Raw genomic sequence first — 57,489 nt, forward strand, 5'->3', positions numbered from 1 at the left:
GCCTGATCAACCGCTTCTGGCAGCCGCTGTCGGGCTGGTTCGGCCATGCCGAGCCCTTCAAGTTCGTGCCCGACTACCACCCCGCCCAGGGCATTCAGCGCTATCTGTGCGGCACCCAGCCCATGGTCAGCATGAGCGTGCTGCAATGCGGCATCGACATCTATACCGAAGCCGAAGCTTTCGGCGGCATGGCCGCGCTGCGCACCAAATCGCTGGCCCTGACCGACCTGTTCATCAAGCTGGTCGAAGAACGCTGCCAGGGCCACGGCCTGGGTCTGGCCACCCCGCGCGAGCATGCAGCGCGCGGCTCGCAGGTCTGCCTGACCCGGGAAGAAGGCCTGGGCGTCGACGGCCAGGACAGCGGCGCTTACGCCATCGTCCAGGCGCTGATTGCGCGCGGCGTGATCGGCGACTTCCGCAAGGGCGACGGCGGCACGGGCAGGCACAAGGACATTTTGCGTTTCGGCTTCACGCCGCTGTACGTGGGCTTCGAGGATGTCTGGAATGCCGTGGAGCATCTGCGCCAGGTGCTGGAGTCGGGCGAGTGGAAGCGGCCTGAGTTCAACACCATCAACGCAGTCACTTAATCCCCTGAGCCGCTTTGCTGCTTCCCCCAGGGGACGACGCCCTCAGCTAGGCGCCCCGCCGCGAGGCGGCTCTTGCTCGGCGTCTCTGACCTAGAACATCGCCCTGCCGCAAGCCGGAGTGAATACACATCACTCCGGGAACGGCTTCAGTAAGACTGATCGCTCAGCGATGCCCAGAGATGCGCGGCCACCAGCGCTCTCCAGGGCTGGAACTGATCGAGCCAGATACGCGCCTGCAATGCGTCGGGTTTTGCCGCATATGGCTTTTCTTTTTGCATCAGCAATCCAATGGCGCGGCGCACGGCCACATCGCCGTGCAGGCTGCCATCGGGCCAGCCATAACCGCGCAACAGGCTGTAGTTCACGGTCCAGGGGCCTATGCCCTTGATGGCCAGCAGTTGCCGGGTCACGGCCTCGGCCGTTTCTGCACTCCATTGCGAGCTGTGCAGCGCCCAGTCATCGAGCGGCAAGGCGCCCTCATTCACTGCCTGCGCCACGCTCAGCAAGGTCTGTGCCTTGGCTTGGGAAAAACTCAGCGCACGCAGCTGATCCACATCCAACGCTGCGACCTGCGCCGCACCGGGATAGGCCAGGAGATGCGCGGCCTCCGGCAGCAGTTGCCGGGTCTGAGCATCCAGCGGCAAGCCCGCTGCTTCTATCAGCTTGCGTCGCAGACTGACGGCCACGGCCACCGAAATCTGCTGACCCATGATGGCCCAGCTCAATGCTTCGAAGGGTGTGGGCGATGCCGGTACATGCAGGCCGCTTTGCCGCTGCAGCAGCGGCCCCAGTTCGGCATGCGCCCCGTGGACCTGCAGCAAGGCACTGGGCGGCCAAGCCAGACCCAGCATGCGCTGCAACATGGCTTGCAGCTTCTGCTGGTGGACATCCACGTCCCGCAGCTCTTCACCCGGCACATGCAGGCGCGCCTCTACCTCCGTCTGATTCCATTGCAGCACCAGCAAAGCGGGCTTCCCGTGCCAGATCAAGGCCTTGAACAAACGCTGCTCGGGTACTTGCAGCAACTCCGAACGCTGCTGCACATCCCGGCCGTGAAAGGCCAGAAATTCATGCCAGCGGTAGGACTCGGGCAGGCTTTGTTGGCATTCAATCCACATGCGATCCCTATGATTTACGACTTACGCAAATCAGGTTCAGGAAAGACGTTTGCCCTATGGACATACCTCTTGTGCACCCTTGTTTGCGTAAACCCTATGATTTTGAGAGCTGATAGCGCTTGATATTCATGGTCATCTCAGCAAAAACACCTTGAAATTCTCAAATATCAAGCGTTGCCAGCTATGCTTTTCATATCAGGCTAGGCTGAGTTGCGTTGCTGGGCCTCGCGCAGCAGCAGCGCACGCTTGCGCTCCACGCCCCAGCGATAGCCCGAGATGCTGCCGTCGTTGCGCAGCACACGATGACAGGGCACGGCCACTGCAATCGGGTTGGCCGCCACCGCGCTGGCCACGGCACGCGTGGACTGCGGCATGCCCATCTGGCGCGCCAGTTCCGAATAGCTGAGCGTCTGGCCCGCAGGTATCTTCTGCAAGGCCTGCCATACCCGCTGCTGGAAGGCCGTGCCCTGAATATCCAGCGGCAGGGTCAGCCCCAGACGCGGCTGCTCGATCAGGGCCACCACCTGAGCCACGGTCTGCTCATATTGCCCATCGGCTCCTATCAGCTCCGCCGCCGCAAAGCGTTGCTGCAAATCCTCGATCAGTTGCTGCGGATCGTCGCCCAGCAGCACGCAGCACACACCCTGCTGCGTGCTGGCGACAAGCAGACTGCCCAGCGAGCATTCGGCCAGCGCAAAGCGGATGCTCTGATGGCGCCCGCGCTGGCGATAGGTTTGCGGCGCCATGCCCAGCATGGCGGGGGCGTCTTTATAGAAGCTGCTGCTGGCCTCGTAACCGCTCAGATAGGCGGCATCGGTGACCGAGCTGCTTTGCTGTGGCTGCAGGGCCGCACGCACATGCTGGCCCCGATGCGCCTTGGCATAGGCCTTGGGCGTGAGCCCTGTGGCTCTCTTGAAGCTGCGATGCAGCTGCCAGGGGCTGAGCCGCAGGCGCTGCGCCAGCTCGTCCAGCGAAGGCACGGGATCTTCGGCCTCAAGCCAGCGGCAGCATTGCGCCATGCGTTCGTCCATGGAGAGCATCTCGGTATCTGGTGCAGCGGTGTGGGCGGGGCGGGACATGGCATGAACCTCATCAGTGATGGATGGACTTTACGCAATGCCAGGATGCGTCGCATCCACGTTCTTGCACCTTGAACATGACAACTTTCGGTTACGCTGCACGCCTTGCATCAGATTTTCTTCGATAGACCATGACCACCGAATCCTCCGGCTGCCCCATGCATGGCGGCGAAGCCATTGTCCGTGACGAGAAAGCCCAGCTCGACTTCAGCCGCGACATGAGCTATGGCGACTACCTGCACCTGGATCAGATTCTGACGGCCCAGCATCCCCTGTCGCCCGCACACGACGAGATGCTGTTCATCATCCAGCACCAGACCAGCGAACTGTGGATGAAGCTGATGCTACATGAGGTGCGCGCGGCCACGGCGGCCATCGCCAATGCCTCGGGCGAAACCAAGCCCGATGCCTTCAAGATGCTGGCACGCGTGAGCCGCATCATGGAACAGCTGGTCAGCGCCTGGACGGTGCTCTCGACCATGACACCGCCCGAATACACGGCCATGCGCCCCTATCTGGCCCAGTCCAGTGGCTTTCAGAGCTATCAGTACCGCTGCATAGAGTTTGCGCTGGGCAACAAGAATGCGGCCATGCTCAAACCCCATGAGCACCGCAGCGATCTTCTGGCCCAGGTGCAGGCCGCCTATGAGTCGCCCTCGCTGTACGACGTGGCCCTGCAGTTGCTGGCGCGCGAAGGCATAGCGGTGCCCGCCGACCGCCTGCAGCGCGACTGGACCCAGCCCTATGAAGCCAGCGAAGGCGTCAAGCAGGCCTGGATCACCGTCTACCGCGACCCGCACAAATACTGGGATCTGTACCAGTTGGGCGAAAAGCTGGCCGATATCGAGGACGCTTTCCGTCTCTGGCGTTTCCGCCATCTGACCACGGTGGAGCGTGTCATCGGCTTCAAGCGCGGCACCGGCGGCACGGGTGGCGTCAGCTACCTCAAGAAGATGCTGGATGTGGTGCTGTTTCCCGAGATCTGGAGCCTGAGAACAGAGTTGTAACCCCCTGAGCCGCTGCGCGGCTTCCCCAAGGGGGACGGCACCTTCGCCGCGAGGCGGCTCTTGCTCGGTGCCTCTGGGTTTGGGCCGCGCCGGTTTTAAAGGCTGTACCCATCTCATGCCCCTGCGTGACAGACGGGCGGGGCTGAATTCGCTACAACGGCGGCAGGCCTTTCTGCTTTTCCCTTTTTCGCCCTGCCAGGGCTTGCCTGGCATTTTCTTCATGTCCAGCCCCGCCCCCCAAGCACCCTCCTCCGGCCATTTTTCTGCCACCTGGCCCATGCTGCTCTGCCTGCTGACCGGCTTTGCCCTGAGCCAGGCCTACCGCACGGTGGCATCCATCATGGCCGACGGTCTGCGCACGGACTTTGGCCTGTCTGCACAGTCTCTGGGCTCGTTCGCCGGCTTGTTCGGTCTGTCGTTTGGCGTGGCCCAGTTGCTGATGGGCATCGGCATGGATATCTACGGGCTGCGCCGCACGCTGGTGCTGACCTTTCCGCTGACCATTGCGGGCGCGGCGCTGTCGGCTTTTGCGCCCAGCTATGCCTGGCTGATGCTGGGTCAGTTGCTGATCGGCGTGGGCTGCTCGCCCGCCTTTCTGGCTTGCACCATGTTCATCGCACGCCATTTCCCAGCCGACCGCTTCGCCTATTTTTCGGGCATCGCGATGGGCATGGGCGGGCTGGGCCTGCTGTTTACCGGCACGCCACTGGCCTGGCTGGTCCAGCACATGGGCTGGCGCAGCGGCTTTGGGCTGCTGGCGCTGCTCAGCGCCCTGTCATGGCTGCTGATCTTTTTCAAGGTGCATGAGCCGACTCTGGCCAGCGACTCTCAGCCCAAGCCCGGCTTTATGCAGGCGCTCAAGGGCTTTGGCAGCCTGCTATTGCTGCCTCATACCTGGGGCATTGTGCTGCTGGGCATGGTCAGCTATGCATCGTTCCTCACGGTACGCGGGCTGTGGCTCAGCCCCATGCTGATGGACCGCTATCAGTTTTCCCTGATCGCCACGGGCAATGTGGCACTGACGGCATCGCTGATTTCACTGTTTGCGCCTTCGCTGTTCGGCAAGCTGGACCCCGGCCCGCAAAAGCGCCGCCAGCGCATCGCCCGTTTTGCGCTGCTGATGGCCGGCATCTTCATCGTCCTGGCCTTGGTGCATCAGGCCAGCGTCAGCGTGGCCCTGCTGCTGCTGATGAGCTCGCTGTCCGGTTATGGCACGCTGCTGTATGCCGATGTGCGCTCCTCCTATCCCAAGGAGGCCACGGGGCGCGCGCTGTCCATTTTCACCATGGCCATGTTCCTCGGGGCTGCACTGATGCAGTCGCTCTCTGGCGTGGTGGCAGGCGCGGCCGAGCGCCATGGCCTGGATATCTATCTGGCCGTCATGCTGATGATTGCCTGCATGCTGGGCCTGGGCGCTCTGGCCTACTGGCTGATCAGACCCTCTGCGCTGCTGAAGCAAGCTTCATATTAAAAAGCCGCTTGCGCAATGCCATCATGCGCAAACAGCTCTCATATCAATAGCAATCAGGCCGAACCTTCGTACAACCAAGGCACATCCATGATGCGCCCGCCCAGAGCACGCAGCGACAGGTCCCGCCCCCAGCGCATCAAGCCTGTGGAATGGAAAATGCGCCCGTTGCGCAGGGAGCGCTCCTGCACTCTGGCATTGCGCTGCCAGCGGTTCAAGGCATAGCGACGCAGGCGCAGGCTCACATCCAGATCATGCATGGAAAGCGCGCTTTGCAGCTCTGCCGCATCCTCGATTGCCATGCCGGCCCCCTGGGCCAGATAGGGTCGCATGGGATGGGCCGCATCGCCCAGCAAGGCCACCAGGCCCTGCGCCATCTGGTTCGATGAGCTCACAGGCACGCGGTCCGCCACGGGCCACAGCCGCCACTCACCTCCAGCCTCTGGGACATGCTGCACCAGGTCTTGCAGATAGGAGCATGTCCCATTCAAGTGCGCCAGCAGGTCCGGCAGATTGGCCGAATGGTCCCAATGGTCCAGATCCTCCGGTGCCGGGCCTTGCACGATGACGACCAGATTCTGCAGCTCGCCCCGGCGCACCGGATACTGGATGGCATGCAGCTGCGGCCCCATCCAGGCCGTGACTTCCTGAGTGCGCAAGCGCTTGGGCAGTTGCGCCTGGTGCACCATGGCCCGATAGGCCAGATGCCCTGTGACGCGCGGTGGCCCATCGCCCAGCATCTGGGCACGCATGGCACTGCGCACTCCGTCTGCGCCAATCAGGGCATCACCTTCAATCAGCTTGTCGTTGCTGGTGCGGATGGTGACCACGCCGTCCTGCTCGGTATAGCTGACCACGGTCTGGCTCAGGTTCAGGTGCACCTCGCAGCGATCCTGCAATGCCTGCAACAGCAGCTCATGCAGATCGGCCCGGTGAATCGTGACATAGCTCGCGCCATAGCTGCGCACCATATCGGCCCCCAATGGCAGTCGACCCAGTTCCTTGCCACTGATGGCGCTGCATGCGCGCAAGGCCGTTGGCGAAGCCACGACTTGCTGGAGCGGTCGCTGCAAGCCCCAGGCCTGCAATCTGCGCACCACGTTGGGGCCCAGCTGAATACCAGCGCCCACTTCGGAAAACTGGGTGGCCCTCTCAAACAGCCTCACATCCCAGTCAGCCTTCGCCGCCGCAATGGCTGCAGCCAGACCGCCAATGCCACCGCCTGCAATCAACACCTGCTTATTCATGGTTTCTTATTGTGCCGCCTCAACCAACGAGCCGGAGGCAATATGGATTGCGCCACAGCAAAACTGCAGCCACCCGGGCTTGCTGGCTCCATATGAAAAAAGCCCACCAAGGTGGGCTCTTTCAACACGCGCAGGCGAATCAGATCGCGAACTTTTCGCGATCCTGGTCTGCAATCCACTTTGGTGGCTTGCCGCGGCCGGTCCAGGTCTGACCCGTTGCGGGGTCACGATACTTGGGAGCAACCTTGGTGCCAGCATTGGAAGAAGCACGCGCGCGCACTGGTGGGAAGACATCCTCGGCAGTCAGACTGTATTCAGCAATCAGATTGCGAACCTTGGCCACAGCATCGGCCAGTTCACGCGTACGGGCTTCGTTGATTTGCTGCTCGAGATCTTCTCTCTGCTTCAGGAGTTCCTTGTAAGTGCTCATGGTATGCGCTGGATGGTTGATTAAAGTGAAAACATTATAGATCTCATAATTTTAAAATCATTTAAAAATATGTAAGCAGTAACCACAATACCCAAAAAATTAATTGCCAAGAACTTGTTAACAAGATATTGACCCAAGTCCTTCAAAGGCCAATATTTTGTCAATACGCCTGCCATCCAAATCGACCACCTCGAATATCCATCCTGCACATTGGATGCGCTCTCCCAATATGGGGAGATGCCCGCTTTCCGCAAGCCACAAGCCGGCAATGGTGTTATAGCGACCTTTATCTTCATCGGGCAGATCACGAATGCCCAGACGGGCCTTCAACTCGGCGATGGGCATCAGGCCATCCAGCAGCCATGAGCCATCTTCTCTCTGGGTCGCCCAAACCTGGCCGCCCTCGATCGAGCGCAACTCGCCGGTGATGGCTTCCAATAGGTCCGTGGGCGTCATGATGCCCTGCACCACGCCATATTCATCGACCACAAACACCATACGCCCGGTTCTGGACCTCAATTGATCGAGCAGTTCCATGCCGCTAAGGGTTTCCGGCAGGAAGGAGGAAGCCAGTACATGCTCTCGCAGAACCTCATGCGTTGGATGAGCTATGGACAAAAGATGTGCCACGCTGACAATTCCCAGCACCTCGTCCAATGATCCCCTGCAGACCGGATACCAGGAGTGCCCGCCCATCTCCCGACCACGGGCAGCAGCAGCCAGTGCCTGGGCAATCGTCATATCGGCGTCCAACCAGTGCACATCTGCGCGCGGCACCATCAAGGAGGTCAAGGGACGATCGTCCAGATGAAATACGTTTTGCACCATCTGGTGCTCATTGGCTTCGATCAGGCCGGCTTCGCGCCCCTCCGCCAAACTCGCCGAAATTTCCTCCTCTGTCACCGTTCTGCCTTGCGACTCATTAATTCTGAGCAATGTCAGAACTGCATGCGTGGAAAAGGAAAGCAGGCGCACAAATGGCTTGGCTATGGAGGCCACCCATGCCATGGGGCGTGCAATCACGGTGGAAACCAGCTCCGGGTATAACTGCCCAATACGCTTGGGAACCAGCTCTCCAAATATTATCGTTATAAATGTGATAACAGTAACCACGATGGCGGTGGCCGATATAGACGCTGCACCATCCGATATTCCCAAAGATATCAACCACCGAGCCAGCCCATCGCTGAATGCCGCCTCGCCCAAAATACCGTTGAGCATGCCTATCGAAGTGATGCCAACCTGTACCGAAGACAGAAACTGGGTGGGGTTCTCCAACAGCGCCAATGCAGCCTGAGCACCTTTGTCTCCCGTTTCGGCCAGCGCCAGCAAACGGGCTTTGCGGCTGGAGGCCAGTGCCAATTCCGACATTGCAAACACCCCATTGAGCAGCGTGAGCAATGCGATCAGCAGAAAATCCATGACTTGTCCGTATGAAAGAAGACCATGGCACTTTACTGCATTGGTGACATCCAAGGCTGCGACGACGCATTCGCTCAATTACTGCAAACCGTGGACTTTTCCCCCAGCCGGGACACGCTTTATGTGCTCGGCGATCTTGTCAATCGCGGCCCCAAGTCCGCCGAAGTGCTGCGCCGCTGCATGCAGGCTGGAGACTCCATGCGTGCTCTGCTGGGCAATCATGATCTGCACCTACTGGCTGCCTCGCAAGGCCTGCGCCGCCAAAGCAAGCGCGACACCCTGGCTCAGGTGCTGGAGGCATCGGACCGTGACGCCCTGCTGGATTGGTTGCGCCAGCAACCCCTGGCCCGCCTGCATACCAATGCCCACGGCGAAAACCTGCTCATGGTCCATGCAGGCGTGCTGCCGCAATGGAGCTTGCCGGACTGTCTGGCTCTGAACCAGGAAGTTCAGACCGTGCTGCAAAGTGCAGACTTCGCCCGCTTTCTACAGAACATGTATGGCAACCTGCCTGACCGCTGGACCGCAGGCCTGGAAGGCGATGACAGGCTGCGCTGCATCGTCAACGCCTTTACCCGCCTGCGTTTTTGCAGCGAGCAAGGCGTCATGGATTTCGATAGTGCCGAATCCGCCGATCAGGCTCCGCAAGGGCTGATGCCCTGGTTTGAAGTTCCAGGTCGCGCCACCGCCGACACCCCCATGGCTTTTGGCCACTGGTCCACATTGGGCCATATCAATCGCGCCAATCTGATGGCCATGGACACAGGTTGCGTCTGGGGCGGATGCCTGAGCATGATGCGCATAGGCGAACATCTCGGTGAGCGCGAGCTGATTCAGCTCCAGTGCCCCCAGGCCCAGGTTCCAGGCGGCAAGAGCTGAAGCAAACAGACAAAGGCCCCAAGGGAGCGCTTATCGCCCTGGGGCGGCCCGGCTGCCATAAAAAATGCCTGCTATCCAAGCAGGCATTTTTATGAGCGCGTCCGATCAGTGATCAGGAAGCAGCGACGACAGGTGCCCTGAACAAGGCAGCTATCTTGCGCTTGGGCTTGATATTCGTGCTCTTGACGGGTGCAGCGTGCTTGCTGTCCCAGGATGCGGTCTCTGACACCGCACTGGCCTCATAAGGCTTGTCGAAGAAGGGATCGACATTGGCCGGACGCTGAGCCATGCGCGATGGACGATGCACATGGTTGCCACGTGTCGCCCCGTCAAACTCGCGCTCGCGACGTGGACGGTAGTCATCATCGCTGCGGCTGCGACGAGCTGGACGGAAATCCGCCATGGGCGCAGGCTCCAGGTCGATTTTCTTCTTGGTCAGCTTTTCGATATCCGCCACATGACGACCGTCATGGTCGGTGACCAAGGTCACGGCCAGGCCCGATGCTCCAGCACGGCCTGTGCGACCGATACGGTGCACATAGTCTTCGGCGTTGAACGGCACGTCGTAGTTGAAGACCGCTGGCACGTCCTTGATGTCCAGGCCACGGGCCGCAACGTCGGTACAGACCAGCAGATCCACCTCGCCGGCCTTGAAAGCCTCCAGTGCCTTCAAGCGTTCGTCCTGGCTCTTGTCGCCATGCAGCGCTGCGGCGCGCAAGCCGTCACGCTCCAGCGCGCGAGTCAGGCGTGCACAGCCCAGTTTGCTGTTGGAGAAAATGAAAGCCTGGCGAATGTCACGCTCTTTCAGCACCGAGCGAATGGCATAGCGCTTGTCGTCATCGCTGACCTTGTAGAAGCGCTGCTCCACGGTGGAAGCCGTTTCGTTGGGGCGAGCCACCTCGATGGTCACGGGATCCTGCAGATAGCTGCCAGCCAGTCGTTTGATCTCGGGCGAGAACGTGGCCGAGAACAGCAGCGTGGTACGGCTCTTGGGCAGGTACGAGAGGATGCGCTGCAGATCGGGCAGAAAGCCGATATCCAGCATGCGGTCTGCCTCGTCCAGCACCACATACTCCACCTGGTTGAGCACCACGTTTTTGGCTTCGATGTGGTCCAGCAGACGCCCGGGCGTCGCCACCAGTACCTCGACGCCTTTTTTCAGCTCGATGGTCTGGGGCTTCATGTCCATGCCGCCAAACACCACGGTGCTGCGCAGCTTGGTGTATTTGGCGTACAGCGCAATCTGCTGAGCGACCTGATCAGCCAGTTCACGCGTGGGCAGCAGCACCAGGGCGCGCACAGGGTGGCGGGCCGGTGAAGCCGAAGCATTTTCGTGGCGCATCAGCCGCTGCAGCAGGGGCAGCGAAAAAGCCGCAGTCTTGCCCGTGCCAGTCTGGGCTGCGCCCATGACGTCCTTGCCAGTCAGTACAACCGGAATGGCTTGCGCTTGAATGGGTGTCATGGACTCGTAGCCCATGTCGGCAACAGCGCGTGCCAGGGGCTCGGCCAAATGAAGATTGGAGAAAGAGCTTGTCATTGAGGGCGTTATTGTCGCACCGAGTGGCTTTTTCGCGTTGGCTTTGTGCATTTACGGCGTTTTGACACGGCACAAGTCCATGTTCTCAGAGGGCACAGGCTTCAATATCCCGTGCAATCTACCGGGATAACCCGTATCGGTGCAGTGTCGTTATACAAAGCAAAAGGCGTGTGACAGTGCACACGCCTTTTGGAGAAGCTTTGCCCGATCAGAGAGACTGAGCAGCGAAGGTATCGCAGGCCTTCATGCTTCCCGTCTTGTAGCCCTGGGTGAACCAGCGCACGCGCTGAGCGCTGGAGCCATGGGTGAAGCTGTCTGGGCGCACCGTTCCCGTGGCTTCCCGCTGCAGCTTGTCGTCGCCGATCTGCTGAGCCGCATTGACGGCAGACTCGATGTCGCCCTGCTCCAGCCAGCTCTTGGCCTGCTGCGACTTGTTGGCCCAGATACCGGCCAGGCAGTCGGCCTGCAGCTCCAGACGCACGGACATGGCGTTCTGTTCACGCTCGCTCACTCGACCGCGCATGGCATCCACCTTGCCCGAGATGCCAAGCAGGTTCTGCACATGGTGACCCACCTCATGCGCCACCACATAAGCACGCGCAAATTCACCGGGTGCTCCCAGCTGGCGGCTCATGGTATTGAAGAAGTCCATATCCAGATAGACCTTGTGGTCGCCAGGACAGTAGAACGGCCCCATGGCCGACTGACCGGTGCCGCAGGCCGTACGTGTCACACCCGTGTACAGCACCAGCTTGGGGTTCTGGTACTGGGCGCCGCCCTCACGGAAGATCTGGGTCCAGACATCCTCGGTCGAGGCCAGCACGGTGGAAACGAACTTGGCGCCCTGATCATCCCCTGGAGGACGGTGAGCCGGAGCCTGCTGCACCTGGGGCGAACCACCGCCGGAGAGCACACCAATCGTGGTCAGCGGGTTGATGCCAAAGACTCCCCAGCCTATCAACGCCAGCACCACGGTACCAATGCCTATGCCACGGCCGCCGATGGGAAAGCCACCACCGCCGCCGCCTCCATCGCCACGGCGGTCTTCCACATTGTCCGACTCACGGTTGCCTTCCCATTTCATGGTGCTTACTCCTATGTGCTGTATTGCCGCCGCCTCGCGTCGGGTGGCGATATTAAGTGTTCCCCGGTAGCCCTGTCGAACTCATCGCCGTCTTTTCAGTACTGCAAGACCATCCACTGCACCATTGTTGACGTTTCAGCGGCTAACGTTTAGCGGCTCGCGGGGCTGGCCACCGGCACGGCCTGCACTGGCGCAGCAGCTCCCATCAACGACGGAGCAGCACTTCCATGCTGAACTTGGTTCGGATCGTTGCGCGCCATCTGCTCCTCCACCACATTGAACATGCTCAGCAGCAACCAGGCAACCGCCAGCAGACCGATCACGCCCAGAACGGCCGAGATCCAGCCCTTGCCTGACGCAGACTTGCCCGGTGCCGCAGACTGCACCCGACTGGGCTGATAGCCACCCGCATCGGCGCCGGCATCGCGCCACACCGGCTCCGCTGACACATTGCTGGGGGCCTGCGTCCAGCCGGGTTCTTTGCGTTGAGATGAGCGAGAAGACAAACCTGACATGAACTCAAAAAACAAGAGATGAAACAGCCGCTATTGTGCGCGCGGATAGCCCCCTGCCGCAGCCTTCGGGCAGCGCCTGCATGTCAGGCAAATCCTGAAAGGTTGTTGCGCTTCTGTAAGCTGCTTACCCGTTACACCCCGCCACAGGACTGCCATGACAGCAACTACAACGCCCACCTCTAGCGCCCTGGATGCCCAGGCCACTGCCGACCTGCTGCCGTGGACAGCACTGGCCGACGAAATAGAAGAACTTTTGCAGCAGCTGAAAAACAGTTCATCCGTCGCGGTTCCGCCACGCATCGTCATGCCTGTCGGCAAAGATGGCAGTCTGTTCTGCATGCCGGCCACCGACGGACAGCTGGCCATGACCAAGCTCATCAGCTTCACGCCCGGCAATGCAGGTACGGACCGCCCCACCATCCAGGGCGATATCGTGGTATTTGACGTCGCAACCGGCCAGCGTCAGCTGATTCTGGACGGCCCCACCGTGACCGCAAGGCGCACGGCTGCCGTCTCCTTGCTGGCTGCACGCCGGCTGGCGGCCCAACCCCTGGGACCATTGCTCATCATTGGCGCGGGCGTTCAGGGCAGCGCGCACCTGCAGGCGTTTGCTGCGGGGCTGGGCACACGCGAGGTCTGGGTGCATTCCCGCAGCAGCGCCAGTGCACAAAAGCTGGTGGAGCAAGCCCAGGCCATAGGCCTGCAAGCCCGGCAGGTCAGCGACCTGGCCCAGGCCGCGCGCCACTGCCCGCTGATCGTGACCTGCACGCCTGCACAAGCCGTGGTGCTCAACGAGGCGCCGCACCCGCAGGCCTTTGTCTGCGCGGTAGGCGCCTTCACACCTCAGATGGTGGAGCTGGCTCCCGAGCTGTGCCACCATTTTTTACAGCATGGGCAGATCGTGGTGGACACCGAGGATGCAGGCCATGAAGCAGGTGATTTGCTGCAGGCAGGTATCGATATTGCTGCACTTCCCACTCTGGCCGAAGTGGTCCAGCAAAACTGGCCCCGACCTCAGGCGGCGGTGCTTTTCAAGTCCTGCGGCTGGGGTGGCTGGGATCTGGCGGCCACCAGACTGGCGTTGCGCCAACACCTGGCAGCTATTGATAAATGAGCTGCCTGCGCTTTCCCTGTAATCATTTGGGGGCGATTTTCTAGTCATTGCAGATTCACAGCACGCTTGCGTGTTGCATCAAAGCAGCCCTGACTTTTACGGTAGGTGACAAATCCGCCAAACCTCGATTAAATAATACTCATATTGAGCATAATTATTTAACAAGACAACCCGGATGGAGACCATGCCAATCAAGACCGTAGAGTTCGATCACCCCCTGAGCGGCAACAGCTGCAGTACCGGCCAAGCCTGGGCCCGGCTACCGCCAGCGCAAAGCCAGGCCCAGCAACATCAGACTGCGCAGCGGATCAAGGCCCTGCTCCACGAACGCAATGCTGCGCTTGTCGCCCACTACTACGTGGACGGTGCGCTGCAGGATCTGGCACGCGAAACCGGGGGCTGCGTGGGTGATTCGCTGGAAATGGCACGCTTTGGCGCCGAACACCCGGCCGCCACCCTGGTCGTAGCCGGTGTGCGCTTCATGGGCGAGACGGCCAAGATTCTGAGCCCCGAAAAAACCGTGCTCATGCCCGATGACGATGCCAGCTGCTCGCTGGATCTGGGCTGCCCGGCCGATGCCTTCAGCCAGTTCTGCGATGCCCACCCCGACCGCACCGTGGTCGTCTATGCCAACACCAGCGCCGCCGTGAAGGCCAGAGCCGACTGGGTCGTCACCTCATCGGTGGGGCAGGACATCGTCGCAGCCCTGCATGCACGCGGCGAAAAAATCCTCTGGGCGCCCGATCGTCACCTGGGCAGCCATATCCAGCGCGAAACCGGTGCCGACATGCTGCTCTGGCAAGGCAGCTGCGTGGTGCATGACGAATTCAAGGCCGAGGAACTGCAAGCCCTGGCCGATGCCCACCCCGAAGCCGCGATCCTGGTGCACCCCGAATCACCGGCTGCCGTTACTGCATTGGCCGATGTGGTGGGCTCCACCACCCAGCTGATTGCGGCCGTGGGCAAGCTGTCCACCGACACCTTCATCGTCGCCACCGACCAGGGCATTCTTCACGCTATGCGCCTGCGCCATCCGGACAAGACCTTTCTGGCCGCGCCTACGGCAGGCACGGGCGGCAGTTGCAAAAGCTGCGCCTTCTGCCCCTGGATGGCCATGAACAGCCTGCAAGGTGTGGAGCAAGCTCTGCTGCACGGCCAGCGCTCTATCGAACTCGATCCAGCCCTGGGCCGCGCAGCCCGCAAGCCCATACAGCGCATGCTGGACTTCGCGGCTGCACGCAGCCAGAACGTACGCGCCAGCGGAGAAATGGCGCTGGATGCCGCCTTGTTCCATCAATTCGGTCCCGCCTGAGCCGCCAGCCATGCCCTCCATCAACACCCCCGATATGACGACCGATGTGCTCATCATCGGCGCCGGGCTGGCCGGATTGACGGTTGCCCTCAGCCTGCCCGAGCATCTGCGCATCACTATCCTCAGCAAAGGCCCGCTGCATGAGTGCGCCAGCGCCTGGGCACAGGGCGGCATCGCCGCCGTGCTGGACGAGAATGACGAACTCGAAGCCCATGTGCAGGACACGCTGGTCGCCGGTGCCGGCCTCTGCGATGAAACCGCCGTGCGCCGCATCCTCGCTCAGGGCCCCCAGGCCATCGCCTGGTTGCAAGAGCATGGTGTCCACTTCGATACCGAAGCCGAGGGCCGCCTGCACCTGACGCGCGAAGGCGGCCACAGCGCCCGGCGCATTGCCCATGTGGCCGACCATACCGGCCAGGCCGTGCACCAGAGCCTGCTGCAGGCCTGCGCCAGCCGCCGCCACATCACGCTGCAGGCCTGCAGCCCCGCAACCGAGCTGCTGCTGGACGGCCAGCGACGCTGCGCGGGGGCCTCCGTGCGCCATGCCGATGGCCGCCCTCAGCGCCTGCTGGCCAGCCATACCGTGCTGGCCACGGGCGGCATGGGCCAGATCTACGCCAGCACCACCAACCCGGGCAGTGCCACGGGCGATGGCATTGCCCTGGCCTGGCGCGCGGGCTGCTTGGTGCGCGATCTGGAATTCATGCAGTTTCACCCGACCGCCCTGCACATCGCCGGGCAGGCTCTGGGCCTGGTATCCGAGGCGCTGCGCGGCGAAGGTGCGACTCTGCACCTGCCCGGCGCCGACGGCAAGCCTGGCGAGCGCTTCATGCTGCGCCACGACGAACGGGCCGAGCTGGCCCCGCGCGACATCGTGGCCCGCGCCATCGACAGCGAAATGCGTGCCCACCAATTGCCCCATGTGTTGCTGGACATCAGCCACCGCAGCCGAGACTGGCTGGAGCAGCATTTCCCCGGCGTCATGGCACTGTGCGCAGCGCATGGTATTGACATCGCCAGCCAGGCCATTCCCGTCGCACCCTGCGCCCACTATGCCTGCGGCGGCGTGCAGGCCAACACCGACGGCAGCACCGGCGTGGCTGGCCTGTATGCAGTGGGAGAAGTCGCCCGCACCGGCCTGCATGGCGCCAACCGGCTGGCCAGCAATTCCTTGCTGGAATGCGTGGTCATGGGGCGCGCCACGGCGCTGCGCATTGCGACCCAGCCTTTGCTCAAGCATTCCAGCATTCATAGCACCTACCGCAATCAGGGAAAGGGTTTGAACCATAAAACCCTGCCAGAGATGCAAGAGGCACTGCAGCGGCTGATGCAGACGCATGTGGGCATTGTGCGCAGCAACCACAGCCTGATCGCCGCCGCCAAGCAACTGGTGCTGTGGCGCGCCCAGTGGCGTGGTGCCGATACGGCCCTGCGCAACCAGCTGACCTTGTGCAGCCTGATGGTGGATGCCGCCCTGCAGCGTCACAACAGCGTGGGCGCGCATTGCAATCTGGACTGGCCGCCGCTGGAAGCCGCTATCGCGTGAAACACGCCTGAGAACAAAATAGCCCCACGCCTGTTCACTGCCGTATAGCCTCTGCCCCACAGAGCTCCTCGGCCTGGCAACAAAAAAGCCCGCTGCATAGACAGCGGGCTTTTTGCTGGACATGGCGTTTCAGCGGCGGCGCATATCAGGTCTTGGGCAGGGTCACGCCATGCTGGCCCTGGTACTTGCCATTGCGGTCCTTGTAGCTGGTCTCGCACTGCTCGTCGCCCTGGAAGAACAGCACCTGGGCGCAGCCTTCGCCCGCATAGATCTTGGCGGGCAGCGGCGTGGTGTTGGAGAACTCCAGCGTCACATAACCTTCCCACTCGGGCTCGAACGGCGTCACATTGACGATGATGCCGCAGCGCGCATAAGTGCTCTTGCCCAGGCAGACGGTCAGCACATCGCGGGGAATGCGGAAGTACTCGACCGTGCGGGCCAGCGCAAAGCTGTTGGGCGGAATGATGCAGTAGTCGCCCTCGAAGTCGACAAAGCTCTTTTCGTCGAAGTTCTTGGGGTCCACCACGGTGCTGTGGATATTGGTGAACACCTTGAACTCGCGCGCGCAACGGATGTCGTAGCCATAGCTCGAAGTACCGTAGCTGATGATCTTCTTGCCGTCGACCTGGCGCACCTGGCCAGGCTCGAAAGGCTCGATCATGCCGTGCTGCTCCGCCATCCGGCGGATCCATTTGTCGCTCTTGATGCTCATTAGAAGTCCTGTATCGCTTGATTTTTCATAGCGCCAAGTGGCTATGCAACCAGCGCAAGACCCCTATTTTGCTTGAGAAACAATGGTTTGCTCAATCAGGCGGTCATCTCCGAGGATGATCATGGCAAACAGCAGCTCGTCCAGGTTGCGCGCCTGGCTGGTCTTGCGCTCCAGCAGCGGCGTGCAGCCAGGGTTGATGACGACGAAGTCGGCCTCGCAGCCCGGTTGCAGATTGCCGACCACACCCTGCAGACCCAGGGCCCGCGCAGCGCCCGCCGTATGCTGCCACCACAGTCGTTGGGGCGACAGGCTCAGGCCCTGCTTGGCATGACTCTCGCGCCCGATCACATAGGCGGCCTGCATGGTGCGAAATGGCGAAAAGCTCATGCCGCCGCCCACATCGCTGGCCAGACCGTAAAGCATGTCCGCCTCGTCGGCCTTGATGTAGTCGAAGTAGCCGCTGGCCAGGAACTGGTTGCTGGTCGGGCTGATGGCCGCTGCCGAGCGCGTGTCGTGCATGAGCTGGCGATCGGTTTCATCGAGCCAGATGCTGTGGGCGTAAACAGCGCGCTCGCGCATCAGGCCGAAGTCGTCATAGACGGCCAGATAGCTGCGTGACTCGGGAAACAGCTGCTTGACCCAGGCGACTTCGTCCAGGTTCTCGGCCACATGGGACTGAATCCATACATCGCCATATTTGGCGGCCAACTCGCCCGCGCCACGCAGTTGCGCCTCGGTGCTGGTGGGAGCAAAACGCGGCGTGATCGCATAGCCGAGGCGGCCCACCCCATGCCAGCGCTGGATCAGGGTTTCGGTGTCGATCAGGCCTTGCTCGGTGTCGTCGCGCACGCCGTCGGGGCTGTTGCGGTCCTGCAGCACCTTGCCGGCGATCATGCGCATGCTGCGCTTTTGCGCGGCCGTCATGATGGCGTCCACCGAAGCCGGATGCGAGGTGGCAAAGGCCAGCGCCGTAGTCACGCCGTTGCGCTGCAGCTCATCCATGAAGAACTCGGCTACCGCATCGGCGTACTCGCGCTCATGAAAGCGCGACTCGTGTGGGAAGGTGTAATTTTCCAGCCAAGGCAGCAAGCCCGGGGCTGGCGCCCCGATCACGTCGGTTTGAGGGTAATGGATGTGCAGGTCGACAAAGCCCGGCGCCAGCAGCTTGCCGGGCAGATTCACGACCTCCACGCCTTCACGGTGGATGTATTGCTCGGCCAGCGTCTGCCAGTTGCCCGCAGCCACCACGCGCTGCACGCCCCCAGCATCGGGTGCCACGGCCAGCAAGGCATCGGAGTCATAAATCGCCTGGCCGTCATCGGCAAAGCGCAGCAGGGCACTACGGTAGATTTTCATGGGCCCGAGCTTACGCGGCGGCAAACGCAAACAACAGACGGTCATGCTTATAGGTGCTATATCGATTGACGAAAGACTACAAAAACGATAGCTACCCACGCATTACTGGTATTGAATTCAAGCCAAATACATACAAACCCCAATAAAAGCCGACGTCAGCTGCTTCATTGGTGCAAACTTCACTGCGCCACTGCAGCGATCTCGCCCTGGAGCCGGTTGACGATCTCCATGTCAGGCCACGCAGCTTTTGGCCACGGCCAGAAAAGCGCGCACTGCGGGCGAGTTCTCGCGCTCGCGATAGGCCAGTGCCATGTGCACGCTTTCCTTGAAGTCGCGCAGCGGCCTGAAAGCCACGCCCGGCTGATTGAGCAGGCGGTTCGACTCGGGCAGCACCACAATGCCGTAGCCCGCGGCGGCCAGGCTGGTCGCCGTGATGAAGTCGTTGACGCGATAGGCCTCGCGAGCCGAAAACCCGGCCGTCTCGGCCAGCCGCGCCAGCACCTCGGCAAAGCCTTCGCTTTCGTTGATGAACTGCGGCGCAATAAAGGTCTGGCCGCGCAGATCGGCCACGCTGATGGATTCATGGCGTGCCAGCGGGTGGTTCTCGGCCAGCGCCACCATGAAGGGCTCGCTGTGCACGATGACCGCCTTGACCCCCTCGGGGTAGCGACGGCGCGGCCGCAGCAGACCGGCATCGATCTCGCCCTGCTGCAGCGCCTGCAACTGGCGCGGCGTCTCCATGGCCAGCACCTGCATGTGCACCTGCTCATGGCCGGGGCGGAACTGCGTGAGCATGCGCGCCAGCACACCCGAGGTGACGGACGAGGAGATATAGCCCAGCTTGACATGGCCGCTCATGCCCTGGGCCGCCAGCAGCCCGATCTGCTGGGCCCGCTCCATATGGCGCAGCACGGCCACGGCTTCGTCATAAAGCAGCTCGCCCGCATCGGTCAGCGTGATGGGCTTGCGCTTGTTGCGCTGCAGCAGGCGCACGCCCAGTTGCTGCTCCAGCTGCTGCACCTGCACGCTGACGGCGGACTGGGCCACGCCCAGCTTGTCGGCGGCGCGAGAGAAGTGCAGCTCCTGGGCCACGGCGACGAAGTGCTCGAGTTGGCGGTAGCTGAGCATGGTTTTTAATCTGAATTTCTTATCAAAAAATGCATTAAACCCCATAGATCGTATCAAACAAGAAGTGTTCAATCACACCATTCCTGATTGAAGTACCCACCCACCATGAACGCTACGACCCCCCAGCACCTGATCCAGCCCGCCGCCTACGAGATCACCGCTCACCCCGAGCATCCTCGTTTGCTGAAACTGACGCTGAACACCGAAGCACTGAACGCCTTCCTGGCAGATGTGCGCGATATCGACGTGCAGAACCTCGAATACGTGCCTTTCATGCGCTTTCATCTGGCGCGCCGCCTGAAGGCGCACATGGGTGCCGACTTTGGCGAGACCCTGGTGAACATCATCAAGGACCGCAAGCATGGCGGCTTTGTGCTGGGTCTGGAAGGCGTGAGCCAGGACAGCGACGACTATGTGAAGTTCGGCACCGCCATCGGCCATATCCTGGGCCCGGCCAACCACGACTCCATGTCCAACAAGTACTACGCACGGTTCCTGGTCAAGCACACCGACTCCAGCGACTCCTATCTGCGCCAGGCCTATCGTCTGTTCACCATGCACACCGACGGCACCTTCGTGACCGAAGCCACCGACTGGCTGCTGATGATGAAGTTCGACGAGCAAAACGCCGTGGGCGGCGAGTCGCGCTTTCTGCACCTGGACGACTGGAGCGAGCTGCAGCGCTTCGTGCAAGACCCGCTGGGCGCCAGGCCCCTGCTGTACAAGGCCCCCGGCTCGAAGAACGTGAACGAGCGCGTCGAGCGCCCCGTGTTCTTCCACGGCGAGTTCGGCCTGTCCATCTCCTTCATCGACCAGTTCGTGCAGCCCGCCAACGATGCAGAAGCCGAATATCTGCAGAACCTGTCCGAATCGATGGAAAATTCGCCCGGCACCCGCACCGTCAGCCTGCCCGCCGGCGACCTGGTGGTTCTGAACAACTACTTCTACGTGCACGGCCGCGCGCCGTTCGAGCGTAACGAGCAACTGCACCGCGAGCTGATGCGTCAGCGCGGTACATTCGCTCAGTAAACCTTGAACACCTGATGTTTCTGTCACGCCCCCGTGCACCGCAAGTGTGCGGGGGCGTAGCCAGTTAAACCCCTGAATTTCGCTCCTGAGGCGCCCTACCATGGCATCGTCACAAGCCCCTGCTGCAAACGCAGCCTCCGCCCCCAAAGCGCAAGCCGCCTACGGCCAACGCGCAGGGCTTCCCCGCCATCTGCAGAACATTCTTTCGCTGCATGACTTCGAGGCCGCCGCACGCAAGCACCTGCCCCGCCCTCTGTTTGGCTATGTCTCCGGCGCAGCCGAAGACTGCGTCTCGCTGCAGGCCAACCGCGACAGCTTCAGGCAATACGGCTTCAGCTCCAGGGTCATGGTGGATGTGTCGCAACGCCATCAGAAGGTAGAGCTGTTCGGCCAGACCTGGGACTCGCCCTTCGGCGTGGCCCCCGTGGGCATCAGCGCCATCTCGGCCTATCGCGGCGATCTGGTGCTGGCGCAGACGGCGGCTGCCAACCGCATTCCCGCCATCATGAGCGGCACCTCCCTCATCCCCATGGAGGAAGTGGCCAAGGCCGCGCCATCGACCTGGTTCCAGGCCTATCTGCCCGGCGACACGACACGCATCGACGGCCTGATAGAGCGCATAGCAGCCGCCGGCTTCGGCACCCTGGTGATCACCGTGGACATCCCAGTCTGGGCCAACCGCGAAAACAATGTGCGCACCGGCTTCTCGATGCCGCTGCGCCCCTCTCTGCGCCTGGCCTATGACGGCATCATCCGCCCGCGCTGGATGCTGGGCACCATGCTGCGCACCCTGATCAACCACGGCATGCCGCACTTCGAGAACTCGTTTGCCACGCGCGGCGCGCCTTTGCTGTCGGGCACCGCCATCCGCGACACCACGGGCCGCGACCACCTGAACTGGAAGCACATCGAGCGCATCCGTCAGCGCTGGCAGGGCAACCTCATCATCAAGGGCATCCTCAACGAGGACGATGCCGTGATGGCCACCGATATCGGCGCGCAAGGCATCGTGGTCTCCAACCACGGCGGCCGTCAGCTCGACGGCGTGGTTGCCCCGCTGCAGATGCTGCCCTATGTGGTGGACCGCGTGGGCCACCGCACGGCCGTGATGATGGACAGCGGCATTCGCCGCGGCAGCGATGTGCTCAAGGCCGTGGCCCTGGGCGCGCGCATGGTGTTTCTGGGTCGCCCCTTCATGTATGCCGCCGCCGTGGGCGGTGCGCAGGGCGTTCATCACGCCATCACCTTGCTGCGTGACGAGGTGGACCGCAATATGGCCATGCTGGGCGCGACATCCATGGCCGAGATCACCCGCGACTGCCTGCGCGCGACCAGGGCCTGAAGCCGCTCAGCCTCTAAGATAGAACGCTTGAACCATAAAAAAGGAGAGCGTCATGCCCATGTTTGTAGACCACTCGCCCCCTGGCGAGTGCATTTTCTGCAAGCTCGTCAAAGGGGAGATCCCCTCGGCCAAGGTCTATGAGGACGATTTGACCATCGCCTTCATGGACATAGGCCAGGCCACGCGAGGCCATGTGCTGGTGGCCAGCAAGCGCCATGCCGTCAATCTGCTGGAGCTGACCCAGGAAGAAGCTGGTGCCGTGATGCAGACGGCCCAGCGCGTGGCCGAGGCCGTGAACAAGGCCTTCGATCCCGACGGCATCAATATCTTCCAGGCCAATGGCGCGCCGGCGGGGCAGACGGTGTTTCACTTTCACCTGCATGTGCTGCCGCGCTTCGAAGGCGACGGTCTGTCCGTGGTCTGGCAGCGCGAGGAACCGGGCTTTGCTGTGCTGGGCGAGCTGGCCGAGAAGATCAAGGCCGAGCTGGCTTAAATCGAATCACTATTAAAAAAAGAGCTTCCAGCGCTTGATGGATAAGCGCTGGAAGCTCTTTTTTACTTGAAACCCCTGCTTTAGTGGGATTCGGCAGTCCTGATGACATCGGCCACTTGCGCCGGCGTCACATCACCCTTTTGGCGGCCCCAACGCAGGCGCATGTAATTGACCAGATCGGCCATGTCTTCATGGCTGAGCTGATCGGCAAAGCCGGGCATGGCCTGCATGCGCTCGCCATGGGCCAGATCACGCTCGGGCAGGCCTTCGCGGATCACGCGCACCAGATTCAGCGGCGTGGGGAACATGGCCGTGGTGTTGGTATCGAGTCGCAGCGAGGAGTGTGGCTGGCCTTGACCATCGACGCCATGGCAGCCTGCGCACAGGCCGACATAGACGCGCTCGCCATTGGCAGAGACCTGGGTCTGAGGCGCTTCAGCCACCGGCTGCTTGGGCGCAGGCTTTTCACCTTGCATCAGATAGGCGGCCATGGCCTTGAGGTCGTCCTCCGCCATATGCGCACTCGAATGCTGGAGCACGGGGAACATGCCCATGGTCATCACGCCCTGGGGCGAGAGACCGGTGCGCAGAAACTGCACCAGGTCCTGCTCGCTCCAGCCGCGCTTGGCCATGGCCTTGGGGCGCAGGTCGGGGGCGTAGGCGCCTTCGATCACATTGCCCGCCAGCGACTGCTTGAGGTCCATGGCAAAGCTGCTGGTGCGCGGTGTATGGCATTCGCCGCAGTGACCGAGGGTGTTGACCAGATAGGCACCGCGGTCAAGCGTGTTGGCGGCCTCGGGGGCAGGTTCACCCGCAGGGCGCTCCAGCGCATTCCACAGCGCAAGGCCGGGACGGATGCTGAACGGGAAATTCATATCCGGCTTGCGGTTGGCCACTTCCACCGCAGGCTGAGACTGCAGCCAGACCCAGAGCGCATCCACATCGGCGCGCGTGATGTCGTGGTAGCTGGCGTAAGGCATGGCAGGGTAGAGGTTCTTGCGCCCCGGTGCCATGCCGCGCGCCACGGCGCGGTACAGGTCGTCGGCCGACCAGTTGCCTATGCCATGCTCCTTGGAGGGCGAGATATTCGTGCCGTACAAGGTGCCCATGGGCGTGACCATGGCCATGCCGCCGGCCAGCTCGGCGCCCGTGCTGGGCGAACTGTGACAGGCCGCGCAGTCGGCAGCGCGAAACACTTGCAGGCCGCGGTCGGAAAGTTGTTGCTTTTGCTCGGGGCCGATGTTGGCAAAGTCCACCGTGGCAGGAGGCACGCTGCCGCTGGAACTGCCCGCGATGTACATGCCGCCCAGCACCACCACGGCCGCGGCGGCAATGCCTGCGGCGATCCTGGTGAGTTTGCTGCGTTGAGCTTTATCCATGACGGCTGACCTCCCTCGTGCGCTGGCCCGTGGTCAGGCCTGGCGTGGCCAGAATCAGGTCGCGCACGGCGTGGTAGTAGCGCACATAGCCGGTGCAGCGACAGATATGCTTGTCCAGCGCGGCTTCCACGGCTTCTTCAACGGCATTGGCATCCACGGGCTTGGCGCGCAGTTGCTCCATCAGCACGGTGGCCGAGTTCACAAAACCCGGTGTGCAATAGCCGCACTGGAAAGCGAAATGCTCGAGGAACGCTTTTTGCACGGCAGAGGCCGTGATCTGGCCAGTGTCATCGGTGCTGGCTGCGCCTTCGATGGTGCGAATGCTTTTGCCGTTGAGCCAGCTGACGCCGGTCACACAGGCGGGCACGGTGTGCGGGCCCTTGCCGGGCTCGTCCACGATGATGGTGCAGGCGCGGCACACGCCCTGGCCGCAGCCCAGACGAGTGCCGGTCAAGCCCTGATATTCCTGCAGAAACTCGATCATCATCAAGTCCTGGGGCAGCTCGTGCGGGCCGGTTTTCTGGCCGTTGATGGTGGCGGAGAACTGGATACGTTGCTGCATCACAATGCCTTCTTGATTCGTTGCGCGCTCAGCGGCAGTTGATAGAAACGCTTGCCGGTGGCGTGGGCCACGGCGTTGGCGCAGGCAGCGACGACGGGAATCATCACCACTTCGGCCATGCCCTTGGGTGGATCGGTGCGTGAGACCGGGGGCAGCACATGACCCTCGGCCTTCCACACTGCCAACTCGCTGGCGCGCGGCAGGTGGTAGCGGTTAAAGCTCCAGGTGCCGTTGCCGGGGCCGGTGGGCCCCAGCGGCAGCTCTTCATAGAGTGCGTGGCCGATACCCATGGCCACGCCGCCCTGCAACTGGCCTGAGACCAGCTCGGGCACGATTTGCGAGCCGCATTCCAGCCAGGTCTTGTGACCCAGCAAAGTCACCTTGCCCGTACCCGTGGACACGGCCAGCTCCACCAGCGTGGCGCAAGGCGCGTAGTACACCGCACCCGCCGCCATGCGGTACACCGGCGGGTAGCTGACCTTGACGCGTGGCTGGAAGGCATAGCCCGCGCTGTCCATCGCGGCCTTCTTGGCAGCGTCGGCGCCATTGCCAAAGCGCACGGACAGGGCGTCGATCTCTGCGCCAAAGCGCTTGCCGCCCAGCTCGAACTCGGCACTGGCCCAGGAGCGGCGGTTGAAGGTGTGGACGCAGACGCCGGTCACTAGGCCCAGTTCATGGGCACGCGCGGCCAGGCGCTCGAAGCTCAAGGGCTCCATGGCGCCGGCGACCAGCTTGCCATCCTTCCACTCGGCCTGATCCAGCGTGACGGGCATGCCTTGCAACGGACCGCCAAACGGATTGCCCCAGATGGACAGGGCCGCAGGCCACAGACCATGGGCCAGCAGCAGCTTGGCCGCCTGGCGCGTAGTGTGGGTGAAGTAGTAAGCCGAGTTGGAGGCCGACTGCGGCGAGGTAAAGCTGGGCACCCAGTACGGGTCCTGCGACTGCCGATCTTCATCGGCCTGGGGCGTGGAGTTGGGTTGCTCCTGCGTGTGCACAGGCATTTCGGGCCATTTCTGTGCCGCAAATTCCACTTCGTCCACGGGACGGCCCAGGAAGGGCTGGGCCACCAGCATCTGCGCGGTGCTGGTTCCGGAGCCAATCTCGGCCGTGATGTGCTTCATCTTGATCTTGCCCTCGGGCGAGATTTCGATCAGCGCCAGCGCCGCTTCACCGGCCGTGCCAAAGCTCTTTTGCACCGAGGCAAAGCCCACGCCGTAACGCATGCCGGGGTTGGCGGCCTCGTACTCGGCCTTGCGCTTGGCGCGGTTGACCCAGACCGGGTCCTTGGCGGCCTGGGCCAGAATTTCGCCGATGCGCAACTGGCCTGCAGGCACGGCGCCCTGGGTGTTGCGCATGCCTGTGCGCAGCATATTCTTCTGACGCAGGGCAATCGCATCCATGCCGATCTGCTCGGCAATTTCATCGACCAGCATTTCGGTCGGCGCCATGGACTGCAGCGTGCCGTAGCCGCGCACCGAACCGGCCGTGACTTCGGCACTGGCCGCCACCGACACTGCCAAATCGCTCTTGGGGAAGTAGTAGACCGACTGCGAAGACGCCACGCCCAGCGTGCCCACCGAGGGGCTGAAGTTCATGGTGCCGCCACCGTCGCCGCGCATGTCCACCGAGAAGGCCTGGAACTGGCCTTCAGCGTCCACGGCAATCGTGGTCTTCAGATCAAACGGGTGGCGCTTGAGCGCGAACTGGAAATGCTGCCAACGGTCCAGTGCCAGACGCACGGGACGGCCTTCGGCATACAGCGCCGCCAGAGCCACGTAGTACGGGAAGGAGTGGTGCTCCTTCTGGCCATAGCCCACAGTAAAGGCGCTCAGATAGTCCATTTCATTGAGCGCAAAGCTGCTGGCCTTGACCATGCCCACCATATGGCTGGCCGTGGCATAAGGCGCTTGCGTGGCGCCGACCATGTGCATCACGCCCTTGGCAGGCTCGTACCAGGCCAGACCGTTTTCGGGCTCCAGCGCGGCGGGCTCCATGGACTGGCTGTGATAGTCACGCGAGAAGACCTTGAGGCCTTCGGGCGGCTCCTTGAGCAGCTGCTGAATCTGGGCCGAATACCGCATGGCCTTGCCATGCTTGGGATCGTCCACGCCGGGCCACTGCCACTCGGGGCCGGTCAGCGGCGGGCGCACGATGCCGTTGATCAGCGGCGCATGCAGATCGGGCTCGTCATGCTTGTCAGCGCCCATGCGCACATAGCGCGCGGCCACATAGGGCTTGCGCTGGGGCGGCGTGGCGGCAGCGCCCCACAGGAAGATGGATTCATTGAAGCGCAACAGGCGCACGGCCTCGCGGTAGCGCTCGTAGTCATGCCAGATGCCCAGCGCCACGGGCTGGCCCAGCATGGGCGAGACCTGGCCCTTGCTCAGGAAGTAGCTGCCGTAAAAACCGGGTTCGGGCATGCGCACGCCATCGGCCTCGGCGCGCTCAGCGTCCACCAGCACATCGGGAGCAAAGTCCTTGCCCAGCACGGACAGGTCCAGCCCTTCATAGATGCGGTCGGCACGCGGGGCCATGATCATCAGCGCATAGGACTGCTTCTCGGGCCAGCCGGCCATGTCGCGCGCACGCAGGTCGATGGCAAACAGCTTCTGGCCCGTGACCTTGGCCATGCCGTCGCGGCGATACAGCAACTGACCGTTGTTGATCCAGCCAGCATCCTGGCCTGTTGCGGGTTCGACCATTTTGGCCATGGCCATCTCCAGCGGTCGCACGCCTGCGATCACCCCCAGCGCAGCGGCAGCCTTCAGAAAGCTGCGCCGGCTCAAATCCGACTTGGGCAAGTTCATTCTCCAGTGAGCAGACCGCAGCAACTACGGTCACGGTTGTTCGTTCCCGTCGTGCTCCGGCAAGAAGGCCTTTGAACCCGTAGGCAGGCTTCGCCGTCACGTTGCAGGGAAAGCGACCTGAGCAGCCCACAAATCGATTTGGATACCAATCATGGAATCACATAGATACATAGAACTGACAAGACACAAATTACCCAAACCGATTTGGGCAAAGTAAAGTATACAAAAACTCTTGCATTACTTGCTGCGCGCTCTGGAATGACCGCCCGCGGCTTCTAGGACTTCCATGGCTGACTCCCCCGCCCCACGCATCACCATCACCGATGTGGCCAGAGAAGCTGGTGTTTCGCGCACCACGGTCTCGCACGCGCTCAACGGGCGTGGGCAGGTGGACCCTGCCACACGCCTCAAGGTGGAAGACGCCGCGCGCAGCCTGGGCTACCGCCCGAACCGCCATGCCCAGCGCCTGCGCTCGGGCGGCGCCAACATGATTGCGCTGATGTCCTCCATGCCCTCCACGATCTCTGGCGGCCCTTCGCGCCTGGGGTTCTTCATGGAAGTGGCATCGGTTGCCGCCTCTTCCGCGCTGGAGCGCGGCCTGGTTCTGGCGCTGGTGCCGCCCAACAAGCCGGGGCAGAACACGCTCAATCTGCTGGATATCGACGGCGCACTGGTGATCGAGCCGCAGGCGGGCGACCCCCAACTGGCCGCTCTCCTGCAGCAAGGCTTGCCCGTGGTCTCCATCGGCCGCCCGGGTGGCGACACCGTCGATGTGCCTTATGTTGATCTGCTCTCCGGCCCCGCCACGCAGATGCTGCTGACCCATATGCTGGCCTCCGGGGCGCGCCAGATTGCGCTGGTCGTCGGGACGTCCGAACGAACTTCCTATACCCAGGCCGAACAAGCCTATGCCGCCATGGCGGCGGGTCACGGCATGAAGCCGGTGGTGCTGCGCCAGGATGAATCGCTGGGCGAGGACGGCGGCTATGCCGCGGCGCGCCAGTTGCTTAAGGAGCATCCGCAGCTCGATGCCTTGCTGGTGATGGTGGACGCCTTCGCCGTGGGCGCCGTTCACTATGCGCAAGAGGCCGGCCTGCGCATTCCCGAAGATCTGATGGTCGCCACTCGCTACGACGGCCTGCGCGCGCGCAGCTGCGAGCCGCCGCTGACGGCACTGGACCTGCATCTGGAAAGCGTCGCGCAGCAAGCCGTGGATTTACTGTTCGAGCACCTGCGCGGCGACACCCAGCGGCGCATGACCACCAGCGCCTTGCCCAGCCTGGCGCTGCGCCGCTCCACACAAAGAAAGCCTCGCTGAGAGCAGTCCGCAGCGAGGTTTGGCAAGAAAAGCTCAGATAGCTATTTATTCAATAGCTTCCAGCGCTTGATGGGATTGGGCTACAGCCCTTTTTTACTCATATATCAGGCAAACTGCTGAAACACGATATCGAGCTTGGCAATCCACTGCGCCTTCTGCGCCTCGCTGACAAAGCTTGCTTCCAGGCTGTTGCGTGCCAGCTGGTAGGCCTCGGCAGCGCCCATGCCGGTGGCGGCAAACAGCTGGGTGTAGTTCTCGTTGACATAGCCGCCAAAGTAGGCCGGGTCGTCCGAGTTGATCATGACCTTGAGGCCGGCCGCCAGCAGGCGCGGCAGATTATGGTCGGCCAGATCCTTGACCACGCAGAGCTTGAGGTTGGACAGCGGGCAGACCGTCAGCGGAATCTGCTCCTTGGCCAGACGCTGCATCAGCTGCGCATCTTTTTCGGACTGCACGCCGTGATCGATGCGCTCCACGCCCAGCACATCGAGCGCGCCCCAGATATAGGCGGGCGGGCCTTCCTCGCCGGCGTGAGCCACCAGGTGCAAGCCCAGCTGCTTGCAGCGCGCAAACACGCGCGCGAACTTCTCGGGCGGGTTACCCAGCTCGCTGCTGTCCAGGCCCACGCCGATAAAGCGGTCGCGCAGAGGCAGCGCAGCCTCCAGCGTCTGCATGGCGCTTTCCTCGCTCAAATGGCGCAGAAAGCTCAGGATCAGCGAGGCCGAGATGCCTTGCTCGATCTCCGCATCACGGCAGGCACGGTACAGGCCGTTGATCACGGTTTCCATGGCCACGCCGCGCTCGGTATGGGTTTGCGGATCGAAAAAGATTTCCGTGTGCACCACGTTGTCGGCCACGGCGCGGTCCAGGTAGGCACGGGCCATGTCATAGAAATCCTGCTCATGCAGCAGCACGCTGGCACCCGCGTAATAGATGTCCAGAAAGCTCTGCAGATCGGTGAAGGCATAGGCCGCGCGCAGCGCTTCCACGCTGGCATAGGGCAGCTTCACGTTGTTGCGCTCGGCCAGCGCGAAGATCAGCTCGGGCTCCAGCGAGCCCTCGATATGCATGTGCAGCTCCGCCTTGGGCATGGCTTGCAGCAGCGCGGGCAGATATTCAGCAGCAATCAGTGGTACGGGATGTTTCATCTCAGTTCTCCATGACATGACAAGCTACCCCATGAAACTGACGCGCTCCACGCGAGAGACGGCCAGCCAGGGCCGCCCCGCAGCATGGGCTGCCCCAGCAAAGGCCGTCGTCCCCTGGGGGAAGACGCGAAGCGGCTCAGGGGGAAACATTTCAGCAGACTCCAAACGTGATGCATTGGGCCTTGAGGAAACGGCGGTAGGCGGAGGACATGCGGTCCGCGGCCGAGTGCATTTCGGCACGCGGGTCCAGCGGCAGTGCCTTGGGCAGCTGCGACTCCAGCACGGGCTGATCCTGCACAAAAATGGTGTGCTGGAATTTTCGCAGTTGCTCGTCGGTGGATTCAAAGTCTGCCACAGCCAGGCGGAACCAGACACGGCTGGTTTCGGGCGTGACGGGGCAGATGAACAGGCCGATCTGCTCGCGCCAGCCCTGCTTGGATGAGCCCTCTTCGGGAATCTTGGTCAGCACGGCGGTGTACGGTGCGGTCACCTCGTAGGTGTACTCGACCTCCGCCGCCTGCGTGGAGTGCAGATTGGACTGTGGCTGCACGGCCTTGCAGCCGGTGGCAATCACGCCGGTTTCGGTCTTCTCGACCTCGTAGGTGGCAATGGCCGTCGCATCGCGGCTGCCCAGCCAGCCCTCGTGCACAAAGCCGAAATGGGACATGTCCAGGAAGTTCTCGATGATGCGCGGCGCGCTGGCGGCCACATCGTAGGGTCCGCAGTTGACCTTGCGCAGATGGGAGTCGCTCTCGGCGGCAAATGCCGGCAGCTGGCTTTCGGAAGCCTCCAGGCGCACCCAGACCAGACCATAGGCCTCCTGCACTTCAAAGGACCTCACGCACTGCGAGGGAGGCGGCACAAAGTCAGGCAGGGCCGGAACCTTCACGCACTGGCCGCCGCTGGCGAATTGCCAGCCGTGATAAGGGCACTCCAGTTTGCCGTTTTCCACACGCCCCATGGAAAGGCGTGCGCCGCGGTGGGGGCAGCGATCCACAAAAGCCTGGAGCAGTCCATCGGCATTGCGCCACAGCACCAGGGATTGCTCCAGCAGTTGTACGGGCAACGGTGCAGTGACCACCTCCTGGGTTTGGGCTACGGGGTGCCAGAGGGTACGTTCAGTCATGGGGATACTCGTTGATGCGACTTACGCAAATCAGGTTCGGGCAAGAGCCTGGCCTCAAGGCAGCGGTCCTTGGCACATCCTGGTCTGCGTCAGTCCTATTGATGTTCTGAAAGCGGAAAAGGCCACCCGGCGGCGGCCTTTTCAACGATACCAGGCGCTGCGATTACTTGGAGTCGCCGCCGGGAATCTTGCCTTCCACGCCCTTGACGTAGAAGTTGATGCCTTTGAGGAATGCATCATCAGCCACCTTGTCGGCGGCCAGCAGTTCCTTGCCGTCCTGACCCAGGATAGGGCCCTTCCAGATAGCGAATGTACCGTCCTTCAGACCCTTCTTCACTTCCTCGACCTTTGCCTTGGCTTCTGCAGGGACGTCTTCCGCCATGGAGACGATATCGATGGCCCCCTCCTTCACGCCCCACCAGGATTGCTGGCTCTTCCAGTTGCCGTCAAGCACAGCCTTGGCGGTCTGGATGTAATAGCCGGTGGGATTGAAGATGGCCGAAGCCAGATGAGCCTTGGGACCATAGCTGGTCATGTCCGAATCCCAGCCGAAGGCGCGCTTGCCCTTTTCTTCGGCAGTCTTGAGCACTGCAGGAGAGTCGGTGTTCTGGAACAGGATGTCGGCGCCGCCATTGATCAGGCTGGTCGCGGCTTCAGTTTCCTTGGGGGGAGCGAACCATTCGTTGACCCAGACCACCTTGGTAGTGATCTTGGGGTTCATGGACTGGGCGCCCAGCGTGAAGCTGTTGATGTTGCGCAGCACTTCGGGAATCGGCACCGAGCCGACAATGCCCAGCGTGTTGGACTTGGTCATGGCGCCGGCGATCACGCCGGCCAGATACGCACCTTCATAGGTGCGGAAATCGTAGGTGCTGGCATTGGCAGCGGTCTTGTAGCCCGTGGCATGTTCCCACTTCACATCGGGGAAATCGGGCGCCAGCTTCTGGATGACGTCCATGTAACCGAAGGTGGTGCCGAAAATCAGCTTGTTGCCCTGCGTGGCCATGTCGCGCAGCACACGTTCGGCATCGGCGCCTTCGGGCACGCTTTCCACATACATGGTCTTGATCTTGTCACCCAGCTCCTTTTCCAGCGCCTTGCGGGCCTGGTCATGGGCAAAGGAGTAGCCGCCATCGCCCACGGGGCCGACATAGGCAAAGGCAATCTTCAGCGGCTCTGCAGCAGCAGCAGCGGGGGCTGCGGCAGGTGCAGCGGCAGGGGCCGGAGCCTCGTCCTTCTTGCCGCAGCCGACCAGCGCAGCGCCAGCCACGGCCGTCAGTGCGGCTACCTTGATCAGCGAACGCTTGTTCAAATCAGTCATCGTTTTTCCTTGGTGAAAGATGGATCTATGGGTGAAGTCGTGTCTGGCGTGGCACAGCGGCTACAAGCCTTCCCTCGCCTTCAGGGAATATATGCACAAACCGGGCCAACGGGCATGGCGTATCGATCAAACGACAGTTGCGCCCATGCAGCGCCCAGCAAAAAGGCCCCGCAGGGCCTTGAGTGAACGCTTTGCAGCGTTCCGCAGTGTTTATTTGGCGCCGGGGACCGTACCCTCGATACCGTTCACATAGAAGTTGATGCCGCGCAGCCATGCATCATCGGCCACCTTGCCGGCCTCCAGCACTTCCTTGCCGGTGTTGTCCTTGATGGGGCCTGTCCAGACGGCAAACGAGCCATTCTTCATGCCGGCCTTGGCCTGCTCGACCTTGTCCTTGATTTCCTGGGGCACGTCGTCGGCGATCTTCTTCAGGTCGATGGCGCCCTCCTTCACACCCCACCAGTAGTTGCCGGTCTGCCACTTGCCAGCCAGCATGTCTTCCACCACCTTGGTGTAGTAGGGCGTCCAGTCGATCACGGCCGAGCCCAGATGGGCCTTGGGTGCAAAGGCACTCATGTCGCCGTCCTTGCCGAAGGCACGGGCACCGCGCTCCTCTGCCGTCTTGAGCACGGCAGGCGAGTTGGTGTTCTGGTACATCACGTCCACGCCACCGTTGATCAGGCTGGTGGCGGCTTCGGATTCCTTGGGGGGAGCAAACCATTCGTTGACCCAGACCACCTTGGCCTTGATCGAGGGGTCCACGCTCTGCGCGCCCAGCACAAAGCTGTTGACGTTGCGCACCACTTCGGGGATGGGCACCGAAGCGACCACACCCACGGTCTTGGTCTTGGTCATGGCACCAGCCACGATACCGGCCAGGTAAGCACCTTCGAAAGTCTTGGTGTCGTAGACGGCAGCGTTGTCGGCTGTCTTGTAACCCGTGGCATGCTCGAACTTCACGTCCTTGGCATCGGCGGCAACCTTCTGCACAAAGTCCTGATAGCCGAAGCTGGTGGCAAAAACCAGCTTGTTGCCCTGGGAGATCATGTCGCGCATCACGCGCTCGGCATCTGCGGACTCGGGCACGCTCTCGACCATGGAGGTTTCGATCTTGTCGCCGAACTTTTCCTGAATGGCCTTGCGACCCAGCTCATGCTGATAAGTCCAGCCACCGTCACCGATGGGGCTCACATACATGAAGCCGACCTTGAGCTTGTCGGCAGCAGGCGCTGCGGCTGCAGGGGCATTGGCAGGAGCCGCAGGAGCTTCCTCTTTCTTGCCACAGGCAGTCAACACGGCCACGGCAACGGCCGACAGGCCGATCATCTTGATGAGAGCGCGCTTGCGCAGGGTCGTCATTGGAAAAGTCCTCCCTAATTCAAAAACGGAAACCGGATTGCACCATAACGGCGCATCAAGAGCCAGGATAAAAAGGTTTGCCCAAAGAGGCAGGCATGTTCACGCGAATCCAGGTCGGGTTACGTGATATGAGCACCAGCACCACGATGGTGGCCAGATACGGCAGCATGGACAGAATCTGGCTGGGAACTTGCACGCCAATGGCCTGCAGATGGAACTGCAGCATGGTCACACCGCCGAACAGATAGGCGCCCAGCAGCACACGGGCCGGACGCCAGGTCGCAAACGTGGTCAGCGCCAGCGCAATCCAGCCGCGGCCCGACACCATGTTCTCCACCCACAGCGGCGTGTAGACCACCGAGATGAAGGCACCGGCCAGACCGCACATGGCGCCGCCAAACATCACCGCCATCAGGCGGATGCGACGCACGGGATAGCCCAGAGCATGGGCCGACGAAGGCGATTCGCCCACGGCGCGCAACACCAGACCGGCGCGCGTGCGGTAGAGGAACCAGACCATGAGCGCCGCCAGCACGATTGCACCGTAGACCAGCGGGTGCAGCGTGAACAGCGCCTGCCCCACCACAGGCAGCTCGGACAGGCCGGGAATCGCGTACTTGGGCAGCTCGGGAAGCTTGGCCTGCACATAACCCAGGCCGACAAAGGCCGAGAAGCCCGCGCCGAACAGCGATAGCGCCAGGCCCGTGGCGTACTGGTTGGTGTTGAGCCAGATCACCAGCACGCCGAAGACGGCAGCCAGCAAGGCGCCCGCGAGCATGCCCGCGCCAAAGCCCACCCAGGTATTGCCCGAATGAACCGTGGCCGCAAAGCCGGCGATGGCGGCGCAGAGCATCATGCCCTCGGCCCCCAGGTTAACGATGCCGGACTTTTCATTGATCAGCAGACCCAGGGCCGCCAGCGCCAGCACGGTACCAGCGCTGAGCGTAGCCCCCAGAAGCAGTGCATAGGATTCCATGTTCAGGCTCCCTTCACTGCAGAAACAACGGCGCCGGCTTTTTGCGCCACCCAGCGGATGCGGTAAGCCACCAGCGTGTCACAGGCCAGCAGCGCAAACAGCAGCAGACCCTGGAAGACGCCGGTCAGTGCCTTGGGCAGCCCCAGGCGCGATTGCGCGAGCTCGCCACCGATATAAAACATGCTCATGAGAATGGCCGAGAAAATCATGCCCACAGGGTGCAGACGGCCCACAAAGGCCACGATGATGGCGGCAAAGCCGTAGCCCGCAGGCACATAGGGCGTGAGCTGACCCAGAGGGCCCGCCACTTCCAGCGCACCGGCCAGACCCGCTGTAGCGCCCGAAATCAGCAGCGCAGTCCACAAGGCCTTGCGCGAGGAAAAGCCTGCATAACGTGCTGCAGCGGGTGCCAGGCCACCGACCTGCAGCGCAAAACCGGCGCGGGTACGGAACAGAAAGGTCCACAGCAGACCGGCACCGACCAGCGAAATGATCACGCCGATATTCATGCGCATGCCTTGCACCAGGCGAGGGATCTGCGTGACGCGCTCAAAGCTCTTCGTTTGAGGGAAGTTGTAGCCCATGGGGTCCTTCCAGGGACCATAGACCAGATAGCCCAGCACCAGTGTGGCCACATAGACCAGCATCAGACTGACCAGAATTTCATTGGCATTGAAGCGATCGCGCAGCAAGGCCACAATGCCCGCCCACACCATGCCGCCCAGCATGCCAGCGATCAAAATCGCAGGAACAATCCAGGGGCCCGTGGTCTTGTCGGCCAACAAGGCGATACCGCCCGCCGCCACCGCACCGATCACGAACTGGCCTTCCGCACCAATATTCCAGACATTGGAGCGAAAGCACACAGCCAGACCCAGGGCGATCAACAACAGTGGCGTGGCCTTCATGGCCACCTCGCCCAAGGCGTAGCCGGATTTGATGGGCTCCCAGAAAAAGGCTTGCAGGCCTTTGACCGGATCCTTGCCCAGCAGCGCAAACAGAGCCACCCCCACCAACACCGTGATCAGCAGCGCAAGCACCGGCGAACCATAAGTCCAGAGCCTGGACGCCTGCGGACGTTGTTCAAGCTTGAGCATGCGTACCTCCCCCAATTGCTGGCACGGCAGCCCCATCCCACAGCCCACTCATCCATTCACCAATTTGCTGCACCGTGGCATCGGCACGCTGCACCGATGGGCTCAGACGCCCCTTGGCCACCACATGCAGGCGGTCACAAATCTCAAACAACTCGTCCAACTCCTCGCTGAGCACCAGCACGGCGCAGCCCTGGTCGCGCAGCTGCAAAATCTCGCCCCGGATCTGCGCAGCAGCTCCCACATCCACCCCCCAGGTGGGTTGAGAGATGATGAGCAGACGCGGCTTGGCGTCGATTTCACGGCCCACAATGAATTTCTGCAGATTGCCACCCGACAGCGACTGAGCCGCGGAGTCGGGGCCGCCGGCCTTCACATTGAAGCGGCGGATGATGTCCCTGGCCTGGGCATGCAGCTTGCCCATGCGAATCCAGCCGCCCTTGCCCAGTGCATCCTTGCGTGTCAGCAGCAGATTGTGGGCCAGGCCCATGCTGGGCACGGCGCCGCGCCCCAGGCGCTCTTCCGGTACGAAGTGCAGGCCCATGCCCCGGCGGCGCCCTGGCCCCATGCGGCCAACGCCCTTGCCCAGCACCTGCACCATTTCTGGTGCCGAGCGGGTGTCTTCGCCCGACAGGGCGTACATCAGCTCTTTCTGACCGTTGCCGGACACACCAGCAATACCGACCACTTCACCGGCACGCACCTGCAGACTCATGTCGTGCAAATCCACCCCGAACGGCTCCTGGCTCCTGAGGCTCAGCTGGTTCACGCGCAGCACCGCGTCTCCGATGCGGGCCGTGCGGTGCTCCAGCTCTGGTGGCTCGGAGCCAATCATCATGCGTGACAGCGAGGCATTGGTCTCGTTGGCAGGGTTGCACTCTCCGGTCACCACACCGCCACGCAACACCGTGCAGGCCGTGCACAGCGAGCGGATCTCATGCAGCTTGTGGCTGATATAGAGAATGGAGCAACCTTCGGCGGCCAGACGGCGCAGCACGACAAACAACTTCTCCACGGCCTGGGGTGTGAGCACGGAGGTGGGCTCATCCAGAATCAGCACGCGCGGATTGGTCAACAGAGCGCGGATGATTTCCACGCGCTGCATCTCTCCGACGGACAATGTATGCACCGGGCGGTGAGCATCGACTTCCAGCCCGTAGTCACGGGCTGTGGCTTCGACACGTTCGACGACCTGCGCCAGCGGCATGCTCTTGTCCAGGCCCAACCAGACGTTTTCTGCCACGGTCAGTGTGTCGAACAGGCTGAAATGCTGAAACACCATGGCAATGCCCAGCGCCCGCGCCTCTTGGGGGTTGCGCACCTGCACAGGCTTGCCATCGACCAGAATGGCGCCTTCATCGGGTTTGACGGCGCCATAGATGATTTTCATCAGCGTGGATTTACCAGCGCCGTTTTCACCCAGAATGGCGTGCACCTCGCCAGGGCGCACATTCAACGACACCTTGTCATTCGCTGTGACAGCTGGGTATCGCTTGGTAATACCCTTCAGCTGCAAGCGCGCAGGCGCATCCGCCAAAGGGTTGTGTGTTGGGGGGGGATTCATCGCTGGATTGTCTCTCAATTTCAATAACAAATTGACTCAAACAGGCTCTCTGCGTTGAATGGACTTGCCTTACAAGCTATTGATTTCGAAGCGTTAACGCCACATTCCTCACGCCCTCACGAAGCCACCTTGTCGCTGCTCCCGCATGCGAACGCGCGTGCCACAGCTGGTAATAGACCAGCGGCGGAAATTCCACAGGACAAGGCAGGATCGCCAGCTGCAGCCGTTGTGCAAAGCGCTCGCAGAACAAGCGGCCTGAAGTCATGACTAGCAAGCTTGATGCCACCATGTCGGGAATCAGGCTGAAGTGCGCACAACGCGCCGCGACCTGGCGGCTCAGTCCCATGCCGGCCAACTGCTCGTCAATGACACCCAAGGCCCCCGGATAGGCCGGTGTGGGAGCAATATGCTCGGATTGCAGCCACTGCTCCACATCCCAGCCTCGGCGCACGGCCGGGTGCTTGGGGCTGACCAGGCAAACCACCTCGTCTTCGAACAGCTTGGCCATGTGCAAGCCTTGAGGTGGCTGCGGCCAGTTGCCGATCACCACGTCCACCTCCCCTTGCGCCAGTTGCTCTTCATAGTGGGCCTCTGCACTCAGCGGCAAAATATCCACCGGACAATTGGGCGCGTGCTGCTTGAGATAGGCCATGAGACGCGGCAGAAACTGCGGGTCGAGGTAATCGCTGGCCGCGATGCCAAAGGTGCGCGTCGCCGTTTTCGGATCAAACTGGCGTGCATCACTGAACAGGCCTTCGGCCGCCCGCAAGATATCGGCAGCGGGCTGCATCATGCGCAGCCCGACCTCGGTGGGCTGCATCTGTGTGCCGGAACGCACCAGCAAAGGGTCTCCGGCCAGCTCCCTCAGACGACGCAGCGAGGCCGACACCGCAGGCTGGTGCATGCCCAGGCGTAGTGCTGCACGAGACACGCTGCGCTCGATCAGCACCGTGTGCAGCACCCGGATCAGGTGCAAATCAATCCTGTCGAACAAAGTCTGATCGCGCATAGGCTGCGGCCACTCCGTGCAAACAGGCACCGAGCAGCTCCGTCGTGTGTTTTGTATACAAAATGCTGCGAGCGTAACCGAGACCGGAGCTTTGCGCAGCCAAGGGATTGCCCTTTATCCCGTTTGAAGCTTCGGCTCAGGCCGCTGCCGCAATGACTTCCACGCGATTGCGGCCCTTGCGCTTGGCGGCATAGCAGGCCATGTCAGCCCCCTGGAATGCGGTCGTCACGGAATGGCTGGCAGCATCAAGCACCAGCATGCCGATGCTGGCACTCAACATATAGCGCTGCCCCTGGTAGGAGCCTTCCCAGTCCTGAATGGCCATGCACAACAGTTGTGCGTGGCGCATGCCCTGTTCGCGGCTGATGCCGGGCATGAGCACGGCAAACTCGTCGCCCCCCACCCTGGCCACCCAGCCATGGGGGCGCACCGAAGACTCGATCAGGCGCGCAATATGTCCCAATACCTCGTCGCCCACTTCCCGCCCCCCCTGGCGATTGACCTGTGAGAAATGATCCAGATCGACATAGAGGATGACGCCATGCCCGGTAGAAGTTTCTCCCACGGAAAGCACATCCGCTGAACCAGCAACCGATGCACATTCCTGCAGCCATTCCTTGAGCCTCATCGCAAAGGCCGTGCGGTTGGGCAGCCGAGTCAACGGATCATGCATGGCTTTCCAGCTTGATTGCTCCCGCACCAGACGCTTGGTGGTGACATCCTCAAGCTCCCAGACCAGATAGCGCTCGTCCCCTTCCTTGTTGCTGACTTCCCAGGTCCGGCTCATGCGCTGCATGCTCTGCCCATTCAATCTGACCCAGACATTGCTCGAGTCCTTGCGGCGCAGGCAGACCTCGCTATCAAATTGGCCATAGATATCAAGCCCCCGGGCAATGCGCGCCAGCAACTCTTCATAAGCCTCATCGCTGGCGCAGAGCTGGCGCAACGGCATATCCAGCATCTCGCGCGGCTGATAGCCAAGCACGCGCGCCGCCTGCATGCCCACTCTGAGAACTTTTTTGCCCTGCGTCACCACCAGCCCCACTGGCGCATAGTCCATCAGCGTCTGCAGCTGCTGTTGCAGCTGCTGTTCACGCTCATCCTGGCTTTCGCGGCTATGCCCCAGCGCTTGCAAGGCATTGCGCAGAACCTCTGCCTCGCCCCAGTCGTGAGCTGACAGGCGCTGCCACCAGCGAGCGCCATAGACATTGGCATCCGCCACATCCATCACGCCGCGCTTTTGAGCACGCTCGGCTTTGCGAAAAAGCTCGGTCAGCGGATAGAAGACCAGAGCCAGCACGACCAGCAAGGCCATTGCCGTCAAGCCCACGGCAACGACCAGCAGCCAAACCGAGCGCACGCTCATGCCCGGAACCCAGTCCTTCACATTCGAAACCTTGACCAGCACCCACTGCGTCCAGGGCAGAGTCACCGCGCTCCAGAGCTGACTGCCTCGTCGTTCACTGAGGGTTGTGGCTTGCACCGTGCGCAGCCAAGCCAAATCCTCATTCGCAAAGGTATGAATATCGCCACCATCCTGTGGCAGCTGCCACTGTCCTTTGCTCCCGACAGCCAGCAAACGTCCACTCTTGTCGAAAAGAAACAGATCGCCACTGGTTCCCGCCTGTTCATCTTCCAATGGCAACAGACTCGGCGCCGCGGCACGGTAACTGGCCCCCAGCACGCCCAACAGCCGCCCCTGAGCAGTGCGCACCGGAAACACATTCTGGAATTCAAGTTGCAGGCCTGCATCCGAAACCTGCACCGTGCTTCTGACCAAGGGCTTACCTTCTTCCAAGCCACGCCTGAGCGCATCGCGTGTAGGTTCCAGCAGCTGCGATAGAGGCCGGCTTTGATTTTTTTCCAGATTCAACAACAGCTGTCCACGGGCATCGGCCAACTGCACTTCGTCAAACTGGGACGCAAGAGACGCCGGCTGCAATAGCAAAGCCTCCAGCCATTCACGTGGTTCATGCATATGACCGGAAAGCACCGTAGCCAGACTTTGCAGGGGCTTTTGCTGCTGCTCCACCCTGAAAGCCAGCGTACGTGCCATGTATTCCAATGCCCGCGTCTGCGCCGGCAGGGCTCCGTCAGCCGCCGTCTGCCTCATGGAATGCCCTACCCAGACTGCCGTGCCAGCCCCTAGCAAAAGCGTGGTCACCAGCACGATCAGCATGATGCTGCTCAGCATCGGCCCCGGGCCTCGCCTGCCCCTTTGCCTCAATGGCACCCGCACAGGCTCTGGGGCTACCTCCGGGGCAGCCCAGGGAGGCTCTACGGCTGTGGTTGCAACAAGGTCGGACATGATCTCTCAATATAGAGAGCGTCCGTCATTTACCAATCAGAGGAAGCCCGCAAACCTGTCGGTACATACCCAGGGGAGCAATGGAGCCTTCGGTGTGCAGCCTGGAGTTCCTTGCCCAAAGGCCTCCCCTCAACCATCAGGCCAGCGCCAACACTTCCAGTGCCTGCGGCTTGGGAAGGTCGATGACGTTGCCTCTGCCTGCAATCAAGCCATGCTCACGCAGCTGCCGCAGCACGCGCGAGAAAGTCTCAGGTGCAATGCCTAGCTGGGCGGCAATCAAGCGCTTGCGTGCGTTCAAGATGACACGCAACCCACCTTCGGCATGCTCTGTTGCATGATGCAGCAACCACTGCGCGCAGCGTGCCTCCGCATCCTGCGCCAGGCGGCTGACGGCCAGCTCGGTCTGCAGACAATAAGAGCGAGCCAGATCCTTGAGTAGCTGCTGCGCCGGCACTGGCATGTCTGCCACCGCCTTGTGAAAGCGCTCGACGGGAATCGCGTAGAGCTGTCCGGCGCTCTGTGCCTGCATGTCCAGACAGGAGTTGCGCCCTTGCAGGGCAAATGCAGCGTCCAGCCAGGCGGGGCCATCGACCTGCCCCAGTTGATGGCGCAGACTCGAACCCTGCTCCACCCCCAGCAGCACGCTGCCGCTTTCCAGGTACAAAACGGATGTAAGAGGTTGGCGACGCAGTCGTAGCCATGAGCCTGGAGCAAAGCTCTCTGGTTGCCCAAACGAGGAGGCAACTTGCGACATGGAGGGCATGGTGAACATATGGTCAGCACTTTGCCCGGGTTCGAGCAGATTCATCTTGAGCCATATCAACAAGCCTGGGCACCCATGAAAACAAAAAAGGCCGCAGCACAAAACCACGGCCTGTGATGCTCAAAACATGCCGGTGCTCTGGATACCTGGGCAGCGAAAGTCACGAACGCAGCCAGGGAACCATGCAGCCTCCAAGTGGCAGAAGCACGACTGAGGCGCCCCCCTGCAGCACTTTTACTCCCCAACTCCAGGTTGTCCAGCCCCAGCGTGAAATGTGCGGAAGAAGGCTTTCGGCAGGCGCGGCACGGCTTGTGAATAGCGCAACACTGCGTCGAGCTCATCCAGATTGAGCGTCAACTTGGTGGAGCAATGATCGTGAACACACTCTGAATATGCTCATAATCCAGACTGCTTTACCGGACCGGTGTCCGCCGCCACCTTGTGCGTGCAGACACCAAAGGCAGCTTTATTTGGATTTGTCGCGCAGGCCTTCGCTCCAGCGTGCCAGCCAGCCCGAGGCCGCCACCAGCGCCTGGCTGCCCTTGCCCAGCAGCGAAGACAGCTCCGCCTCGGCGCGCTCGCGCAGCGTCTCCTCGTTGTCAGGCAGCGGCGGCAACACATGGGCGTAGTAGCTGTTTCCCAGCACCCGGTGCAGCAGACGCTCGCCCGGGAAAGGCTCGTTGTTGTTCAGTGCCCGCGCGCCCTTGAGGATGTTGCGGATGTCGTACTGCGTGGGACTGATGTCGGGCACCTGCTTGGACAGGCCCAGCAGCGTGTAGACGCCGATGCGCGCGGTGCGCACCGAGCTTTCCATCGTGAAGATGACATCGTTGCTGGTCTCCACGAACTGGCCCAGCAAGGCCAGGTTGGTGCAGCCCTGCGGCACCACATGGGGCCGGTCGCCCGCCGCGCGCGGCATGAACTGCGCGGTGATATAGGGCATCAGCGCCAGGCGCACCTTGGTGTTGGCAGCCACCGCGTCGAGCTGGTCGGCAATGCCCAAGTGATAACACAACTCGGCCAGGATCTCACGCCCGGTGCAGGCTGGCATGGGCTTCTTGACATGGTTGCCGTCCTTGTCCATCAACAGTGCATAGACCCACAGCACCAGCACGTCGCCCGGCTGGTCGGGGAAGTGTGGCTGGCGGTTGCAGGTAAAGCTCATCACCCAGTTGGAATCGGTGAAGGTGATGATGCCACCGGTGACGGTCTTGCCCGAATACGGATCGTTGACCGCCAGTTCTTTGAGCTTGTCGATCAGGGGCGACGGCTTGCAGGTGAGCGTGGCCGACTCCCACATCGAGCGTGCGACATCGCCGCAGAATTTCTCGGGCTTGCCCAACACCGGAGATTTCTTCGCTAGGTTCTGCCACAACGTCCAGTCGCTGTCCTCCCCCGGCTCTTTGTTGCCGCGCGCCAGCACCGGTACGGTGTCCATATCGCCATAGGCCGTGCCCTCGGTCATCGAGCCCGTGAGCGCAAAAACCACGTCATCGGTGCCGACGGCGATGATTTCCTCCTGGCCTGCCACCTTGCAGCGGATGGCAGTCACGGTGCGGCTATCGCCCTCCTCGCTCATGTCCAGGTCCTGGACACGGGTGTCGAACTGCATCTTTACACCCTGTTCCTGCAGCATGCGGGTCAGCGGCACGACAAAACTGTCGTACTGGTTGTACTTGGGAAACACCAATGCCGACATGTCGGTAAGGCCGTCGATGGCATCGAGGAAACGGTGCATGTACAGCTTCATCTCCAGCAGGCTTTGCCAGTTCTCGAAGGCGAACATCGAGCGCCACAGATACCAGAAGTTGGTCTCGAGAAAGCTCTTGCTGAAATACTCTTCGATCGTGATGTCGTCCAGGTCTTCCTTGCGCTTGAGCAGCAGCTTGATGAGCTCCCACTGGTGCGACTTGCTCAAACCCAGCGTAGCGAAATCACGGATTTGACCTTGCTTGTGCATCAGTCGGGCCTTGGACCAGTTGGGGTCGTTGTCGTTGACCCAGCGGTACTCGTCGAGCACGCTGTAGCCCGCAGGCAGCTCCAGTGCCGGCACATCCTGGAACAGATCCCAGAAGTTGTCGTAATTCCAGTTCATCTCGCGGCCGCCGCGCACGATGTAGCCGTCTTCGGCATTGCCTGCTCCATCGAGCGAGCCACCGGCAACGCACAGGGCGTCGAGGATGGTGATGTCCTCCCCCTTCATGCCTCCATCGCGGATCAGATAAAAAGCGGCCGCCAGCCCGGCAATGCCGCTGCCTATGATCCATGCCTTGCGGCCCGGCACCTGTGTTCCCGGGACCGGACGGTTGCGCATATACGGGCCCACCATGTCCGGTGGTGGCAAGCTATCTTTCGCGCTCTTGCGCCAGAAGCCCTCGCCGACATTTGCCTCCACGCGTACGGAGGCCGCTTGCTGACCGGGAGTGTTGGAGTCTGCTCGATTCATGGTCTTGCCTTTCATGGATGTCATGGATGGTGACGCTCTACATATACCAGCAAACCCCCGAGCACCATTTGACATGCCATAAAAGCATGCCCACGACCTTTACCCTGAAACCTTCCGAGACCTTGAGACAAGCGGTGCCGAGACTGGCGCCTGCGGTTGCAGCCCGGACCATGAATGGCTCAGATCAGCCTAAAAGCGGCCTGCAGATAGCAACCACTGCCTTGCAGAGGTTGTAAATATCACGGATGCACAAGCCTGCTCCGTACCAGACAGGGTCTGACCACAAGGTTCAGAAAATGCGTAGATGGGCTGGAAACTGGACCACAGCTTCTGTTTTCTAGATGCCGATGTTCAGTTCGAAGAGTTGTTCAGTTGTTGAAGCTCAAGCTGCCTGGCAGCACTGGCTTCGAGGTTTGCACGCTCTTCATCCAGATACCGATAAATGCTTTTGAGGTCGGCGATTTTCTGCCTGATTTCTGCCATCTTCTTTTCAATGAGCTTGGCGCCGTCAGCGCAATCGATGGTCTTGTTCCGTTGCGCATCCAGAATCTGGCCTATTTCCCCCAGCGAAAACCCCATGCTTTGCGCGCGCTGGATAAAGTTCAGATCCTGCAGAGTTTGTGCCGTGTAGACGCGATAGTTGTTAGTTCGTCGCGTCGGTGAGATCAGGCCGATTTGCTCGTAGTAACGCAAGGTATGGCGGCTGGCACCGCTGCGTGTCTCAAGTTCGCCGATTCTCATGAAAATATCGCTTGACTATAGAGTTAGGTCGACACTCTACATTTGATTTCTCACCTTACCAAGGAGCAGAGAAATGAGCGTGGAGTGCTTTGTCACGGGAGGAACCGGTTTCATCGGTCAACATTTGGTGGCAAACCTGAGTGCAAAAGGTCACACCGTTCGGGTGTTGATGCGTCATCCAGAGCGACTGGCGGTGCTGCAGGAGCAAGTCGACAGCCTGGGAGGAGTCACAAGCCGGGTCTTTGCCGTTGCTGGCGACCTTGAACGGGACAAGCTCGGGCTGAGTCTTGCCGATCGAGAAGTGCTAAAGCAGGCCAGAGTCGTATTTCACCTGGGCGCCCACTTCGCCTGGGGGCTTTCATTGGAGCATTCTCGTGCGGTCAATGTAGAAGGCGCAAAGCGCGTGGCGCTGTTGGCGGCTGAGCAAAATAGCCGCTTGGTGACGATCGGCGGCTACATGCTGAAAAATCATGAACATCTGCAGCACATCGGAATTGATCCTCGTGATCCGGAGCTGACGAATTGGCCGGCCGTCTACCGGCGTGTCGGGGCCTACGAGGCGAGCAAGCTGGAGGCACACTTTGCGACCTTGGCACTCATGTCCGCCAAGGACGGGGAGCTCACCGTTGTTCACCCCGCGACGGTGTGTGGCCACAGTCGCACGGGGCATATCCTTGACGGTCAGCCGCTGGTGGCGTTGATACGCAATCTTGCGCAGGGAAAGCTGACCGCAGTACCCGGTACCGCCGAGCATTGGCTGCCACTGGTCACCGTGGATTACCTGGTTGAGCTGGTGGCGGCTTGTGCTTTCGATCCTGCCATGGCGGGCCAGGAACTGCTGGCGCTTGATGACCAAAGTCCCAACTTGCGAGAGCTCCTGGTACAGGTGGCACAACCCATGGGCTTGAAGCCTCCCAGACATCACATTTCACTGCGATTGCTGAGGCTGCTACTGAGTATTCCGCCCATCGCGCGGTTCTTGAATACAAACGCCGAAGCCTTGGACTTTATACAGACCACCCGCTTTGATACGGCGGCAGTAGAGCAATTTGCCAACAGGCATGGAATAGCCAAACCGGATATACGCCAGTCTTTGCAGCACACGGCAATGTTCGTCAACTCATATTACATGGCCAAGAGCAGGGCCGTCTGACTTGTCCCTTGGGAGCAATAAACAACATCAAGATCCGAGGCAGTCGTGCGGAGCAGGACAGCGCGGCCTCGAGCATGGCGCAGACATGCACTTGCAAACGCCGCGAGCGTCTGCAGCACCATTTCGACACTGGTAAAAGCAGTCATCCCGATGCTATCGGACATGGCAACCATCGCATGGCCGATCTGGGATGGAGCCGGTATTCAGGGCCCATTGACCCACAAGACCCACTTCCGGCAAAAGTGTTCATTACCCAGAAAAAATTGGATAGAGCCGTAGTCAGCCTTAAGCGGTCTTCTCATTCCTATTCACTGAGATTGCCACACTTGGCACTGCGCTGACGAATTTAAGTCATTGGGCTTCCAATAAAAAAAAGCGCTCATAACGAGCGCTTTTTTATGAGGGAGGGAGTTTACGACTTTGATGTCTCAGCCCCCGTCCCCGGCAAGCCGCATGGATATTAAGCCTTTGTTGACGACTTTAATTATCCAGAACGGCAGGGTATCAGTTCACGGCAGCGCCGGACTCGTACCAGGTCTTGATCAGGTTGCGCTCGTCTTCGGACAGAGCACCAGGATTGCCGAAAGGCATCTTCTTCAGCTGAACCACCTGCTGGTAAATCTGCTGGGCATGCGACTTCACAGCCTCGGGGGAGTCCAGACGGACACCCTTTTGCTGGATGGCAGTGCCGTGGCAAACCACGCAATGCTGCTGGAAGATGGCATTGACCTTGGCAAAGCCTTCGCCACCGGCAGCTGCAGGAGCAGCAGCTTCAGCAGCGGGTGCCGCACCTTCGGCAGCAGGGGCTGCGGGAGTGGCAGCTTGCTCGGCAACGGGCGCTGCAGGAGCAGCAGCCACGGGGGCGGGAGCAGCCACAGGAGCGGGCTTGAGCCAGACGAACACGGCAAGCAGAGCAGCCACGCCGACAGCAGCGTAAGGCCAGGGATGGCTGTTACGGCCCAGCTTGTAGCCGTGACGCATCACGAAGAATTGGCGAATTGCAGCACCGGCAAACATCATGCCGATCAGCACCAGCCAGTTCATCTTGTGGCTATAGAGCCAGCCATAGTGGTTGGACAGCATGGCGAACAGCACAGGCAGCGTGAAGTAGGTGTTGTGCACGCTACGCTGCTTGGCACGTTGACCGTGACGGGGGTCCACAGGCTCGCCAGCCTTCAGGGAAGCCACCACCTTGCGCTGGCCAGGGATGATCCAGAAGAACACGTTGGCGCTCATGGAGGTCGCGAGCATCGCGCCCATCAGCAGGAAGGCTGCCTGGCCGGGGAAGATGTGGCAGGCCAGGTAGGCGGCGATACACACCAGCACCAGAACCATGGCACCGACGGTGGCGTCGCCATTCTTCTTCTGGCCGAAGGTGCGGCAGATGAAGTCATACAGCAGCCAGAACACCACGAGGAAACCCAGAGCCGAAGCCACGGCAGCGCCGGTGCTCATCGCATTGGCATCGCCAGGGGTGATCAGGTAGATGTTGGCGTTCCACAGATAGGAAACCGTCAGCAGGGCAAAGCCCGACAGCCATGTGGTGTAGCTCTCCCAGTAGAACCAGTGCAGGTGGTCCGGCATCTTGGGAGGAGACACGTTGAACTTGACGGGGTGGTAGAAACCGCCACCGTGCACAGCCCAGAGTTCGCCGTTGACGCCCTGCTTTTTCAGGTCGTCGTCCACGGGCGGCGTCAAGCTGCTGTCCAGGAACACAAAATAGAAGGAGGAACCGACCCAAGCGATCGCGGTGATGACGTGGAGCCACCGCAACAGCAGGCCGGCCCAGTCGAGAAAGTAGCTTTCCATAGCTCTCAACCTTGGCAGCGTGGGGCTGCCGAACAACCTGCTCACCACTGCGGGCGCTCTGAGCAGAAGAAAAGGCCGCGCTCCCGTACGTTACGCACGAGGCACCGCTGCGACCATTCTGTCGACCGAAAGTGTATGCAATTTTTGCCACCGAATGCAGCACGTCTAGGGTTAATCACCCTAGTGATTTCCCTAGGAGTTAGACCCAGAGCAAATCTGGCGCCATGATTTTCTGGCAATACAAGTTGACCAATGCGACTGCAAAGTCGCAGAAATCAGACGGTTTGCTGCTTCTGCTGCAGAAGCTGGGCAGCCACTGCCACTGCGATCACTTCTGGCTGCTTTCCAGTGATGCCAGGCACCCCTATCGGGCAGGTGATATGAGCCAGCTCCTCATCCGTAAAGCCACGCTCGCGCAGGCGCCGGCTGAAGGTCGCCCATTTGGTCTTGCTGCCGATCAGCCCCACGAAAGGCAGGTCCCCACGCTCACGCTGGCGTTTGAGACACAGGGCAACAATCTCCAGGTCCTCCGCATGACTGAAGCTCATGATCAGCACCTGAGTCTGCGCAGGCAACTCATCGACCGCGGCCTGCACTGGGTCGGAATGCTCGCAAAGCACACCGATCTGCTCCTCTGCGGGAAAGACGGCATCGCGGCTGTCCACCCAGATCACGCGATAAGGCAGGCTGCGCAGAATGCGTACCAGCGCATGACCGACATGACCTGCACCAAACAGGGCTACACAATCAGAAGGAACGGGCAGCAAAGGCTTGAGCAGATTACGCTGTCCGCTCTCAAAAAAAGAGTATTGCAACTCCAAGGCACCACCGCAGCATTGCCCCAGGCTGGGGCCCAGAGCGTAGCGCTGGGTATGGCTTGAAACGACCCCGTCTCCCGCATCGCGCCATTGACTGAGCAATTGCTGGGCCTGAGCTATCGCCTGCCATTCCAGATGACCACCGCCAATCGTGCCCAGCACCTCGTCGGCGAATACAGCCATCCACGCGCCCTGTTCACGCGGCACGGAGCCGCGCGTGGCATGAACCTGCACCCAGCACAGGGGCTCGCGATCCAGGCGGCTCAGAATCTTTTCGTAGGTTTCACTCCACATGGGCAAGCTTGTCTCAAGTCTGTAGGACTTACGCAAACAAGAATACACAAGGAATGCACCCATGGTGCAAACGTCTTGCCTGCACCTGATTTGCGTAAGTCGTGGTCTGAAATGGCACAGAGGCCCATCTTCCCCCATATCCGGCGCAGCGGTAGAAGCGCCTTGATATGAGCAGCCTAATGCCATGCGCATAGCCCAAACAGTGCAATACCTGTTTCATCTGCTTGCCAGCGCCACCTGTTTCGGCGTTCCGCCATGCAATTTTCAGGATACGCTTGGCAACTATGCCTGAATCCTCCGCCCCCCTGCCCTCGCTCCCACTGCGCAAGAAAGCCTGGCTCTGGGCCAGCGCCGCCGTGTCTGCCGCCTGCCTGCTGACCGCCTGCCAGACGCCACCCGGTGGCGGCGTTTCATCCCCATCCACACCCACGGTCTCCAAGGCCTATCGCAGGGATGCGGCCCAGCATCTGTATGACCGCAATGCAGATCGCATCTACAAGGGCATGCTGCCCCCCATGCTGTATGCGATCGGGGTGCTGCAGGTCCAGCTCGATAGCCAGGGACGTATCCGCAATCTGCACTGGATGCGCAAGCCCTCGCATGCCCCCGAAGTGGTCGCCGAGATCGAACGCACGGTACGCGCTGCGGCACCGTTCCCCGCAACCGGCAGCCGTTCCACCGTCACCTATACCGACACCTGGCTCTGGGACAGGTCGGGGCGCTTCCAGCTCGATACGCTGTCCGAAGGCCAGCTGGGTCAGTGATGTGCCTGCTGGTGCGCCCAGCCAGCAATCCCCACAAAAAAACCGGCTCTGGGCCGGTTTTTTTGTGGGCAGGAGCCAGGCCCCTGCGCAGCGCGATTACTCCACGACCTTGGTGATCTTGGTGCCTTGCAGGGAGACCCCGGCTTCCAGACCGGCGTTGGTCAGCACATAGCTGGTCACAGGCGCCTGGGCAGTGGTGGTGTCGATGCTGCCGTTGGCGCCGATCTTGCCGGCGGCCACTGTCGCGTCGGCCCCTACGGACCAGCCATCGCTATTAAGGAACTTGTCCAGCGCTTCCTGGGTGTTGAACACATAGATCACAGCCTTGGACTGACCGCCGGCCTGCCAACCGATGGAAGCAGCCGTAGTGCTGTAGTAACCACGGTTATGACCACCCACGCGCAACACGCCCCGACCATGCTCTACGCCCACGACAAAGCTGCCGCCAATGACCGATGGGAAGATCAGCACGCCCCGGGCACGCTGCACCATTTCTTTGGAGCCTGGCGCGGTCTGGTACAGGCGCTCCAGCGCGGCATTGGCACGGGTGTTGATGGTGGTTGCATCGGCGCGAGGTGCCGACGCTGTCTCGGGTTTGGTGGTGGTGCAGGCAGTCATGGATACGGCGCCAGCCGCTACAGCAGCAGCCAATGCCAAAGAACGCATAGAGATTTTTCGCATGTCTATTCCTTTCATGGATGAATGTGCCTGCACATTCCAAAGTTGTAGAAGGCCTGCATGAGGTTTGATGGTGGCCGTTGATCCCTCAATCCGGCACCCCCTCAAGACAAGGTTGAGCTGATCCTAGTGGGCTGAGCCACCAAATAAACCCTGCTACATCAGCTTGCGCTATTGGCCTACAAAGCGCAAGCCCATTTATCAAAAAACGCCCACATGTCCGTCGGATGCCATCCCGCAAGCCCGACCTCGCTGCACAAGACTGACAGCTGCGCACTGATCTGCCGGAAATGACACAACGCAGGCCGATTCGGCGCTAGCATTCTCGGAGTGCTACCGGCGTTGATGACTGGATATTCATGAAGTTCTGGAATTACGTTCACCACCCACGCGCAGCCATGGTGTTGCTGCGCATCACTCTGGCCTTGCTGATGCTGTTTCACGGCTGGGCCAAGATTCGTCATGGCATTGGCGGTATCGAGCAGATGATCGAGGCACGCGGCGCGCCCGGCTGGCTGGCCTATGCCGTGTATCTGGGTGAAGTGGTGGCACCGCTGCTGCTGCTGGTGGGGCTGTGGGTCGTGCCCGCGGCGCTGGTGATTGCCATCAATATGCTGGTGGCATTTTTTCTGGTGCACACCAAGCAGGTGCTGATGCTGCAAAGCTCGGGCGGCTGGGCGCTGGAGCTACAGGCTTTCTTCTTTGTCACGGCCCTGGTCGTGGCCATGGGTTCATCCAGGGACTGATCAAAGCACCAAAAACAAGAGCAGCTTGCGCTTGATACTCTTTGATTTCAAAGCCAAACAACCTTGAAATGAAGGAGTAGCCAGCGCAAGCTGCTCTTGTTTTCAAAGGCTTCTCCGAGAAGAAGCCTTGACGATCAGGAACCGCGGTAAGTGGAATAGCTCCAGGGGCTGACCAGCAGGGGCACATGGTAGTGTTGTTCGACATTGGCCACACCGAAGTCCAGGCTCACCTTGTTCAGAAAGCTGGGCTCGGGCAGCTCAACACCGCGGGCCTTGAAATAAGCAGCCACGTCAAAAGTCAGGCGATAGGTGCCGATCTTCAGCGTGTTGTTGTCGAACAGAGGCGCATCGGTGCGACCGTCGTGATTGAGCACCAGGCTCTTGATCAGCGTGGCCTTGTCGCCTTCGGTGGAAAACAGTTCAACGGCCATGCCAGCTGCGGGGCAGCCGTTCATGGTGTCGAGAACGTGGGTGCTCAGTCCCATGGAAATCTCCTCATGGACAGTTCAAACCTGCCCTGTTTGTTGCAATAACCAAGAACGTGGGCGCAAGCACCCCGCCTTAGACATTCAAAGTGTATACAGTTTCTGTACTCCATCAAAGGCAGTACAGACTTGACTTCTAGGCACATACCCGCAAAGGCTCTGCCAGTCTCGTTTCGGCACAAGTCAGCGCTTCTAAACTGTTGGGCCGCATGAGCCTCATGCATCAAGACCCATCCAAGGAGACACCCATGCAATTACGCGCCACCGCCCTGGCGAGCAGCCTGCTCATTGCCATCGCCAGCCTGGCCGCGTGCAGCAGCACGCCCTCGGACACTACAGCCACCAATGCCAGCTCCTCTTCCAGGACCGCAGTTTCCGCAGCTCCGGCAACAGCCTCCCAGACAGCCAGCGCCCAGGCCGCCGCTGCGGCCTATGACTTCGACATGGACGTGTTCCATCCAGTGGAAGCCAGGAACGGCATGGTGGCGACCGAACAGGAGCTGGCCACGCAGATCGGCGTGGACATTCTGAAAGCCGGCGGTAACGCCGTGGATGCGGCGGTAGCCGTGGGCTTTGCGCTGGCCGTGGCCCTGCCGAACGCCGGCAACATAGGCGGCGGCGGCTTCATGATGGTGCATGACGCCAGGAGCGGCAAGGACATCGCGCTGGACTTCCGTGAAGTGGCCCCCAAAGGCGCCTCGCGCAATATGTATCTCGACGACAAGGGCCATGTCATCGACGGCAAGTCGCTCTACACCCACTACGCCGTGGGCGTACCCGGAACCGTGGCGGGCATGACGCATGCACTTTCGCGTTGGGGTTCCATGCCGCTGTCCAGGGTAATGGCGCCGGCCATTGCCCTGGCCGAAAAGGGCTACCCCGTGAGCGTGCCCCTGGCCAAGACGCTGGACCAGGAAAAGAAGAACATGGGCCAATGGCCTGCCACCCAGGCCATCTTCTGGAAAGGCGGCGCGCCCTTGAAGAGCGGCGACCGTCTGGTGCAGAAAGACCTGGCCCAATCCATGCGCCTGATCAGCCAGCAGGGCGCCAAGGCCTTCTATCAGGGCGCTATCGCACAGAAGATTGCCGCCGAGATGGCGCCGCATGCCAATGCCCTCACGCTGCAGGACCTGCGCGACTACAAGGTGGTGGAGCGCGAACCCGTGCGCGGCAGCTACCGTGGTTACCAGATCGTGACCATGCCGCCTCCGTCGTCGGGCGGCGCCCATCTGCTGCAGATCCTGAACATGATGGAGCGCTGGCCCATGAACCAGTGGGGCGCGGACAGCGCGCAAAGCGTGCACTACATGACCGAGGCAATGAAGCTGGCCTATGCCGACCGCTCCGAGTATCTGGGCGACCCGGACTTTGTGAAGATTCCGCTCAAGGGCCTGACATCCAAGCGCTACGCCGAATCGCTGGCAGCGAGTATCAAGCCACAGCAGGCAAGGCCCAGCCAGGACATCAGGCCCGGCAAGCCCCAGCCCTATGAAAGCGACCAGACCACGCATTACTCCGTGGTGGACAAGGCCGGCAATGCCGTGGCCGTGACCTACACGCTGAACACCAACTTCGGCAGTGGCATCGTGGCCAAGGGCACGGGCATTGTGCTTAACAACGAAATGGACGACTTCTCTGCCAAGCCCGGCGTGGCCAACGCCTATGGGCTGGTCGGTGGCGACGCCAATGCCGTGGCGGCTGGCAAGCGCCCCCTGTCTTCGATGACACCCACCATGGTGCTCAAGGATGGCAAGCCCGCACTGGTTACCGGCAGCCCCGGCGGCGCACGCATCATCACCACGGTGCTGCAGCAGATCGTCAACTACATCGACTTCGGCATGAACCCGCTGGAGGCTGCGGCCACGCCGCGTTTCCACCACCAGTGGACGCCCGATGAACTGCGTATCGAAAAAGGCTTTAGCGCCGACACCGTGACCCTGCTCAGGCAATGGGGCCACAAGGTGGAGCTCAAGCCTGCCATGGGGCGCACGCAGACCATAGAGATTCGTGACGGCATGCTGCTTGGCGCCTCCGACCCGCGCAATCCCGATGGCAAGACCATGGGCTATTGAGCCATTTCATCGCACTCAAAAAGCAAAAAAGCCGCGCTCCCCCGAGCGCGGCTTTTTCTTATGGGCGGCTACCGCCGTACGCGTGGCGTCGCCGCCCTCCCCACCTGAGACTTGCTTACTCGGCCTTTTGACCGATTTCGAAGTTAGCCTGGATTTCCAGGGCACGCACCATGCCGGAGTGATCCCAGGCAGCGCCGCCGTGGGCCACGCAGCTGTTGAACAGCTCTTGTGCCTGAGCCGTGTTGGGCAGAGACACACCCAGCTGACGAGCGCTGGACAGGGCCAGGTTCAGGTCCTTCTGGTGCAGGGCAATGCGGAAGCCAGGGTCGAAGGTGCGCTTGATCATGCGTTCGGCATGCACTTCCAGGATCTTGGAAGAGGCAAAGCCGCCCAGCAGGGCTTCACGCACGCGGGCTGGATCGGCACCGGCGCGCGATGCGAACAGCAGGGCTTCGGCCACGGCTTCGATGTTCAGAGCCACGATGATCTGGTTGGCCACCTTGGCGGTCTGACCGTCGCCGTTACCGCCCACCAGGGTGATGTTCTTGCCCATCTTGTCGAACAGGGGCTTGACGCGCTCGAAGGCTGCATCGGGGCCGCCGACCATGATGGACAGGGTGCCGTTCTTGGCGCCGACTTCGCCGCCGGAGACGGGAGCGTCCAGGTACTGGGCGCCAGCGGCTTCGATGCGCTTGGCGAATTCCTTGGTAGCCACGGGCGAGATGGAGGACATGTCCACCACGATCTTGCCGGAGCTGCCCTTCAGGCCAGCTGCCACGCCGTCTTCACCGAACAGCACCTTCTCCACGTCGGGAGTGTCGGGCACCATGATGAAGATGATGTCGGCGCGCTCGGCCACACCGCGAGCGGTAGTGCACTGGGTGGCGCTGGTATCGGCGATGTTGGCAGGCACCTTGCCCACGGTGTTGACGAACAGTTGGTGGCCGGCAGCAATCAGATGGCCGCACATGGGCGCGCCCATGATGCCCAGACCGATAAAGCCCAGCTTGAGAGAAGATGCGTTCATGGTTGTACTCCTAGATTTTTTGGATACTCGAATTCGATAGCTAGCAGCGCTTGCTCAGCAAGCGCTGCAGGCCTATTTGGCTTAGGCAGCGACAGCAGCCTTCTTCCAGCCGCCGATCTTTTCCAGCCAGCCCAGGCCCGATTCGGTGCCGTTGGCGGGCTTGTATTCGCAGCCGATCCAGCCGTCGTAGCCGATGCGGTCCAGGTGCGCGAACAGGAAGGGGTAGTTGATCTCGCCGGTGCCGGGTTCGTTGCGGCCGGGGTTGTCGGCCAGCTGGATGTGACCGATGCGAGCCAGTTGCTTTTGCATGGTGGCAGCCAGCTCGCCCTCCACGCGCTGGGCGTGGTAGATGTCGTACTGCACAAAAGCGTTGTCGGCGCCGACTTCGTCCAGGATGGACAGGGCTTCATCCGTGCGGTTCAGGTAGAAGCCGGGAATGTCGAAGGGGTTGATGGGCTCGATCAGCAGGCGGATGTTGGCGGCGCTCAGGGCGGCGGCAGCAAAGCGCAGGTTCTCGACAAAGGTACGGCGCACCACGGCAGCGTCGGCACCCGCAGGAACCTTGCCAGCCAGGCAGTTGAGCTGAGGCACACCCAGGGCGTGGGCATAGGTCACGGCCTTGGCCACGCCAGCGCGGAATTCATCCACGCGTGTGGGGTCGCAGGCAATGCCGCGCTCGCCCGCGTCCCAGTCACCGGCAGGCAGGTTGTGCAGAACGATCTTCAGGCCGGTGGCGTCCAGACGTTCCTTGATCTCTTCCACGGTGTGAGCGTAGGGAAAGAGGAATTCCACGGCTTCAAAGCCTGCGTTTGCGGCACGTTCAAAACGCTCGAGGAAAGGCACCTCGGTGAACAACATGCTCAGGTTGGCTGCAAAACGGGGCATGGTTTTGTCTCCAGATATCTCGTCAAAAAGGGAAAAGGACAGAGCCTTGGCTCTGTCCTTGGATGCTGTTAGTCCAGCAGAGCCAGTGCGCTAGGCGCGTCGGCCTTTTCGGTGGCCAGGTCTTCGAACTCGACCACGTTGTCGATTTCGGCGCCCATGGAGATGTTGGTCACACGCTCCAGGATGCACTCGATCACCACAGGTGTCTTGTGCTCGGCCATCCAGGCTTCGGCCTGCTCCATGGCAGGGGCAAAGTCTTCGGCGCGGTGAACGCGGATGGCCTTGCAACCCAGACCTTCAACAACCTTAACATGGTCAACACCGTAGCCACGGGTCGCTTCACCCTCATCCATGTTGATATTGTCGAACGCCAATTGCACGCAATAGTCGATGGAGAAGGCGCGCTGTGCCTGGCGGATCAGGCCCAGGTAGCTGTTGTTCACCAGCACGTGGACGTAGGGCAGCTTGAACTGTGCGCCGACGGCCAGCTCTTCGATCATGAACTGGAAGTCGTAGTCACCGGACAGGGCCACGATCTTGCGCTTGGGGTCGGCAACGCGCACACCCAGAGCAGCGGGAGTGGTCCAGCCCAGAGGGCCTGCCTGGCCGCAGTTGATCCAGTTGCGTGGCTTGTACACATGCAGGAACTGGGCACCGGCGATCTGCGACAGACCGATGGTGGACACGTAGGTCGTGTCGCGGTCCAGAGTGCGGTTCATGCACTGGTAGACGCGCTGGGGCTTCATCGGCACGTTGTCGAAGTTGGTCTTGCGCAGGTACTCGACGCTGTTCTTGCGGCCCTGGCACTCGGCCACCCAGGCCTTGCGGCACTTGAGCTTGCCGGCAGCCTTCCACTCCTTGGCCACGGCAACGAATTGCTCCAGGGCAGCCTTGGCGTCGGAGACGATGCCGTAGTCGGGGGCAAACACGCGACCGATCTGTGTGGGCTCGATGTCCACGTGGATGAACTTGCGACCCTTGGTATAGACCTCGACGGAGCCGGTGTGACGGTTGGCCCAGCGGTTGCCGATACCGAACACAAAGTCCGAAGCCAGCATGTTGGCGTTGCCGTAACGGTGGCTGGTCTGCAGACCGCACATGCCGACCATCAGAGGGTGATCGTCAGGGATGGTGCCCCAGCCCATCAGGGTGGGGATCACGGGCACGTTGAGGATTTCGGCCAGCTCGACCATCAGCTCGGACGCGTCGGCGTTGATCACACCACCACCGGAGACCAGCAGGGGACGCTCGGATTCGTTGAGCATCTCGATGGCCTTCTCGGCCTGCTTGCGCGAAGCCGCTGGCTTGTAGGCTGGCAGGGGTTCGTAGGTGTCGATATCGAATTCGATCTCGGCCAGCTGCACGTCGATGGGCAGATCGATCAGCACGGGGCCGGGACGGCCGGAGCGCATCAGGTGGAAAGCCTGCTGGAAGGCACGGGGCACTTGAGCGGGTTCCAGCACGGTGGTGGCCCACTTGGTAACGGGCTTGGCGATGGAGGCGATGTCCACGGCCTGGAAGTCTTCCTTGTGCAGACGCGAGCGGGGGGCTTGGCCGGTGATGCACAGGATTGGGATGGAGTCGGCGCTGGCCGAGTACAGGCCGGTGATCATGTCGGTGCCGGCGGGGCCGCTGGTGCCGATACACACACCGATGTTGCCGGCGACGGCACGGGTATAGCCTTCAGCCATGTGGCTGGCGCCCTCGACGTGACGGGCCAGGATGTGGCCGATGCCACCGTGGTCCTTCATTGCTGCGTACAGCGGGTTGATAGCGGCACCAGGTACACCGAATGCAACGGTAACGCCTTCTTTTTCGAGCACGCGAACTGCGGCTTCAATCGCTTTCATCTTGGCCATGAGGTCTCCTTCAAACTGGAACCAACTTTAGTCAAGACCCCTGCTTGCCGGAAGCCGGTTGCAGACCATAAAATTTATTCCATTGAAGAATAAATAGGAGAGAAGCGATGGACAGACTCGATGCCATGCATATGTTTGTGCGGGTGGTGGAAACCGGCAGCTTCACCAAGGTGGCGCAGGAATTCTCCACCACCCAGCCCACCGTCACCAAGCAGGTCGCCGCGATGGAGGCACGCCTCAAGGTGCGCCTGCTCAACCGCAACACACGCGGCGTGAGCATGACCGAGGCCGGAGCGCTCTACTACGAAAAGTGCAAGATCATCGTCAACGATGTGGCCGAGGCCGAGAACGTCGTCAAGGTGCGCCAGACCCATGTGCAGGGCCAGTTGCGCATCGGCAGCTCGGTGGCCTTTGGCCGCCGTGTACTCATTCCGCTGGCCATGGAATTCATGAAGCAGAACCCCCAGGTGCAGGTGGATCTGAGCTTCGAGGACCGCTACACCGATCTCGTGGCCAACGGCATCGACGTGGCGCTGCGCCTGGGCAAACTGGCCGACTCATCGCTGGGCG

49 protein-coding genes (2 of these 49 cut by a window edge) are annotated in these 57,489 nt (G+C 61.4%); 16 read left to right on the forward strand and 33 right to left on the reverse strand.

What is annotated here, in order from left to right; all coding sequences use genetic code 11:
- On the forward strand, window positions 1–587 hold the end of the coding sequence (gene kynU, locus QMY55_RS17985; RefSeq protein WP_283485515.1) for a kynureninase. It extends 721 nt beyond the left edge of the window; 587 of the gene's 1,308 nt are visible here — the last part of the coding sequence; its start codon lies off the left edge, out of view; it ends in the stop codon at window positions 585–587.
- 146 nt (window positions 588–733) lie between these two features.
- Here the strand turns inward: kynU and QMY55_RS17990 are convergent, their stop codons facing one another.
- Both QMY55_RS17990 and QMY55_RS17995 read right to left on the reverse strand, forming a co-directional pair.
- Window positions 734–1,705: a DNA-3-methyladenine glycosylase 2 gene (locus QMY55_RS17990; RefSeq protein WP_283485516.1), complete on the reverse strand. Its 972-nt coding sequence runs from the start codon at window positions 1,703–1,705 to the stop codon at window positions 734–736.
- A 200-nt stretch (window positions 1,706–1,905) separates the two neighbouring features.
- Window positions 1,906–2,784, reverse strand: coding sequence for a methylated-DNA--[protein]-cysteine S-methyltransferase (locus QMY55_RS17995; RefSeq protein WP_283485517.1), 879 nt, complete (start codon window positions 2,782–2,784; stop codon window positions 1,906–1,908).
- A gap of 131 nt (window positions 2,785–2,915) precedes the next feature.
- Between QMY55_RS17995 and kynA the strand changes: the two genes are divergently transcribed.
- Window positions 2,916–3,791, forward strand: coding sequence for a tryptophan 2,3-dioxygenase (gene kynA, locus QMY55_RS18000; RefSeq protein ID WP_283485518.1), 876 nt, complete (start codon window positions 2,916–2,918; stop codon window positions 3,789–3,791).
- 220 nt (window positions 3,792–4,011) lie between these two features.
- A complete protein-coding gene (locus tag QMY55_RS18005) occupies window positions 4,012–5,262 on the forward strand; it encodes an MFS transporter (RefSeq protein WP_283485519.1) in 1,251 nt (416 codons plus the stop codon).
- Window positions 5,263–5,315: 53 nt separating this feature from the next.
- Here the strand turns inward: QMY55_RS18005 and QMY55_RS18010 are convergent, their stop codons facing one another.
- The 3 genes from QMY55_RS18010 to QMY55_RS18020 all read right to left on the reverse strand — a co-directional run bounded on the left by QMY55_RS18010 (window position 5,316) and on the right by QMY55_RS18020 (window position 8,358).
- Window positions 5,316–6,506, reverse strand: coding sequence for an FAD-dependent monooxygenase (locus tag QMY55_RS18010; RefSeq protein ID WP_283485520.1), 1,191 nt, complete (start codon window positions 6,504–6,506; stop codon window positions 5,316–5,318).
- Window positions 6,507–6,645: 139 nt separating this feature from the next.
- Window positions 6,646–6,936: an H-NS histone family protein gene (locus tag QMY55_RS18015; protein ID WP_283485521.1), complete on the reverse strand. Its 291-nt coding sequence runs from the start codon at window positions 6,934–6,936 to the stop codon at window positions 6,646–6,648.
- Between the two features lie 117 nt (window positions 6,937–7,053).
- Window positions 7,054–8,358, reverse strand: coding sequence for a hemolysin family protein (locus QMY55_RS18020; RefSeq protein ID WP_283485522.1), 1,305 nt, complete (start codon window positions 8,356–8,358; stop codon window positions 7,054–7,056).
- Window positions 8,359–8,382: 24 nt separating this feature from the next.
- On the opposite strand from QMY55_RS18020, the gene QMY55_RS18025 reads away from it, so the two are divergent.
- Window positions 8,383–9,237: a symmetrical bis(5'-nucleosyl)-tetraphosphatase gene (locus QMY55_RS18025; protein WP_283485523.1), complete on the forward strand. Its 855-nt coding sequence runs from the start codon at window positions 8,383–8,385 to the stop codon at window positions 9,235–9,237.
- 112 nt (window positions 9,238–9,349) lie between these two features.
- Here the strand turns inward: QMY55_RS18025 and QMY55_RS18030 are convergent, their stop codons facing one another.
- The 3 genes from QMY55_RS18030 to QMY55_RS18040 form a co-directional block, all read right to left on the reverse strand.
- Window positions 9,350–10,774 carry a DEAD/DEAH box helicase gene (locus QMY55_RS18030; RefSeq protein ID WP_283485524.1) on the reverse strand — a complete coding sequence of 475 codons (1,425 nt, stop codon included), beginning with the start codon at window positions 10,772–10,774 and terminating at the stop codon, window positions 9,350–9,352.
- Window positions 10,775–10,982: 208 nt separating this feature from the next.
- Window positions 10,983–11,858 (reverse strand): KPN_02809 family neutral zinc metallopeptidase, encoded by an 876-nt coding sequence (gene ypfJ / locus QMY55_RS18035; RefSeq protein WP_283485525.1) that lies wholly within the window; start codon window positions 11,856–11,858, stop codon window positions 10,983–10,985.
- Between the two features lie 149 nt (window positions 11,859–12,007).
- Window positions 12,008–12,373 carry a hypothetical protein gene (locus QMY55_RS18040; RefSeq protein ID WP_283485526.1) on the reverse strand — a complete coding sequence of 122 codons (366 nt, stop codon included), beginning with the start codon at window positions 12,371–12,373 and terminating at the stop codon, window positions 12,008–12,010.
- A 154-nt stretch (window positions 12,374–12,527) separates the two neighbouring features.
- Here QMY55_RS18040 and QMY55_RS18045 point away from each other — a divergent pair, with 154 nt between their 5' ends.
- From QMY55_RS18045 to nadB, 3 genes are all read left to right on the forward strand, one after another.
- Complete coding sequence (locus tag QMY55_RS18045; protein ID WP_283485527.1) at window positions 12,528–13,487, forward strand: delta(1)-pyrroline-2-carboxylate reductase family protein; 960 nt, start codon at window positions 12,528–12,530, stop codon at window positions 13,485–13,487.
- A gap of 184 nt (window positions 13,488–13,671) precedes the next feature.
- Window positions 13,672–14,799, forward strand: coding sequence for a quinolinate synthase NadA (nadA, locus tag QMY55_RS18050; protein WP_283485528.1), 1,128 nt, complete (start codon window positions 13,672–13,674; stop codon window positions 14,797–14,799).
- Window positions 14,800–14,809: 10 nt separating this feature from the next.
- Window positions 14,810–16,345 carry an L-aspartate oxidase gene (gene nadB, locus QMY55_RS18055; RefSeq protein ID WP_283485529.1) on the forward strand — a complete coding sequence of 512 codons (1,536 nt, stop codon included), beginning with the start codon at window positions 14,810–14,812 and terminating at the stop codon, window positions 16,343–16,345.
- Between the two features lie 145 nt (window positions 16,346–16,490).
- Here nadB and dcd read toward each other — a convergent pair whose 3' ends face one another.
- The 3 genes from dcd to QMY55_RS18070 form a co-directional block, all read right to left on the reverse strand.
- On the reverse strand, window positions 16,491–17,057 hold the full coding sequence (dcd, locus tag QMY55_RS18060; protein WP_283485530.1) for a dCTP deaminase: 567 nt from the start codon (window positions 17,055–17,057) through the stop codon (window positions 16,491–16,493).
- A 63-nt stretch (window positions 17,058–17,120) separates the two neighbouring features.
- A complete protein-coding gene (gene guaD, locus QMY55_RS18065; RefSeq protein ID WP_283485531.1) occupies window positions 17,121–18,413 on the reverse strand; it encodes a guanine deaminase in 1,293 nt (430 codons plus the stop codon).
- Between the two features lie 231 nt (window positions 18,414–18,644).
- Entirely contained in the window at window positions 18,645–19,541 is an 897-nt protein-coding gene (locus tag QMY55_RS18070; RefSeq protein ID WP_283485532.1) for a LysR family transcriptional regulator, read from the reverse strand.
- Between the two features lie 105 nt (window positions 19,542–19,646).
- Between QMY55_RS18070 and glaH the strand changes: the two genes are divergently transcribed.
- The 3 genes from glaH (at window position 19,647) to QMY55_RS18085 (ending at window position 22,405) form a co-directional block, all read left to right on the forward strand.
- Complete coding sequence (gene glaH / locus QMY55_RS18075; protein ID WP_283485533.1) at window positions 19,647–20,570, forward strand: glutarate dioxygenase GlaH; 924 nt, start codon at window positions 19,647–19,649, stop codon at window positions 20,568–20,570.
- A 100-nt stretch (window positions 20,571–20,670) separates the two neighbouring features.
- Window positions 20,671–21,912, forward strand: a complete 1,242-nt coding sequence (locus QMY55_RS18080) for an alpha-hydroxy acid oxidase (RefSeq protein WP_283485534.1) — start codon at window positions 20,671–20,673, stop codon at window positions 21,910–21,912.
- A gap of 52 nt (window positions 21,913–21,964) precedes the next feature.
- On the forward strand, window positions 21,965–22,405 hold the full coding sequence (locus QMY55_RS18085; protein WP_283485535.1) for an HIT family protein: 441 nt from the start codon (window positions 21,965–21,967) through the stop codon (window positions 22,403–22,405).
- Window positions 22,406–22,485: 80 nt separating this feature from the next.
- On the opposite strand, the gene QMY55_RS18090 is transcribed toward QMY55_RS18085, so the two are convergent.
- From QMY55_RS18090 to QMY55_RS18100, 3 genes are read right to left on the reverse strand one after another with little or no spacing between them, the layout of a single operon-like run.
- The gene (locus tag QMY55_RS18090) at window positions 22,486–23,784 is read right to left on the reverse strand and encodes a cytochrome c (RefSeq protein WP_283485536.1); all 1,299 of its coding nucleotides are present in this window, start codon (window positions 23,782–23,784) and stop codon (window positions 22,486–22,488) included.
- Window positions 23,777–24,346, reverse strand: coding sequence for a (2Fe-2S)-binding protein (locus QMY55_RS18095; protein WP_283485537.1), 570 nt, complete (start codon window positions 24,344–24,346; stop codon window positions 23,777–23,779). Before QMY55_RS18095 ends, QMY55_RS18090 begins: the two co-directional genes overlap by 8 nt.
- The gene (locus QMY55_RS18100; protein WP_283485538.1) at window positions 24,346–27,156 is read right to left on the reverse strand and encodes a xanthine dehydrogenase family protein molybdopterin-binding subunit; all 2,811 of its coding nucleotides are present in this window, start codon (window positions 27,154–27,156) and stop codon (window positions 24,346–24,348) included. The genes QMY55_RS18095 and QMY55_RS18100 overlap by 1 nt, the downstream gene beginning before the upstream one ends.
- Window positions 27,157–27,442: 286 nt before the next feature.
- Between QMY55_RS18100 and QMY55_RS18105 the strand changes: the two genes are divergently transcribed.
- A complete protein-coding gene (locus tag QMY55_RS18105) occupies window positions 27,443–28,474 on the forward strand; it encodes a LacI family DNA-binding transcriptional regulator (protein ID WP_283485539.1) in 1,032 nt (343 codons plus the stop codon).
- 104 nt (window positions 28,475–28,578) lie between these two features.
- Here the strand turns inward: QMY55_RS18105 and QMY55_RS18110 are convergent, their stop codons facing one another.
- From QMY55_RS18110 to QMY55_RS18165, 12 genes are all read right to left on the reverse strand, one after another.
- Window positions 28,579–29,622, reverse strand: coding sequence for an adenosine deaminase (locus QMY55_RS18110; protein WP_283485540.1), 1,044 nt, complete (start codon window positions 29,620–29,622; stop codon window positions 28,579–28,581).
- 151 nt (window positions 29,623–29,773) lie between these two features.
- On the reverse strand, window positions 29,774–30,748 hold the full coding sequence (locus QMY55_RS18115; RefSeq protein WP_283485541.1) for an aromatic ring-hydroxylating dioxygenase subunit alpha: 975 nt from the start codon (window positions 30,746–30,748) through the stop codon (window positions 29,774–29,776).
- A gap of 163 nt (window positions 30,749–30,911) precedes the next feature.
- Entirely contained in the window at window positions 30,912–32,069 is a 1,158-nt protein-coding gene (locus QMY55_RS18120) for a BMP family ABC transporter substrate-binding protein (protein ID WP_283485542.1), read from the reverse strand.
- 210 nt (window positions 32,070–32,279) lie between these two features.
- A complete protein-coding gene (locus QMY55_RS18125; RefSeq protein WP_283485543.1) occupies window positions 32,280–33,428 on the reverse strand; it encodes a BMP family ABC transporter substrate-binding protein in 1,149 nt (382 codons plus the stop codon).
- Between the two features lie 55 nt (window positions 33,429–33,483).
- On the reverse strand, window positions 33,484–34,404 hold the full coding sequence (locus QMY55_RS18130) for an ABC transporter permease (protein ID WP_283485544.1): 921 nt from the start codon (window positions 34,402–34,404) through the stop codon (window positions 33,484–33,486).
- Window positions 34,405–34,406: 2 nt separating this feature from the next.
- Window positions 34,407–35,501, reverse strand: coding sequence for an ABC transporter permease (locus tag QMY55_RS18135; protein WP_283485545.1), 1,095 nt, complete (start codon window positions 35,499–35,501; stop codon window positions 34,407–34,409).
- Window positions 35,488–37,062 (reverse strand): ABC transporter ATP-binding protein, encoded by a 1,575-nt coding sequence (locus tag QMY55_RS18140; RefSeq protein ID WP_283485546.1) that lies wholly within the window; start codon window positions 37,060–37,062, stop codon window positions 35,488–35,490. The genes QMY55_RS18135 and QMY55_RS18140 overlap by 14 nt, the downstream gene beginning before the upstream one ends.
- Window positions 37,063–37,138: 76 nt before the next feature.
- Window positions 37,139–38,071, reverse strand: a complete 933-nt coding sequence (locus QMY55_RS18145) for a LysR family transcriptional regulator (RefSeq protein WP_283485547.1) — start codon at window positions 38,069–38,071, stop codon at window positions 37,139–37,141.
- 136 nt (window positions 38,072–38,207) lie between these two features.
- Window positions 38,208–40,265 carry a sensor domain-containing diguanylate cyclase gene (locus tag QMY55_RS18150; protein ID WP_283485548.1) on the reverse strand — a complete coding sequence of 686 codons (2,058 nt, stop codon included), beginning with the start codon at window positions 40,263–40,265 and terminating at the stop codon, window positions 38,208–38,210.
- A gap of 250 nt (window positions 40,266–40,515) precedes the next feature.
- Window positions 40,516–41,151, reverse strand: a complete 636-nt coding sequence (locus QMY55_RS18155) for a Crp/Fnr family transcriptional regulator (protein ID WP_283489007.1) — start codon at window positions 41,149–41,151, stop codon at window positions 40,516–40,518.
- Window positions 41,152–41,608: 457 nt separating this feature from the next.
- The gene (locus tag QMY55_RS18160; protein ID WP_283485549.1) at window positions 41,609–43,612 is read right to left on the reverse strand and encodes an oleate hydratase; all 2,004 of its coding nucleotides are present in this window, start codon (window positions 43,610–43,612) and stop codon (window positions 41,609–41,611) included.
- 327 nt (window positions 43,613–43,939) lie between these two features.
- Window positions 43,940–44,329, reverse strand: coding sequence for a MerR family transcriptional regulator (locus QMY55_RS18165; RefSeq protein ID WP_283485550.1), 390 nt, complete (start codon window positions 44,327–44,329; stop codon window positions 43,940–43,942).
- A 73-nt stretch (window positions 44,330–44,402) separates the two neighbouring features.
- Between QMY55_RS18165 and QMY55_RS18170 the strand changes: the two genes are divergently transcribed.
- A complete protein-coding gene (locus tag QMY55_RS18170; RefSeq protein ID WP_283485551.1) occupies window positions 44,403–45,482 on the forward strand; it encodes an SDR family oxidoreductase in 1,080 nt (359 codons plus the stop codon).
- 504 nt (window positions 45,483–45,986) lie between these two features.
- On the opposite strand, the gene QMY55_RS18175 is transcribed toward QMY55_RS18170, so the two are convergent.
- Together QMY55_RS18175 and xdhC are read right to left on the reverse strand one after the other, a co-directional pair.
- Complete coding sequence (locus tag QMY55_RS18175) at window positions 45,987–47,291, reverse strand: urate hydroxylase PuuD (protein WP_283485552.1); 1,305 nt, start codon at window positions 47,289–47,291, stop codon at window positions 45,987–45,989.
- A gap of 275 nt (window positions 47,292–47,566) precedes the next feature.
- On the reverse strand, window positions 47,567–48,403 hold the full coding sequence (gene xdhC, locus QMY55_RS18180) for a xanthine dehydrogenase accessory protein XdhC (protein ID WP_283485553.1): 837 nt from the start codon (window positions 48,401–48,403) through the stop codon (window positions 47,567–47,569).
- A gap of 284 nt (window positions 48,404–48,687) precedes the next feature.
- Between xdhC and QMY55_RS18185 the strand changes: the two genes are divergently transcribed.
- Window positions 48,688–49,167: a hypothetical protein gene (locus QMY55_RS18185; protein WP_283485554.1), complete on the forward strand. Its 480-nt coding sequence runs from the start codon at window positions 48,688–48,690 to the stop codon at window positions 49,165–49,167.
- Window positions 49,168–49,263: 96 nt separating this feature from the next.
- On the opposite strand, the gene QMY55_RS18190 is transcribed toward QMY55_RS18185, so the two are convergent.
- A complete protein-coding gene (locus QMY55_RS18190; RefSeq protein ID WP_283485555.1) occupies window positions 49,264–49,848 on the reverse strand; it encodes a BPSL1445 family SYLF domain-containing lipoprotein in 585 nt (194 codons plus the stop codon).
- 356 nt (window positions 49,849–50,204) lie between these two features.
- On the opposite strand from QMY55_RS18190, the gene QMY55_RS18195 reads away from it, so the two are divergent.
- Window positions 50,205–50,591: a DoxX family protein gene (locus tag QMY55_RS18195; protein ID WP_283485556.1), complete on the forward strand. Its 387-nt coding sequence runs from the start codon at window positions 50,205–50,207 to the stop codon at window positions 50,589–50,591.
- 134 nt (window positions 50,592–50,725) lie between these two features.
- Here QMY55_RS18195 and uraH read toward each other — a convergent pair whose 3' ends face one another.
- Entirely contained in the window at window positions 50,726–51,076 is a 351-nt protein-coding gene (gene uraH, locus QMY55_RS18200) for a hydroxyisourate hydrolase (RefSeq protein ID WP_283485558.1), read from the reverse strand.
- A gap of 248 nt (window positions 51,077–51,324) precedes the next feature.
- Between uraH and ggt the strand changes: the two genes are divergently transcribed.
- Entirely contained in the window at window positions 51,325–53,148 is a 1,824-nt protein-coding gene (gene ggt / locus QMY55_RS18205) for a gamma-glutamyltransferase (protein WP_283485559.1), read from the forward strand.
- Window positions 53,149–53,263: 115 nt separating this feature from the next.
- Here the strand turns inward: ggt and glxR are convergent, their stop codons facing one another.
- The 3 genes from glxR to gcl all read right to left on the reverse strand — a co-directional run bounded on the left by glxR (window position 53,264) and on the right by gcl (window position 56,919).
- A complete protein-coding gene (gene glxR, locus QMY55_RS18210) occupies window positions 53,264–54,175 on the reverse strand; it encodes a 2-hydroxy-3-oxopropionate reductase (RefSeq protein ID WP_283485560.1) in 912 nt (303 codons plus the stop codon).
- Between the two features lie 81 nt (window positions 54,176–54,256).
- Window positions 54,257–55,060: a hydroxypyruvate isomerase gene (gene hyi / locus QMY55_RS18215; protein ID WP_283485561.1), complete on the reverse strand. Its 804-nt coding sequence runs from the start codon at window positions 55,058–55,060 to the stop codon at window positions 54,257–54,259.
- 68 nt (window positions 55,061–55,128) lie between these two features.
- Window positions 55,129–56,919, reverse strand: coding sequence for a glyoxylate carboligase (gene gcl, locus QMY55_RS18220; protein ID WP_283485562.1), 1,791 nt, complete (start codon window positions 56,917–56,919; stop codon window positions 55,129–55,131).
- Window positions 56,920–57,026: 107 nt separating this feature from the next.
- Here gcl and QMY55_RS18225 point away from each other — a divergent pair, with 107 nt between their 5' ends.
- Window positions 57,027–57,489 carry the 5' portion of a LysR family transcriptional regulator gene (locus QMY55_RS18225; protein WP_283485563.1) on the forward strand. The gene runs 455 nt beyond the window's last position, so 463 of the gene's 918 nt are visible here — the first part of the coding sequence; the start codon lies at window positions 57,027–57,029; the stop codon falls past the right edge of the window.

Source organism: Comamonas resistens, assembly GCF_030064165.1.
Lineage (GTDB): Bacteria > Pseudomonadota > Gammaproteobacteria > Burkholderiales > Burkholderiaceae_C > Comamonas > Comamonas resistens.

Bases quoted from the DNA above. Each gene is read 5' to 3' on its own strand.
- QMY55_RS18185 (WP_283485554.1), top strand. From the start codon at position 48,688: ATGCCTGAATCCTCCGCCCCCCTGCCCTCGCTCCCACTGCGCAAGAAA.
- dcd (WP_283485530.1), bottom strand. From the start codon at position 17,057: ATGAGCATCAAGAGCGACAAATGGATCCGCCGGATGGCGGAGCAGCAC.
- QMY55_RS17995 (WP_283485517.1), bottom strand. From the start codon at position 2,784: ATGTCCCGCCCCGCCCACACCGCTGCACCAGATACCGAGATGCTCTCC.
- QMY55_RS18140 (WP_283485546.1), bottom strand. From the start codon at position 37,062: ATGAATCCCCCCCCAACACACAACCCTTTGGCGGATGCGCCTGCGCGC.
- glaH (WP_283485533.1), top strand. From the start codon at position 19,647: ATGAACGCTACGACCCCCCAGCACCTGATCCAGCCCGCCGCCTACGAG.
- QMY55_RS18080 (WP_283485534.1), top strand. From the start codon at position 20,671: ATGGCATCGTCACAAGCCCCTGCTGCAAACGCAGCCTCCGCCCCCAAA.
- glxR (WP_283485560.1), bottom strand. From the start codon at position 54,175: ATGAACGCATCTTCTCTCAAGCTGGGCTTTATCGGTCTGGGCATCATG.
- QMY55_RS18085 (WP_283485535.1), top strand. From the start codon at position 21,965: ATGCCCATGTTTGTAGACCACTCGCCCCCTGGCGAGTGCATTTTCTGC.
- QMY55_RS18165 (WP_283485550.1), bottom strand. From the start codon at position 44,329: ATGAGAATCGGCGAACTTGAGACACGCAGCGGTGCCAGCCGCCATACC.
- QMY55_RS18015 (WP_283485521.1), bottom strand. From the start codon at position 6,936: ATGAGCACTTACAAGGAACTCCTGAAGCAGAGAGAAGATCTCGAGCAG.
- QMY55_RS18105 (WP_283485539.1), top strand. From the start codon at position 27,443: ATGGCTGACTCCCCCGCCCCACGCATCACCATCACCGATGTGGCCAGA.
- guaD (WP_283485531.1), bottom strand. From the start codon at position 18,413: ATGAAAATCTACCGTAGTGCCCTGCTGCGCTTTGCCGATGACGGCCAG.
- QMY55_RS17990 (WP_283485516.1), bottom strand. From the start codon at position 1,705: ATGTGGATTGAATGCCAACAAAGCCTGCCCGAGTCCTACCGCTGGCAT.
- kynA (WP_283485518.1), top strand. From the start codon at position 2,916: ATGACCACCGAATCCTCCGGCTGCCCCATGCATGGCGGCGAAGCCATT.
- QMY55_RS18170 (WP_283485551.1), top strand. From the start codon at position 44,403: ATGAGCGTGGAGTGCTTTGTCACGGGAGGAACCGGTTTCATCGGTCAA.
- QMY55_RS18125 (WP_283485543.1), bottom strand. From the start codon at position 33,428: ATGACGACCCTGCGCAAGCGCGCTCTCATCAAGATGATCGGCCTGTCG.
- QMY55_RS18195 (WP_283485556.1), top strand. From the start codon at position 50,205: ATGAAGTTCTGGAATTACGTTCACCACCCACGCGCAGCCATGGTGTTG.
- QMY55_RS18030 (WP_283485524.1), bottom strand. From the start codon at position 10,774: ATGACAAGCTCTTTCTCCAATCTTCATTTGGCCGAGCCCCTGGCACGC.
- QMY55_RS18145 (WP_283485547.1), bottom strand. From the start codon at position 38,071: ATGCGCGATCAGACTTTGTTCGACAGGATTGATTTGCACCTGATCCGG.
- QMY55_RS18005 (WP_283485519.1), top strand. From the start codon at position 4,012: ATGTCCAGCCCCGCCCCCCAAGCACCCTCCTCCGGCCATTTTTCTGCC.
- QMY55_RS18025 (WP_283485523.1), top strand. From the start codon at position 8,383: ATGGCACTTTACTGCATTGGTGACATCCAAGGCTGCGACGACGCATTC.
- QMY55_RS18160 (WP_283485549.1), bottom strand. From the start codon at position 43,612: ATGACATCCATGAAAGGCAAGACCATGAATCGAGCAGACTCCAACACT.
- QMY55_RS18120 (WP_283485542.1), bottom strand. From the start codon at position 32,069: ATGACTGATTTGAACAAGCGTTCGCTGATCAAGGTAGCCGCACTGACG.
- QMY55_RS18070 (WP_283485532.1), bottom strand. From the start codon at position 19,541: ATGCTCAGCTACCGCCAACTCGAGCACTTCGTCGCCGTGGCCCAGGAG.
- QMY55_RS18090 (WP_283485536.1), bottom strand. From the start codon at position 23,784: ATGGATAAAGCTCAACGCAGCAAACTCACCAGGATCGCCGCAGGCATT.
- QMY55_RS18020 (WP_283485522.1), bottom strand. From the start codon at position 8,358: ATGGATTTTCTGCTGATCGCATTGCTCACGCTGCTCAATGGGGTGTTT.
- QMY55_RS18115 (WP_283485541.1), bottom strand. From the start codon at position 30,748: ATGACTGAACGTACCCTCTGGCACCCCGTAGCCCAAACCCAGGAGGTG.
- QMY55_RS18130 (WP_283485544.1), bottom strand. From the start codon at position 34,404: ATGGAATCCTATGCACTGCTTCTGGGGGCTACGCTCAGCGCTGGTACC.
- QMY55_RS18175 (WP_283485552.1), bottom strand. From the start codon at position 47,291: ATGGAAAGCTACTTTCTCGACTGGGCCGGCCTGCTGTTGCGGTGGCTC.
- QMY55_RS18155 (WP_283489007.1), bottom strand. From the start codon at position 41,151: ATGTTCACCATGCCCTCCATGTCGCAAGTTGCCTCCTCGTTTGGGCAA.
- QMY55_RS18100 (WP_283485538.1), bottom strand. From the start codon at position 27,156: ATGAACTTGCCCAAGTCGGATTTGAGCCGGCGCAGCTTTCTGAAGGCT.
- QMY55_RS18110 (WP_283485540.1), bottom strand. From the start codon at position 29,622: ATGAAACATCCCGTACCACTGATTGCTGCTGAATATCTGCCCGCGCTG.
- QMY55_RS18150 (WP_283485548.1), bottom strand. From the start codon at position 40,265: ATGCTGAGCAGCATCATGCTGATCGTGCTGGTGACCACGCTTTTGCTA.
- gcl (WP_283485562.1), bottom strand. From the start codon at position 56,919: ATGGCCAAGATGAAAGCGATTGAAGCCGCAGTTCGCGTGCTCGAAAAA.
- uraH (WP_283485558.1), bottom strand. From the start codon at position 51,076: ATGGGACTGAGCACCCACGTTCTCGACACCATGAACGGCTGCCCCGCA.
- QMY55_RS18095 (WP_283485537.1), bottom strand. From the start codon at position 24,346: ATGCAGCAACGTATCCAGTTCTCCGCCACCATCAACGGCCAGAAAACC.
- nadB (WP_283485529.1), top strand. From the start codon at position 14,810: ATGCCCTCCATCAACACCCCCGATATGACGACCGATGTGCTCATCATC.
- QMY55_RS18040 (WP_283485526.1), bottom strand. From the start codon at position 12,373: ATGTCAGGTTTGTCTTCTCGCTCATCTCAACGCAAAGAACCCGGCTGG.
- QMY55_RS18135 (WP_283485545.1), bottom strand. From the start codon at position 35,501: ATGCTCAAGCTTGAACAACGTCCGCAGGCGTCCAGGCTCTGGACTTAT.
- ypfJ (WP_283485525.1), bottom strand. From the start codon at position 11,858: ATGAAATGGGAAGGCAACCGTGAGTCGGACAATGTGGAAGACCGCCGT.
- xdhC (WP_283485553.1), bottom strand. From the start codon at position 48,403: ATGTGGAGTGAAACCTACGAAAAGATTCTGAGCCGCCTGGATCGCGAG.
- QMY55_RS18190 (WP_283485555.1), bottom strand. From the start codon at position 49,848: ATGCGAAAAATCTCTATGCGTTCTTTGGCATTGGCTGCTGCTGTAGCG.
- QMY55_RS18010 (WP_283485520.1), bottom strand. From the start codon at position 6,506: ATGAATAAGCAGGTGTTGATTGCAGGCGGTGGCATTGGCGGTCTGGCT.
- QMY55_RS18045 (WP_283485527.1), top strand. From the start codon at position 12,528: ATGACAGCAACTACAACGCCCACCTCTAGCGCCCTGGATGCCCAGGCC.
- nadA (WP_283485528.1), top strand. From the start codon at position 13,672: ATGCCAATCAAGACCGTAGAGTTCGATCACCCCCTGAGCGGCAACAGC.
- hyi (WP_283485561.1), bottom strand. From the start codon at position 55,060: ATGCCCCGTTTTGCAGCCAACCTGAGCATGTTGTTCACCGAGGTGCCT.
- ggt (WP_283485559.1), top strand. From the start codon at position 51,325: ATGCAATTACGCGCCACCGCCCTGGCGAGCAGCCTGCTCATTGCCATC.